36 protein-coding genes, 1 tRNA gene and 1 riboswitch are annotated in these 42,256 nt (G+C 55.0%); of the genes, 20 read left to right on the top strand and 17 right to left on the bottom strand.

Going from position 1 to position 42,256, the window contains the following annotated elements; translation table 11 throughout:
- Positions 1 to 264 precede the first annotated feature (264 nt).
- The 6 genes from D7M11_RS34110 (at position 265) to D7M11_RS34085 (ending at position 5,293) form a co-directional block, all read left to right on the top strand.
- Positions 265 to 924 (top strand): HD-GYP domain-containing protein, encoded by a 660-nt coding sequence (locus D7M11_RS34110; protein ID WP_120751746.1) that lies wholly within the window; start codon positions 265 to 267, stop codon positions 922 to 924.
- 10 nt (positions 925 to 934) lie between these two features.
- Positions 935 to 2,524, top strand: a complete 1,590-nt coding sequence (locus D7M11_RS34105; protein ID WP_120751745.1) for a methyl-accepting chemotaxis protein — start codon at positions 935 to 937, stop codon at positions 2,522 to 2,524.
- A gap of 27 nt (positions 2,525 to 2,551) precedes the next feature.
- Positions 2,552 to 2,977: a chemotaxis protein CheW gene (locus D7M11_RS34100; RefSeq protein ID WP_120751744.1), complete on the top strand. Its 426-nt coding sequence runs from the start codon at positions 2,552 to 2,554 to the stop codon at positions 2,975 to 2,977.
- Between the two features lie 197 nt (positions 2,978 to 3,174).
- Positions 3,175 to 3,690, top strand: a complete 516-nt coding sequence (locus D7M11_RS34095) for an acyl-CoA thioesterase (RefSeq protein WP_120751743.1) — start codon at positions 3,175 to 3,177, stop codon at positions 3,688 to 3,690.
- A gap of 40 nt (positions 3,691 to 3,730) precedes the next feature.
- A complete protein-coding gene (locus tag D7M11_RS34090; RefSeq protein ID WP_120751742.1) occupies positions 3,731 to 4,159 on the top strand; it encodes an Rrf2 family transcriptional regulator in 429 nt (142 codons plus the stop codon).
- Positions 4,160 to 4,273: 114 nt separating this feature from the next.
- Positions 4,274 to 5,293 carry a polysaccharide deacetylase family protein gene (locus D7M11_RS34085; RefSeq protein WP_120751741.1) on the top strand — a complete coding sequence of 340 codons (1,020 nt, stop codon included), beginning with the start codon at positions 4,274 to 4,276 and terminating at the stop codon, positions 5,291 to 5,293.
- Positions 5,294 to 5,342: 49 nt separating this feature from the next.
- On the opposite strand, the gene D7M11_RS34080 is transcribed toward D7M11_RS34085, so the two are convergent.
- The 7 genes from D7M11_RS34080 to D7M11_RS34050 all read right to left on the bottom strand — a co-directional run bounded on the left by D7M11_RS34080 (position 5,343) and on the right by D7M11_RS34050 (position 15,251).
- Positions 5,343 to 6,260, bottom strand: coding sequence for a 3D domain-containing protein (locus D7M11_RS34080; protein ID WP_120751740.1), 918 nt, complete (start codon positions 6,258 to 6,260; stop codon positions 5,343 to 5,345).
- A gap of 9 nt (positions 6,261 to 6,269) precedes the next feature.
- Positions 6,270 to 6,442, bottom strand: a riboswitch (cyclic di-AMP (ydaO/yuaA leader).
- 65 nt (positions 6,443 to 6,507) lie between these two features.
- Positions 6,508 to 7,089, bottom strand: coding sequence for a DNA-3-methyladenine glycosylase I (locus D7M11_RS34075; RefSeq protein WP_120751739.1), 582 nt, complete (start codon positions 7,087 to 7,089; stop codon positions 6,508 to 6,510).
- Positions 7,090 to 7,161: 72 nt separating this feature from the next.
- Entirely contained in the window at positions 7,162 to 8,871 is a 1,710-nt protein-coding gene (locus D7M11_RS34070) for a hypothetical protein (RefSeq protein WP_147433545.1), read from the bottom strand.
- Positions 8,872 to 9,011: 140 nt separating this feature from the next.
- Complete coding sequence (locus D7M11_RS34065) at positions 9,012 to 10,589, bottom strand: extracellular solute-binding protein (RefSeq protein WP_120751737.1); 1,578 nt, start codon at positions 10,587 to 10,589, stop codon at positions 9,012 to 9,014.
- Positions 10,590 to 10,755: 166 nt separating this feature from the next.
- A complete protein-coding gene (locus D7M11_RS34060) occupies positions 10,756 to 11,628 on the bottom strand; it encodes a carbohydrate ABC transporter permease (protein WP_120751736.1) in 873 nt (290 codons plus the stop codon).
- 133 nt (positions 11,629 to 11,761) lie between these two features.
- On the bottom strand, positions 11,762 to 12,628 hold the full coding sequence (locus D7M11_RS34055) for an ABC transporter permease (protein WP_120751748.1): 867 nt from the start codon (positions 12,626 to 12,628) through the stop codon (positions 11,762 to 11,764).
- 316 nt (positions 12,629 to 12,944) lie between these two features.
- Positions 12,945 to 15,251: a helix-turn-helix domain-containing protein gene (locus D7M11_RS34050; RefSeq protein WP_158606981.1), complete on the bottom strand. Its 2,307-nt coding sequence runs from the start codon at positions 15,249 to 15,251 to the stop codon at positions 12,945 to 12,947.
- A gap of 323 nt (positions 15,252 to 15,574) precedes the next feature.
- On the opposite strand from D7M11_RS34050, the gene D7M11_RS34045 reads away from it, so the two are divergent.
- A tRNA-Thr gene (locus D7M11_RS34045) sits at positions 15,575 to 15,647 on the top strand.
- 354 nt (positions 15,648 to 16,001) lie between these two features.
- Here the strand turns inward: D7M11_RS34045 and D7M11_RS34040 are convergent.
- Together D7M11_RS34040 and D7M11_RS34035 are read right to left on the bottom strand one after the other, a co-directional pair.
- A complete protein-coding gene (locus tag D7M11_RS34040) occupies positions 16,002 to 16,805 on the bottom strand; it encodes a DUF4352 domain-containing protein (RefSeq protein WP_120751734.1) in 804 nt (267 codons plus the stop codon).
- A 264-nt stretch (positions 16,806 to 17,069) separates the two neighbouring features.
- Positions 17,070 to 18,026, bottom strand: coding sequence for an SPL family radical SAM protein (locus D7M11_RS34035; protein ID WP_120751733.1), 957 nt, complete (start codon positions 18,024 to 18,026; stop codon positions 17,070 to 17,072).
- Between the two features lie 229 nt (positions 18,027 to 18,255).
- Here D7M11_RS34035 and D7M11_RS34030 point away from each other — a divergent pair, with 229 nt between their 5' ends.
- On the top strand, positions 18,256 to 18,579 hold the full coding sequence (locus D7M11_RS34030) for a hypothetical protein (RefSeq protein ID WP_120751732.1): 324 nt from the start codon (positions 18,256 to 18,258) through the stop codon (positions 18,577 to 18,579).
- Positions 18,580 to 18,761: 182 nt separating this feature from the next.
- Here D7M11_RS34030 and D7M11_RS34025 read toward each other — a convergent pair whose 3' ends face one another.
- From D7M11_RS34025 to D7M11_RS34015, 3 genes are read right to left on the bottom strand one after another with little or no spacing between them, the layout of a single operon-like run.
- Positions 18,762 to 20,096, bottom strand: coding sequence for an extracellular solute-binding protein (locus tag D7M11_RS34025; RefSeq protein ID WP_120751731.1), 1,335 nt, complete (start codon positions 20,094 to 20,096; stop codon positions 18,762 to 18,764).
- Positions 20,097 to 20,133: 37 nt separating this feature from the next.
- A complete protein-coding gene (locus D7M11_RS34020; RefSeq protein WP_120751730.1) occupies positions 20,134 to 21,276 on the bottom strand; it encodes a right-handed parallel beta-helix repeat-containing protein in 1,143 nt (380 codons plus the stop codon).
- 3 nt (positions 21,277 to 21,279) lie between these two features.
- On the bottom strand, positions 21,280 to 21,714 hold the full coding sequence (locus D7M11_RS34015; RefSeq protein WP_120751729.1) for a hypothetical protein: 435 nt from the start codon (positions 21,712 to 21,714) through the stop codon (positions 21,280 to 21,282).
- A 463-nt stretch (positions 21,715 to 22,177) separates the two neighbouring features.
- On the opposite strand from D7M11_RS34015, the gene D7M11_RS34010 reads away from it, so the two are divergent.
- Both D7M11_RS34010 and D7M11_RS34005 read left to right on the top strand, forming a co-directional pair.
- The gene (locus D7M11_RS34010; protein ID WP_120751728.1) at positions 22,178 to 23,227 is read left to right on the top strand and encodes a LacI family DNA-binding transcriptional regulator; all 1,050 of its coding nucleotides are present in this window, start codon (positions 22,178 to 22,180) and stop codon (positions 23,225 to 23,227) included.
- 178 nt (positions 23,228 to 23,405) lie between these two features.
- Positions 23,406 to 24,704, top strand: a complete 1,299-nt coding sequence (locus D7M11_RS34005) for an enolase C-terminal domain-like protein (RefSeq protein WP_120751727.1) — start codon at positions 23,406 to 23,408, stop codon at positions 24,702 to 24,704.
- An 80-nt stretch (positions 24,705 to 24,784) separates the two neighbouring features.
- On the opposite strand, the gene D7M11_RS34000 is transcribed toward D7M11_RS34005, so the two are convergent.
- A complete protein-coding gene (locus D7M11_RS34000) occupies positions 24,785 to 26,542 on the bottom strand; it encodes an ABC transporter ATP-binding protein (protein WP_120751726.1) in 1,758 nt (585 codons plus the stop codon).
- Positions 26,539 to 28,296, bottom strand: coding sequence for an ABC transporter ATP-binding protein (locus tag D7M11_RS33995; RefSeq protein ID WP_120751725.1), 1,758 nt, complete (start codon positions 28,294 to 28,296; stop codon positions 26,539 to 26,541). The genes D7M11_RS34000 and D7M11_RS33995 overlap by 4 nt, the downstream gene beginning before the upstream one ends.
- A 253-nt stretch (positions 28,297 to 28,549) precedes the next feature.
- Between D7M11_RS33995 and D7M11_RS33990 the strand changes: the two genes are divergently transcribed.
- The 7 genes from D7M11_RS33990 to D7M11_RS33960 all read left to right on the top strand — a co-directional run bounded on the left by D7M11_RS33990 (position 28,550) and on the right by D7M11_RS33960 (position 35,363).
- On the top strand, positions 28,550 to 29,221 hold the full coding sequence (locus D7M11_RS33990) for a GNAT family N-acetyltransferase (RefSeq protein ID WP_120751724.1): 672 nt from the start codon (positions 28,550 to 28,552) through the stop codon (positions 29,219 to 29,221).
- Between the two features lie 47 nt (positions 29,222 to 29,268).
- Positions 29,269 to 30,417, top strand: coding sequence for an acyltransferase domain-containing protein (locus tag D7M11_RS33985; RefSeq protein WP_120751723.1), 1,149 nt, complete (start codon positions 29,269 to 29,271; stop codon positions 30,415 to 30,417).
- Positions 30,418 to 30,531: 114 nt separating this feature from the next.
- Positions 30,532 to 30,717 (top strand): hypothetical protein, encoded by a 186-nt coding sequence (locus D7M11_RS33980; RefSeq protein WP_120751722.1) that lies wholly within the window; start codon positions 30,532 to 30,534, stop codon positions 30,715 to 30,717.
- Between the two features lie 511 nt (positions 30,718 to 31,228).
- Positions 31,229 to 32,281, top strand: a complete 1,053-nt coding sequence (locus D7M11_RS33975) for an ABC transporter ATP-binding protein (RefSeq protein WP_120751721.1) — start codon at positions 31,229 to 31,231, stop codon at positions 32,279 to 32,281.
- Entirely contained in the window at positions 32,274 to 33,152 is an 879-nt protein-coding gene (locus D7M11_RS33970; RefSeq protein ID WP_120751720.1) for a carbohydrate ABC transporter permease, read from the top strand. The genes D7M11_RS33975 and D7M11_RS33970 overlap by 8 nt, the downstream gene beginning before the upstream one ends.
- A 131-nt stretch (positions 33,153 to 33,283) precedes the next feature.
- The gene (locus D7M11_RS33965; protein ID WP_120751747.1) at positions 33,284 to 34,024 is read left to right on the top strand and encodes a carbohydrate ABC transporter permease; all 741 of its coding nucleotides are present in this window, start codon (positions 33,284 to 33,286) and stop codon (positions 34,022 to 34,024) included.
- A gap of 43 nt (positions 34,025 to 34,067) precedes the next feature.
- Positions 34,068 to 35,363, top strand: a complete 1,296-nt coding sequence (locus tag D7M11_RS33960) for an ABC transporter substrate-binding protein (protein WP_120751719.1) — start codon at positions 34,068 to 34,070, stop codon at positions 35,361 to 35,363.
- Positions 35,364 to 35,507: 144 nt separating this feature from the next.
- Here D7M11_RS33960 and D7M11_RS33955 read toward each other — a convergent pair whose 3' ends face one another.
- Entirely contained in the window at positions 35,508 to 35,780 is a 273-nt protein-coding gene (locus D7M11_RS33955) for a transposase (RefSeq protein ID WP_120751718.1), read from the bottom strand.
- Positions 35,781 to 36,024: 244 nt separating this feature from the next.
- On the opposite strand from D7M11_RS33955, the gene D7M11_RS33950 reads away from it, so the two are divergent.
- On the top strand, positions 36,025 to 37,818 hold the full coding sequence (locus D7M11_RS33950; RefSeq protein WP_120751717.1) for an NHL repeat-containing protein: 1,794 nt from the start codon (positions 36,025 to 36,027) through the stop codon (positions 37,816 to 37,818).
- Between the two features lie 364 nt (positions 37,819 to 38,182).
- Here the strand turns inward: D7M11_RS33950 and D7M11_RS33945 are convergent, their stop codons facing one another.
- A complete protein-coding gene (locus D7M11_RS33945; protein ID WP_120751716.1) occupies positions 38,183 to 39,445 on the bottom strand; it encodes an ABC transporter substrate-binding protein in 1,263 nt (420 codons plus the stop codon).
- Between the two features lie 28 nt (positions 39,446 to 39,473).
- Positions 39,474 to 41,033, bottom strand: coding sequence for an FAD-dependent oxidoreductase (locus tag D7M11_RS33940; protein ID WP_120751715.1), 1,560 nt, complete (start codon positions 41,031 to 41,033; stop codon positions 39,474 to 39,476).
- A 146-nt stretch (positions 41,034 to 41,179) separates the two neighbouring features.
- On the opposite strand from D7M11_RS33940, the gene D7M11_RS33935 reads away from it, so the two are divergent.
- A complete protein-coding gene (locus D7M11_RS33935) occupies positions 41,180 to 42,046 on the top strand; it encodes a helix-turn-helix transcriptional regulator (protein WP_120751714.1) in 867 nt (288 codons plus the stop codon).
- Between the two features lies 1 nt (position 42,047).
- The coding region (locus tag D7M11_RS37205) for a hypothetical protein (RefSeq protein WP_205127152.1) at positions 42,048 to 42,256 on the top strand (209 nt) is incomplete at its 3' end.

Here is a 42,256-nt window from a genome sequence, read left to right as displayed (position 1 = left end):
ATATTTTGATCATAATGTTATATAAAATTATCATCGATTTGTGTCGAAATTGCAAGAACCCTAGAGCACGAAGAGATTGCGGGCTAGGGAAAGAAAGCTATGAATCTAACAAAATGGGTATTTTGTTTTATTGGAAGACGTAGACACTATTTTTCCGCATGCAGAAACGTGAGAAGGGGGACGTAGTAGTAGATATTCCAGCCTTTATTGACAATCACTGGTTATGGAAGATGACAAACTCCTGAACCTTAAGGAGGAGCATGGATGAAGATCATAATGGCTGATTGTCTGCGGCGTTTTTTGAACAAAAACGACAGAATGACCTATGAACACAGCCTGCGTCTCGCACATATGGCCAGGATTATGACGGAGTATTTCCCGGACATTCAGGAAGCCGACAAAGAAGCGTTCGTCACGGGCTGCTGTATTCACGATATCGGGAAAGGGTTGATTCCGAACGATATTTTGCATAAACCTTCCATTTTGACTACCGGGGAGTGGCGAATGATGAGACGACACCCGGAACTTGGGCTTCGTATGCTGAAAATACAGGACTACGTTCATAAACCGATTGTCGATATTGTGCAGTTCCATCATGAACGATGGGACGGCTTGGGTTATCCGTATCAGCTCCGGGGGGATGGAATTCCGATCTGGGCCCGTTTATGCTCGATCCTAGATGCGTACGATTCGATGGTAACCCACAGGCCTTATCGTAAGGCAATGTCGGCCAAACAGGCCAGAGAAGAGCTGCGGAGGCAGCGGGGCGCACAGTTCGATCCGGATTATGTGGATCAGTTCCTGGAAGTGCCGTCCGAGGCGTTCGAAAAGGCTACAGAATTTTGCGAAACGTATCCGATGTCAGGATCGTCGGTATGGAAGCGTTGCATGGAACTCGATACAACAACTAAGAAGCAAGGTTAGGTGAAGGTTAATGAAATGGTTTTTGAACTTGAAAACATCCGTAAAATTGATTTCCGCTTTTGTGGCAGTAGCATTGATCTTGGCGGCTGTCGGTGTGTATGCGCTTTCGAACTTAAGTATGCTGAACAGCAACGTCAAAGAAACCTACGAAAACAACCTCGTATCCGTACGGGATTTATCCGCTGCGCAAATCAATTACCAGATGATGAGGGTCGCCATCCGGGAGATGAGTATGATTGCGGAGAAGGAATCGAAGGATAAGCTGTCTTCAGAGATCGATCAATACAGGCAGGAAATCGAAGAGAAGATGAGTGCCTACCGGGGCGTTGCTTATACGAAGGCGGAGTTGGATGAGCTAAAGACGTTCGAGCCTTCTTACGCTGCCTATATCAAACTGTTTGAACAAGCAGTCCAGCTTACATATCAGTCCGATCAAAGCGGATTCCGCCAATTTCTGGAGTCCCAGCTTAACCCTGCCGGAACAAAAATGAGAGCCAGTCTGGGCAAATTGATCGACATGAATATTGATATCGCATCGGCGACTTATAAAGAGTCCGGATCGGCCTATTCGACCGCTCGGAACGTAACGATTGCGGTTATCGTCATCGCATTTTTATTTAGTATTTTTCTTGGATATTACATTGCGGGCTCGATTGCAAATCCGCTTTCCCGCATTGTCGCTCTCGTGTCGAAAGTGGCGCAGGGCGACTTGCGGGAGCAGGCGGATATCGATACAAAGGACGAGGTGGGGCAGCTTTCGCGCTCCATCAATGAGATGATCCACAATTTGCAAGGCTTGATCGGCGGGATTGTCCAGTCGTCGCAAAGCGTGGCTGCAGCGTCGGAGCAAATATCGGCGAGCACGCAGGAAATAGCCGGCAGCAGCACGAATCAGGCCCAATCCGCCCAGCACATTACAGATTTGTTCAACGAATTATCGAGTGCGGTCAACTCGGTGGCACAGGGTGCCGAAGAAGCTGCGGAGCTATCGTCCGAGACGGTACGAACGGCCAATCAAGGAGGCCAAGTGATCGAGGAGTCCATAGCGGGCATGCAAGAGGTTAGCGCCAAAATGTCGAAGCTGGAGGAGGACTCGCAGAAAATCGGCGATATTATCGAAGTGATCGACGACATTGCTGATCAGACCAATCTGCTTGCCCTTAATGCGGCGATCGAGGCCGCTCGGGCCGGCGATCAGGGAAGAGGCTTCGCAGTCGTGGCCGACGAGGTTCGCAAGCTGGCGGAGCGCAGCAGCGAAGCGACCAAGCAAATATCCGCGATCATCAAAGTCATGCAGGAGAATACGAAGATGAGCGTCGTTGCCGTTCAGAACAGCGTGAAGGAGTCTTCGCGGACAGGGGAAGCGTTCCAGAAGATTGTCGCGATGGTGGACGCCTCCTCCAATAAAGTAAACGAGATCGCGGCGGCGAGCGAACAACAGGCGGCCCAAACTTCGGAAGTGATGACCGCGGTGCAGTCGATCGCGGCGGCGAGCGAGGAAGCGGCTGCGGCGTCTGAAGAAACCGCGGCGACCTGCCAGTCGCTCGCCAATCTGGCGGATGAGCTGAATACGTCGGTGTCTGTTTTCAAAACCCGCTAATCTTTTGGATGTGGATGTGATCCGATCATGATGCAAGCGCAAGAGCAATATATAGAGTTCGGTATCGGCGAGTTTACTTATGCCATCAAGATTGCAGAAGTTCATGAAATTATCAGAATGCAGCCGATCACCGATATTCCGCATTCCAGACCGGATGTAAGAGGCGTGTTCAGTTTGCGCGGCAAGGTCGTACCGGTTATTGGCCTTCGCACCCTGTTCCAATTGCCCAAGGAAGTCGAAACCAAGAGCACCCGCATCGTTGTAGTAGGGTATCGCGAGCAAAGCGTCGGCCTTATCGTCGACCGCGTCAATAAAGTAACCTCTTATGCGGAAATTCACCCCGCGCCGGAGCAGGCCGGCAGCGAGAGCGGCAAGTTCCTCCACGGAATCGGTCTTCGGGATAAGCAGTTGGTCGGGATCTTGAAATTGGACGAGGTTCTTCTTAGCGAATAGCCCGGAAGAGAGCGACCCGAAGCCCCATTGAGATCGTACAGTCGTTCCGGTACAATGAAACTATCCGATATCGAAAAATCCGAATCGCGAGGTTCGGATTTTTTCATTTTTCGCAGCCTGCAGCCTTCGGATCCAAATAGCTTGGCATACTAAAGGGGTAGAAACGACGATTTAACAGAGGAAGGCATGTGACAACGATGGTGGAACAAAGGTTCGCGAAGGAGTCCCGCTGCTACAAAACGTTCCGGGTGTTTCCAACGGACGTCAACAATTACAACACGCTGTTCGGCGGCAAGCTGATGGCCTATATCGACGATATTGCGTCCATTTCTGCGGCGAAGCATTGCCGGCGATCGGCCGTGACGGCTTCCACCGATTCGGTCGACTTTTTGATGCCGATTCCGATGACCGCTTCGGTATGCCTGGAATCGTTCGTGACGTATACGGGCCGCAGCTCGATGGAAGTATTCGTCAAAGTAATTACCGAGGACATGCTCAGCGGAGAGCGGCATATTGCGGCAACGTCGTTTCTGACGTTCGTCGCGCTTGGAGATGACAAACGGCCTGTTCCCGTGCCGCAGGTCGTGCCGGAAACCGAAGAGGAAATTCAGCTGCATCACACTGCGGTGGGGCGCGCCGAGATGCGCAGACACCGGCGGGAGGAAAGCAAGAAGTTCGCCGATTTTTTGACGACCAGTTATTCCTGGGAGTAAGCGTCGGGCGGCTTGACAAGGTGGAAGGAGAGGAGCGCTTGTGGCGATTAACAGCCGTTTTGCCGTAGGTGTCCATATACTTGCATTGCTGGAAATCCAGAAGGAGGGACGTCTGACGTCCGAGCTGATTGCGGGCAGCGTCAATACAAATCCTGTCGTCGTGCGACGGATCATGAGCATGCTGAGCAAGGCGGGGCTCGTCCGTACAAGCCCGGGTGTTGCCGGAGCCACACTCGCGAGGCCGGTCCATGCCATAACGCTGCTGGATGTCTACAAGGCGGTGCGGGACGATGACAACGATGCCCTGTTTGCAATCCACGACAAACCGAATCCGGCATGTCTAGTCGGGCGGAATATTCAAACCGCACTGGATAAAAGCTTTCAGCAGGCGCAAACGGCGATGGAGCAGGAGCTTGGCCGTGTGACGCTCGATTCGGTCGTATTCGATATCGTACAACAAGACGTTTGATCGCGATTCCCGCGACTTGCGTCTTTCTTTTTTTTCATCCTATACAGTCAGGCAACCTTCGGATAATTCCTTTGCGAACAAGCATACTAAGCTTAAAACGGGAGGGGGTTGCCTATGAAGCGAATTACCGGCTATGCGCTTGTCATCTTAATAGCAGCAGGCTGCACTTCCTCTATCCCCGATCCGGGAAGCGGAACGGCGAAGGCGCCCGCTCAGGTTGGGGCGAATCAGCCCGGCTCCGTCTTTACAGCGGCGGGACAGGCTCCGCTGCTGGCTGAGACGGCAGAGCTCGAACGGGCGATTTCCGAATCTTTATCCGTTCCCGCTCCTGTGCCAGCCGCTCCTGTGGCGGAAACAGGGAAGAAGGAACCGGCAGCAGTTCCCGTGCCGAAGCCTGAGCCGCGTTCAAAGGCTTCGAAAGCGGCGAAAGTGCCGTCTGTCAGCGTGCAAAAATCGCAAGCGCAGGCGATGAAGAAGCTGACGATCGCGGAGCTGCGGGCCAAATATCCCGAAGTGTTCAAGCTTAGCGGCAGCGCGAAGGAGAAGAACATTGCGCTCACTTTCGACGACGGTCCCGACGAACGGTTTACGCCGCAGGTGCTCGATGTTCTGAAGGCTTACGGGGTTAAGGCTACATTTTTCCTGCTCGGAAAAAAGGCGGAGGCACATCCTGCCATCGTCAAACGGATCGTCCGGGAAGGACATGCGATCGGCAATCATTCGTATCGTCATCCGCTGTTTACGAAAATTACCGTCGATCAGTTCGCCGATGAAGTAGGGCGAACGGAAGAGGTGCTGAATCGCATTATCGGCTATAGGCCCAAGCTGCTGCGCCCGCCTTACGGCGAAATCGGGGAAGGCCAGCTGCAATGGGCCAGCGCCGGCGGTTATGTCGTCGTGAACTGGAATGTCGATTCGCTCGACTGGAAAAGCCTCGGAGAGAAGCAGGTGTCCGGCAATATCTTGAACCATACGAAGGCTGGGGCGATTGTGCTTCAGCATTCGGCCGGAGGAGATAGCCAGGACCTTAGCGGAACCGTCAAGGCGTTGCCCGCCATCATCATGAAGCTGCGGGAGCAGGGGTACGGACTCGTTACCGTTCCGGAGCTGCTGCACTTGCCGAAAAATAAATAGCGGCAGCTTACTGTGCGGAAAACAAGAAGAAAAACAAAAATCGCCGACATCAGTCGACGACATACAAAGTAACGTTCTGGTAACCGAAATGTTTCGCCTTCTCCGGCGAATCCGGCACAAACAAATCCACGCGGTTTCCATCGATAGCGCCGCCGATATCGACCGCTTTGGCCATCATCCCGCCGGTGGGCAGACCGTTATAGGTATAGCCCGTCACATAAACCGTTGAGCCCAGCGGAATTACGTCGGGATCGACGGCGATCGAACCGACCTTCAGCGAATTGCCGAAGTAGTCTTTTCCCGCATAGCCTCCGTTTTCTTCTGCGCTAGCCGTATAAGCGGAGGCTACGGCTTTGATCGTCTTTTTCGGCGTAATGGTCGCGCCGGTAACGGTAGTGACCTTATTTTTCGCATCGGCTTCTTTTGCCGACTCGGCAGCGGAAGCTTTTTTCATCGTTTTCGCTGCTATGGCTTCTTTTTGAACGGCTGCCGTCTTGTTCGTCTGCGAAGCTGGCAACGCCTGAGCTTGCGGCTCAACTGCCGGCTGCGCGGCTGCGGGCTGCGGGTTCAAGACTGCGGCCGCCGTCTTTTCTGGCATAGCCAGCGTATAAGCGAGCGGCATGACCGCTAGATCGGCTTCCAGGGGCACCATTTGTAACTGCGGCGGCTCCGCCTGAAACAGTGACGTGACGGTTGCCATCAGATGCGATGTGAGCGCAACCGGCTTGCTCGGAGCCGTAAGCAGCTGCGCCGCGAACAGATGATTATGCAGCAGTTCTGTTTTGTAAGCGGAAAAGTCGGAATTAGCCGGAAGCGAAGCATCGGCGCTACTTACAAGCGGCGATGCGGGTTGAAGAAGAATCGGGTCCATAGGCCGGCCTGCCGCCGTAACGACCGTGCCGGATAATAAAATCAGGGCAAAACCGCCCGTAAGCCATGTGCGTTTCCATGCCTTATGCAAATTCATGTATGCGATTCCTCTCCTTTTGTTCGCCTACGAGGTTAGTTGTCGGATTCGGATTGAGGATACAACCCTACGCGTAAATTACGCGATTCACCCCAGAACGGATAAGCTTCGAGTAACAGCCTGTCCGTAGTAAAAAGTCCCCCGCACTTATGTGCCGGAAGCCGCTGCAGCATTCCCATCGACTTCCAAAAACCGAAGTTTCGGCTACTTCAAAAAGGCTAACATACATCAAACGGCATGAAAACCCTCAATTATTGGAATTGATCTCCTTGTGGCGGTAGCAGTTGGTAACATGATCCTGAACCATTCCGGTCGCCTGCATCAGCGCATAACAGATCGTCGAGCCGACGAAGGTGAACCCGCGTTTCTTCAAATTCTTGCTCATAACGTCGGAAATCGGCGTTTTGGCGGGCACTTCGGCAAGCGTCCGCCAGCGGTTTTCGATCGGCTTGCCGCCGACAAACGACCAAATATAAGCGTCGAACGTGCCGAATTCCTGCTGCACGTTCAGAAACGCCTTGGCATTTTTTACCGCTGATTCGATCTTGAGCCGGTTGCGGACAATTCCCGGATTGCCGAGCAATTCATCGATTTTGCGTTCGTCGTAGGCGGCTACCCGGACCGGATCGAACCGGTCGAACGCTTCCCGGTAATGGTCTCTTTTGCGCAAAATGGTATACCAGCTTAAGCCCGCCTGAGCGCCCTCCAAAATGATCCGCTCGAACAAAGCGTTATCGTCGTGAACCGGTATGCCCCATTCTTTGTCGTGGTAGTCGATATAAAGCTGGCTGTCGTTCACCCAGCCGCATCTCGTAACGGCTTCGGTCATAGGCTCAGAACCTCCTTAGGCGGATCGCGATTCGTTCGGTATAAGCCATCATACCATTTTGCGCGATAAAACTTAAAGGATGGAGCTCGAAAGCTTTACGCTCCAGCGAACGATATGACCCGGCTGAAGCGGTCCGGACGCTCTGGCGTACACCTTGGCGGATATGCCGCTAACGGACAGTATGGAGCGGTGCAGCTCCATCTCGGGGGAAGCGGTGCCTTCATAACGCAGCGTAAAAGACTGGTCTCCCGTTCGCAGCAGCAGTACGCCGCTTTCCGGCGTTTCCGCAATGCGCAGCGGGTTGCGGCCGTCGTGAACGACCAGCGGGAGTACATGATCGATCGATCGGAGCGCCTGCTTCACCTCCAGCACGTAATGCCAGGCTATGCCGTCGTCGCCGATCGTTATCGTCTTCTCGCAGCTTAACCTTTCGTCCGCGTAGCGCATCCGGAATCCGTCGCTCTCAGCGGTTAGCTGAACATTGTGCGTCATATCTGGCACATGAACTAGGCCGGCTTCGTCGGTAATCGCGTAGCCTTCCCATACGTCGTCCCGGTCCCTCTTGGCGCTCAACCGGTATGGCGATGACAGGCGCGGTTCGGCAACCGGTACTTTGCGTCCATCGAGCCGGAAGTGAAAGCCTTGCATCACCGGGGCATATTGGCGATTATGCATGCGCATCGTGCAGCCGAAAAAGTGAAGGCCGCAGCGGTAAAATGCGTATCCGCTTTCGGCATCGATCATAGTGGCGTCCAGCTCTCGATCCGACTCCGCCGCTTCGCTGGACATCGCCTCCGGCAGGCGGATGCCTCGCTCCAGCACACGCTCTGCGACGGCAATGCCGGTTAAGCCGAGCAGGTTGTACATATTGAGATGCGTGTACGTCTCAAAGCCGACCCGCAGCGAGTGGGGCAGCAAGTTCGGCGTACATCCGTACGTTCCGTCTTCATGGGCATACGGGAGCCAGTTGCGGAAGGCTGCATCGACCGTGGCCCCGTATTCGCCCCCTGGCGCAGTATAGGCGAGCAGAGCGGTAAGCGCCCCCCACGTAAATGTCTGGTAGCTGCTCCGCTCGATCATGGCGAAGGCGCCGTCCGGGGTGACCGTATGCCGCAGCCACAACATGCCGCTGCGAATGATCCGCTCCGCCTCAAGCCGCTCCGCTTCCAACTCTTCCGGCCAGTTCTTGATCATGGCGATAGCCCCCAGAAGCAGGAACAGGGTGAACGCATGGTAGGCGATCGGCATGCCGTCATGGATTTGCTTCTCGGTCACCTCGTCGTTGATGAACCCGGACCCTAGCTGCGCACGGGCAATGAACGTCAGCCGGTGACGGAGCAGCTCCCGGTTCGCCGGGCGCAAGCCCAGCATTTCCGTAAATAGCTCCATCGACCACTGCAAGGCGGCACAATTCGTATTAACGACGACGCAGTCATCCTCGTAGGCGGCCAGGACGCCGCCAAAACGTCCGACAAGCCGGGAGCGGTCGGGCTCCGGCGCCAGCAGCAGCGCCATTAACCCGTAGTGGTATAGGAACACCCGGCAGAACGGGGTTACGCCCTGCTTGTCGCCGAGCAGCGTTACGGTACGGGCGAGCATTTGCTCCAGCAGTTTGGCCGCTTCTTCGGTGCGGCTGGAGCTGCATACGGCGGCAAGTACCGCAGCTGCATTGGCGGGCGCGTAATTTTCGCTGTAGATCGTTTCGTACGGGTCGGGCAAATGGCCGTCCGGTGTCGTCCAGGTCCGGATAACAGGGACATAACGCCGCAGTACATCGCGCATTTCCGCGGCCTCCGTTTGAAAGGAAGGGAACATTTCGGAATCTCTCCTGTTCTGTGCGCCTGGGGGAATCGCCAAACGGCGCCGCCCGGTTCTATCGAACCGGAAGCAGCGCCTGGCGGGCGGTTAATCGCTACTGTCGCTTATTTCTTAGCTTCTTTGATGCCGTCGTTAACTTCCTTCATCAGCTGCGCGCCTCCGCGGCCTTTCCATTCCTCGATCATCTTGTCCCAATCGGAGATCGGACGCTGGCCGGAGATCATCTTCGTTTGCTCGTCGATCAAATATTTGTCGAGCTCGCTGCCTTTAGCCGCAAGCGTTTCTGAATAAACGAGGTTGACCGGATTGTCGTACGGCGTTTTGTTGTACGTTTTTTCCATCTGCTCGATCTTGGCGATAAACGCTTGCATTTCCGGCGAGTTGTAAGAGGCTTTGGAAAACTGGTTGGCGTCGTCGCTCGGCGCCCAAGGCTTCCAGAACTCATGGCGCTGCAGCATGTACTGGATCGGCGTATTGGACTCTTGACCGGCTTTCGGTACCGCTTTGCCGTTCACCATGTCGTAGCCTACGCCGTTGCCGCCCATAATCCAGTCGAACTGCTGGTTTTGCGGGTTACGCTGGTCGAGTGGGATGAACTGACGGCCATAGTCGAGAATTTCAAATATTTTCTTAACTTTGTCCGGGTCGTTTTTCAGCTTGGCGGACAGTGTCGTAAGCCCGAAGAAGCCGCGTCCTTTCAGGTTGCCCTGGGAGCCGTCCGGAGCTTTGAAGAACGGAATCGGTTCCACTTTCGCTTTCGGATCGACTTTCAGCAGACCGGTGTAGTAGTCTTCCACCATCCCGCTTGGCGTGCCGATAAAGATACCCGCTTTGCCGGAATAAAACTCCTTGTTCGCCTGCGCCCAGTTGAGCACGGCGAAGTCCTTCGTCACAGCGCCTTCCTTGTAGGCGGCCGTCATCGTCTCAATAACTTCCTTACGTCCCGGACCGATCAGGCCGGGCATGTAGTTGCCGTCCTTATCCTTGTGGTACCAGCCGCTCGACCAATAGGCGCCCATAGCATGCTCGGGGCTGATGTTTTCGCCGAGTGCGAAGCCGTACGTATCGTTTTTGCCGTTTTTGTCCGGGTCGTTTTTCGTAAAGGCAACGGCGACTTCAAGCAGTTCCTTGTAGTTGGTCGGCATTTTCAGGCCGAGATTGTCGAGCCAGTCTTGACGGATCGTTCCCGAGAACGTGTAAGTCGGCTGGTACATCGGAATGCTGTAAATTTTGCCGTTGACGCGGAATTGATCGTAAATGGACTTCGGAACGCCCTTCAGCGTAGCGTATTGGTCGATATATTCGTCGAGCGGAAGGAAGGCGCCTTGTTTGGCCCATTTGTAATAGTTCGAATCCAGGTTCATGATCGCTACGACATCCGGCATGTCGCCAGAAGCCATGATGACGTTTAATTTCTCTTTGTAGTCGGACTGAAGAACGAACTGGGATTTGATGTTGGCGCCGAATTTTTGTTTGATCGCTTCTACGCCTTTACTGTTCGGATCGGGAAAGATCGTGTAGGCGAAGTTGAGGAAGCTGATATCGTATGTTTTGTTCGTATTAGGTGCATTCGTGTCGCCGGCCTTCGGCGTATCGCCCGATTTGGCGCCCCCGGAACAAGCGGCGAGGGATGCGGACAGAACGGACAGCGCGACGAGGCTAGTGAGTGTTTTTCCTTTCATAGCAGACACCTCCATGTTTGATGGCACAGCTTTGTTTGGTGAACGAACCCCTTATGGATGAAACGTTTGAAGCTTTCCGGGCATCGGTTGCCGGAGTTGTACGGACTCCGCAGCCTCTCCCGTTTAGTATGGCCCAGCCCAGCGAACGGCTCGCGCGTTTGCCGAATCAGCCTTTGACCGAGCCGATCATCACCCCCTTGGCGAAATGCCTTTGCAGAAACGGATATACGATCAGGATCGGTATCGTCGCCAGCAGGATGGCGGCCATCTGCGTCGTTTCAGCCGGCGGCGGCTGAATGTTGGCGAGCTGATCGGCTTGCAGCGAAGACGTATCGTTCACGACGACGATCTGCCGGAGCAGCAGCTGGATCGGCCATAGATTCGGATTGCTCAGGTACAGCATGCCGGTGAAGTACGAGTTCCAGTGCATAACGGTGTAAAACAAGCCGAAAGTAGCGAGTGCCGGCTTCGACAGCGGCAATACGATACGGGCGAAGACGGTAAACGGACCCGCGCCGTCGATCAGGGCGGCCTCGTTCAGCTCTTCGGGGATGTTTTTGAAAAACTGGGTGAAAACGATCAAGTTCCACGGGCTGATCAGTACCGGAATAATAAGCGCCCAAATCGTATTAAGCAGCATCGTTTCCTTGACGATGAGGTACGTCGGGATAATCCCGGCGCTGAACAGAAACGTGAACAGCACCAAAAACAGGAGCACACGCTGGCCGAAAAACGGCTTCGACAGTGCATAGGCCATCGTAGACGTAAAGGCGAGATTAAGCAGCGTACCGATCACCGTAATGAAAATCGTGACAAAGATCGATTTGATAAACTTGTCGTTGGACAATATATACCGGTACGCGTCCGTCACCCAATGCTCGGGCCAAAAAATAAAGTCTTTGCGCAAATATTCTTCCATTGAAGAAAACGACACGGAAAAAATGTACAGGAACGGGACGATCATCGTGGCGGCGATGAGGACCAGCAGCAAAATGTTGACCCCGTCTCCTATCCGGTCGAGCCATGAGCGGTGATGCATGCCGTATTCGCACCTCCTTCTTCTTGTTGTAAAAGGTAAAGCTTAACTTCACTTTTTGGGGTGCAAGTCTCGGGGTCCCCGAAAAGTATTCGGACTACGCTGCGAAGGTCAGCTTCACTTTTTGGGGTGCCTCTTAGTAGATGCCTTCTTCGCCGAAACGTTTGGACAGCTTGTTGGCCGCCACGACAAGAATGAGACCCACGACCGATTTGAACAAGCCGACTGCGGTCGCAAAGCTGAAGTCCGATTGCAGCACGCCTTTATAGTACACATACGTGTCCAGCACTTCGCCGACTTCCTTGACATACGGATTGAGCATCAGGAAAATTTGCTCGAAACCGTTGTCGAGAACGGTGCCGAGGCGCAAAATAAGCAAAATGACGATCGTGCTCCGGATGGATGGAAGCGTGATGCTCCAAATACGCCGCCAGCGTCCGGCCCCGTCTACAATGGCCGCCTCGTACAACTCGGGGTTCACCCCGGCGAGCGCCGCCAGGAAGACGATCGTGCTCCAGCCCGCTTCCTTCCAGATTACTTCGAGGACGATAAGCGGCTTAAACAGATACGGCTGCTGCAAAAACAGAACCGGTTCGGCGCCGAAGAAATGCGCTGTCAAGCTGTTGATGACACCGTCGCTGCGCAGGAATATCGTAACAAGTCCAATCACGACGACCCACGATAAAAAGTGCGGCAAATAAACGAAAGACTGGATCAGCCGTTTAAACCATTCGCTCTTAACCTCGTTCAGCATAAGCGCCAGTACGATAGGTACAGGGAAAGCGAAGGCAATCTGCAGAAACGACAGCGTCAGCGTATTGATCAGCACCTGTACGACTTCGGAGTTATCGAAGATATGGCGGAAATGAGCGAATCCGACCCAGTCGCTGTGCAAAAAGCCTTGAAACGGGCTGTAGTCCTGGAAGGCGATAACCGAACCGAGCAGCGGCACATATTTGTAGATGAGAAAATAAAGCGTGCCGGGCAGCGCAAACAAGTACATGACCCTGCTCTTCCACAGCTTTCTGCCCAAATTGGCCCAAAAGCCGCGCTGCGGTTTGGCCGCGCCCGTGAAAGGTTCGTTTGTAATCGTTCTCAAGATGCGTAGTACCCCCTTTCCGGTATGACCGGGTATTTGTCTTCATCGAATTGATGCCATCATAGGGGAAGCGAGCCCGATCTGTAAACGATCTAAATTTTCTAGCGCATTAACAAAAGATGATACCACCGCGCAAATGATGAAACTTGTCCGTAATAACGGCAAAAAGCCTTTGCCACAAAGGCAAAGGCGGTTGACGACATTTCGTGCTGTATGGATTCTAGGCGAAACCGTCCGAGCGTTGGCGAACCGAATCCCGGTACTGACCGGGAGACATGCCGGTCGTTTGCTTAAACGCCCGGGAGAAATTTTGCGTCGTGGTGTACTGCAGACGTTCGGCGATTTGCTTGATAGGCATGTCGGAATGGACGAGCCATTCTTTGGCCCGCGACATCCGGACTTCTATACAATAATCGATGAAGTTGACATTCATCTCATCCTTGAACATCCGGCTCAGTTGGGATTGGGAAACGCCGAAGCGGGAGGACGCCTCCTGCAAGCTCAGCTCGCCCTCCGCACCCTGCTGAATGTAGCTGACAACCTGCTGCACGATCTTCGTCTGGTTCGTAACGTTCCGTTTCTCGTAATGGCTCAGCAGCGCCGGGAAAAACTCTTGGATGAACCAGTCCTGAAGCTGTTCCAGCGATTCCAGCTCATTGACTCGCGCGTATACGTTGTAAGCGAACAGGGACGTCAACTCGAAACCGAGCTGTTCGAGCAGATGATCGACTTCCGCGACGAGGTTCGTGAAGATGCCGGTTACCGGCTTAAAGCCGGTCAAATGATGCGGGATGTCGCGAATCATTTCGTCAAATTCGGCGTAGACCGAATCCATATCGCCTTCGGCGATCCGTTTGACGATCGTTTTTTGCCGTTTGATCAAATTTCGCGCCGACTGCTTGAGCGTATCCTTCGATTCGAGCGCTTGGTGGCTAATCGTCAAATCCCGCCCGAGCAAATGGCGGAAGCTGAGCAGATCGCCGGCTTCGAGATAGCTTTCGTGAATACCGCGGTATGTCGGCCGTATGCGGCTGACGCCGGCTGTAAGCGTAAGACGGAACAGCTCCTTCGTCTGATGGCGGACCCGTACAGTCAACTGTTCGATCTGGCTTTCGAACGCCTCGCCCACGTTGTCCGCTCCGGCGATAAGCGCGATCTTGCCGAGAGAAGGGGATACCGTCACGGAGGCGATTTGAGGAGCGGCTACCTCTTCGACAAGCTTTGTCAGCGCATACATCATGAGCGAACGGTCTTTCCCCTTATAGCTGGTGCGGAACTCCATCAGATCGTCTACTTCGAACAAACAAACGATAAAGCCGTTTTTCCCGTGCAGTGGAAAATCGTACTGCTGCGACTTGAGCGCAAACTCAGCTTCGTTCCATTCGCCCTGAAGCAGCTTGATCAGCGTGTTCTCCCTAAGCTGAGGAGCCTGCTCGCGCAGCTCGCTGTCCAGCCGTTTGTTTGTATCCATGACCTGTTCCATGAAGGCGTCCAGCTGCTGCAAGCCGTCTTGAGAAGGCTTCGTTCGACCCGGCAGCTTCAGCAGCAGCGAGCGGATCGGGTAGTACAGCCGCTTGGAAGCAAACAGGGCAATGAGCCCCCACAGCAGCGCAAGGAAGCCTGCGATCAGCCAGGTCACCTTGCGAATGAGGCTCGCTTTGGCCGTCAGCGCGTCTTGCGGCGCAATGATAACATACGCCCAGTCGTTGAAGGAAGAACGGTGGACGGATACGTTATAACGTTCATCGCCGTAAGCCACCGCTTCGGTAGAGGCCGGCGTTTTTAACTCCAGCCGTTTCGCGAACGGGGCGGGCAGCGTAGTGCCGATTTCTTGCATCTGCTGGCTAAGCACGATGCGGCCGTTGCCGTTAACGACGAGCAGCTGGCTGCCGTCGCCCATGTCGACCGATTGGAGCATTTCATACAGCCGTGTCGGGTCCGCTTCGAGAAATAGAATGCCGTCCACCGTCGAGGAGGAGCCAACCGGCCGGACGATCAGAAAATCGTTTTGATTAGGATACGTATTGGACGGCAGAAACAAGGAGCCGGTAAAGCTGGGCTCGTACTGCCGCAGCGCCTCGTAATAAGGAAAGTCTTTCGTCAAAAGCATCCCTAACGAGGTCGAGTATACCGTATTGAATTTGTTATAAATCAAATAGGCGTTAAACGGGACATCCGATAACGTGCGGTACTTGCGAAGCGTGCTAACCATATCGAGCGTCGCTTCCAGCTTCTCCGGTTCGTCCATCGATATGCCGAGGCGGGCCGACTTCTCAATCGTAACGTCGCCGGCGATCTGAATGGTCATATAATCAAATCGCTTCAGCATCGAGTCGACCTGCAGCTCGATTTGTCGAAGCGTGGCCTCGTGCTTCGCATTAACTTCCTTCTGAATGCTGGAGGAGGCTACATAGGACGCGGCGCTGCCCAGCAGCAGCACGGGCAGAACGCTCAGCAATATCGAGGAGAGCAGCAGCTTGCGCTGAAACGGAAGCTTGCTGAAGAAGGGGATTAACTGCCTTGACATATCCATCCACCCGTCCTTTCTCTCTGTAAGTGCAAACGACCCCTCAAGGTGTATCGGTGGAAGCGTTTCTACATTGCTATCATAAACGATAAACGGGATTAGGCCAAGTCGCTTGGCCAGCTTCTCGGCGTTTTGGACGGGGGTTGTGAAGGAGCAGGAACACGCATGGCTTGTCCCCAGTGAGGAAAGGCGCGGAGCGCTGACGGAGGATTGGCGAAATGTTCAAATCGATGTCGAACGCGACCATAAAATTGTTTGAAATGCTTGTTGACTTTTGACGAAAAATGAGTAATATATATTAAGTGTGATGCAAACAAGCACGTGCTGATGTAGCTCAGCTGGTAGAGCAACGCATTCGTAATGCGTAGGTCGGGGGTTCGAATCCCTTCATCAGCATTGTACAAAACCCTGTATTAACGCGCCTTCTCGACGATTCGAGGGGGCGCGTTTTTATTAGCAATCAAGATTGGAATATAGTTTATAATTCTGGCATAGTAACACAAAATACGTACCAAAATAATGTCAATAACAATTCCAGTTGAACTGCCAAGAAACCAACCGTTGGCGTTTCAGTAATGGTTCAAGATAATACTAGTGCTTTCAATGAGGCATCAACAATGAAGTTTCTGTATATTCAAGGCCCCTCCTGAATAAACTTAAAACCCGCCTGGCCTGTAGTGGCTGGACGGGGTTTTATTTTGCTTATTTCTGTCTATTCCTTCTATAATGGAGCGCAATATTAAAAGTGATTTATCTCGGTTTTAGAATGATGTCAACCGGCTTAGTTGTCGCGAACCCTACCCCACCACGAACCTGCATCTTATAATCTACTATCATCTGGTCTTTGGGCATATCGAATACTACAAACCCGTTCAATACAATGCCTGGATTAATTTTTTCAAGAAAGAATTTGGAATCGGTGTTCATATAGATCGCAGCGGTCGCATCTGGTTCGTATTTCACGCCAGTATTCGAAATCAAAGTGAACATGGATGAGTCCACAGTCCTGGCCTCCTTGTCGTCGTTTCTTGCGGCAACCGGGAAAATCCAGTAGATTCCTTTGGCCTTTTGATTCAAATACTTGTCCCCGATTGTTGCCGCAGTACTTGGATCAGAGACTACGATAGAAATATTACCCGCTTTAACTGTATCCCCGGCTCGTGGTGCTTTCGCTTCTGCTTCAGCCTTGGCTTTAGCTTCCGCCTCTGCTTTGGCTAGAGCATTAGCCTCTGCCTTGGCCTTAGCATCTGCCTCTTTCTGAGCTTTTGCATCTGCTTTAGCTTGTTCAGCAGCCTCTTTCTTCGCAGCGGCATCCTCATTACTGCTATCACCTACTTTTGCATTGGCAGCTGAGCTATCGCTTTCTGCCTTATCAGGCGCAGTAGCTCCGATAGCAATAAATAAAACGATTAATCCCAATCCGTAAATCATTAATGCTTTACCGCGAGTTCTTTTTTCAGGTGGGCCCCATTTCACAACAGCACCTGGTTTGAAAAGTCCGATGATAAGTGAAACAAAGCAGCCAAGAAGTAATAAAACGAGTACGTTCGACAAAGCGGGAGACCTCCTCATTATTTTGGGTTACTGTGATGGTTCTACAGTAATATACAAATTCCTTCAAATATCTGCATACTTTTTCCTATTTGATGATTTTTATCCTAAATCTATAGGTAATATGTAACACATCAGATTCTGTTGGATACGCCGATCAGACCGGAAGAACTCGGGGGCAAAGAAGTGTCCGTACCCAATGTTATTACTCCTACCGGCATATCGCAGGAGACCCTTCAACTGATCCGTACGTGTCCGCCCCCACCATCAAAACAAATACAACTGCTGCACGGCCGGGGCGGATTCGGTAGCGCCGGCGTCTTCGAAGTCGGCGGCTGCGGCGGGACGGCGATCGGAGTCGGACTCGCGCAGCCAGTACTGCTCCAGCAGCAGCCGGATCGTCTGCCGCACTCGCACGCGGTAATCGTCCAGCGCGTTGGCGGAGCCGCGGTACATGGTGGCGTACGTTTCGGTCAGATGCGGGTAATGCTCGTGCAGAGTGCGAAAAAACCAAACTTTGACTTCGCGTGTGCTGAGCCGGAGCATAGAGGACATGACGCTGCCGGGGTGGCAGTCTGCGATGGCTTCGATCAGAGCGCCCAGATCGTCCGCATGATCGGAAATATGAGGAAGGATAGGGGCAACGAATACCCTAGTCACGATGCCCTCCTCGCCGAGCTGTTTGATCGCCTCCAACCTTTTGCGAGGGGAGGGGGTGGACGGCTCGAAGTTTTTCCAGACGTCTGTCCGGAGCGTGCCGACGCTCATGTTGACAGAGACGCCGGGCATACGCCGGAGCAGGTCGAGATCGCGCAGGATAAGCGGCGATCTAGTCGTGATCGATACGCTCACGGGGTACTCGGCCAAAACTTCCAGACAAGCGCGGGTCAATCCGGCGTTTGCTTCGACCTGCTGATAAGGATCTGTCGCTGTCCCGATGGCGATGCGGCCGATGGCGCGCACGCCTTTGCGAGAACGGGCCATTTTGTCGAGCTGCGAGCGAAGCGCTTCGGGACCTTCCGTCTTCATTAAAATGCGGTTTTGAAACGTATCGTCGGCTTCCATGCCGAGGAACGCATGCGTGGAGCGGGCGTAACAGAAGGCGCAGCCGTGCTGGCAGCCGCGATACGGGTTGATCGACCATTCGAACGGCATGGACGGAGCTTTGACCGGACCGAGCATCGTTTTGACGGCCAGCGGTTCGTATCGGATATGGCGCTTCATACAGGCAGGCCTCCTTCATTTAATCAGAACATATGTTCCTATAATAACAAAGTGAAGCAAATTCCGCAACGCCACATCCTTCCATAAGAAAGCTTACGTCGCACAACCCGACCCCAGACGGGGAACGGGCTTTCCCTTAAGTCCGATGCAGGAGGAAAGGCTCGGATGCTACAATAAAGACACAAGAGAAAGCCTGTTATTGCGGCGAAAGATCGGGAGGAAATACAAGATGAGCTTATCGAGATTGATGAAGTTTGTAACCGGGGGCATGGAAGCGTTTCTGGGTATCCCCATTATCGGAGGAGCTTTTATCCTGTTTACCGGGCATACCGCGCTGTGGGTCATGCTGGCGCTGCATATCGTCACCTTGCTGATTTGTCATAAGGAAAATGCGGGCCGATTCGGCAGTATGGTCGGGATCGCGACGTCGCTGCTCGGATTCATACCGTTCGTCGGCATGATCATGCATATTATCTCCGCGATCGTTCTTCTGCTGGGAGCGCTTGGGCAGGATGATAACCGATACTCTCGTCCGTATCGCCGGGTGAGATGATTTCTTGTAAAATAATCCAACAAACCTCCATTCGCTCTTGAAGCGATGGAGGTTTGTTTACGTTTGATCCGTTGCCCGAGCATCGAACTCCGCGGTATTGTACGGAAACAGACGTTTCTGACAAAGAAAGCGGTGTGCTTTTCCTTTATTCCAAGTCGGGTTTAACCAGAAGAAATTTCATGTTACTTCGCTTTTTCTGCGGCGAGCGCCTTGCGAATCGCTTCGTCTGCATCGCGGAAGGCGCTGTTCAAGTCCTTGCCCTCGACGATTACGTTTTGCATTTCTTGAAACAGCAGGCGTTGTGCCGGGTTTTCGAAGCCTTTCACGAGACCTGCATCTCGCGCCGGGCCTTGCGGGGCATATTTGCCCGATATGAAGGCCTTTATGTTTTTTCCGCTATAGAGCGGCACGTTTTGCATGAATTGCTTTTTGATCGCTTCATCCTTTAGTGCCGGAACGCGCCCTTCCTTGGCAAGCATCGTCTGCATCTCCGCCGATGTCATCCATGCGGCGAACTGGAAGGCGGCCTCACGGTTTTTGCTGCCTTTCGTAATATAGTTGAACAGCCCGTTTACCTGCTGGCTGACTCCTTGATTTTGCGTGTAATACGGGACCGAGACGATATCCCAAGCGAAATTCCAATCTTTCGGACCGGCGTCGGGAATGAAGATGGACATGGCCGAGGTGCCCTTCTCGAAAATTTTCCGGTCTTCTTCCTGACTGCTCGTTTTACTGTCGAACTGCAAGCCGGGGAGCGTGTAAAACCGTTTGAAGTTGTCCGCGATGATTTTCCAGCGGTCGTTCTCTATAAAGGTCGACCTTTCCTCTTTCGGGCTCAGGTAGCTCAGGCTAAACGGATTGGCGGCAAAAAACGTATCCCCCCACCGGTCGCTGAAGCCGCGGTACAGCACCCCGTTTTCGACCCGCGTCATTTTTTTGGCAATCTCGTACGCTTCATCCCAGTTCAGGCCGTCCTTCGGATAAGCGACACCGAATCTGTCGAACAAATCTTTGTTGTAGTACATCACTTTATTGTTGACGTGAAGCGGCAGGCCGATGATGTTGCCTCCGCCGAACGTTCTCATAATATCGACAAGCGCCGGCTCCAGCTTCGTAACATCATAACTGTATTTTTTGACCAGATCGCCGACGTCACCGACAAGATCGTTTTTGTACATAATGTCGGAAATGGTGCCTTTCGAGCCGACGATAATATCCGGCATTTCTCCGGCTGCGATCATTTGGCTAATATCGCGGTTTTCGCCCCGAATCGTAAAGTTCGGAAACTTTTCTTTGGCCGGCTGGATATAGTACTTCTCCAGATCGCCCCGTGTAATCGAATTCAGAAAAACGATAAGCTCCACCTTTTTGTCGCTGATTACCCCGTTCGGCAAGGCGGGCTCGGGCGCTTGCCCATTCGGCTTTGGCTGCTCCGGAGCTTTCGCGGCGCCGCAGCCCCCCAGAACAAGTGCGGCAATGGCTCCGATACATAGAAGCGCCGTCGATTTTGTGCGCATGGTGCATCCCCCTTATTGAAATATGTTGTATGCGTTTTCAATAGACTGGTTTGCAAGCATAGATGTCCGGGCTTACGGTCGAGATGTTTGCCGTATCCCCGGCGTGTGATCCCGGATGATTGGCCGTAATGGTCACACGCACGGATTGGTCGGTTTTGTTCGACAGCGCAATCGACCAGAGGCTGCCTGCGGAGTCCGAGGAAAACGTCGTTTTCGTCTCCCAGAAGGAGGACGAGCCGCGGTAAACCGCGACCTTTTCCAGATAGGAGGCATTCGATCCGCTGTCGTCGCAGCCGCACAAAAGAAATTCGACAAACTGCGGAACCGTGCCGCCGACCCCGCTTTTCACGATGACGTCGAACGACTTGGGCGCGGACAAGTTGGTTAAGATGCGATCCGTTACGGCCGAAGCGGGCACATAGTCCGCCGCACTCGTCGCTCCGGTTTTGATTTTGAGCACGCCGCCTCGGGTGGATAGCAGCTTGGAGTCATAATTGTGGCTGCGCGACTGATCGACCAGGTTCGTATCGCTGCTGCCCAGAAACGTTCCGCTGTAGTCGCAACCGTCCGCATAATAGCCGATCTTCAGCCCTTCCTTGCAATTAACGATCTGCCCGGCGACGACCGGGTTGAGGGCATACTCGATACTGACGCCTACCGAGTCCTGGGGAAGACCCGGCTTGTTTTTCGTGCCGATTACGAATGCGGGAGAGACGACCAGCCCCTGCATCTGGACGCCGCCTGTGCCGGGTACTTGCCGGATGCCGAACTTCCGGTTGTACTCGATGTAGCCGCCGATAATTTTCGTATTTTTGCCGGTATGCAAATAAATGCCCGTATCCCCGTTGTTCTCGGCGTCGCAGTTCAGGAAAACGTTGGCGCTGCCGATATTCGTGCCGTTATTTTGACTGTTTAGAAGAGCTGCGCCGTACCGGTCGTTGGCATTGAACTGGCAGTTCGTCCATATCGTCTGGTTCAGCTCTTGTACCCCATTATCGTAAACAAACCCGTCCCCGCATTCATTGAAATAGCATTCGTACAAAAAGTTCGACCATCCGCCGCCGACCCTGAACGCAGTTCCTCCCGGAAAGCCGGTAACCATCATTCTCGTGAAGACGCTGTCCTTGAGCAGACCGAAGTCGAAACCTTTGCCCGCTTTGCCGAGACCGTTCACCGTCACGTCCTAGAAGCAGACGCGGGAGACGGAATCCCCTTTGAACACCGACTTGCCCGGCGTGAAGTTGGACAACATGCACGTCTGGTACGTCCCCGTCTTCGGATATTCGAGGCCAATAAACTTAACTCCGGCAAGCGGGTACAATTCATCGGCCAGAAACGTGCCCTTCGGAATAAGGGCGGGGACACTGTGCTGATAAGCGTAAGAGATCCATTGCCGACATGCGGCCGTATCGTCTGCGATGCCGTCGCCTGCCGCGCCGAAGTCGTACGGGGTTACCCCGCAGCGATGATCCGGACACTCCTCCTCTCCTCCATATACAAAGTCCGTGACCGTACTTCCTCTGGCTTGCGATACTCCCAAACCTACGGCTGCTGCTCCCGCGATTCCTAGTGCGGCTAGCATTTTCCTGCGGCTCATCCTGCGGCTGTCTTCCGACATTGCGCATTCCTCCCGTTATGGAAATGGTGTTGTCAGTTGTTTCGCCCCATCTGGTCTGATTGGTTTTTGTTTGGTTTATGTTAGTTTCAACCTCATAATAAAGGTTAAATATTCCAAATGTCAACAAAACATTTTTGCTTACAAATTGATTGTATTACCTGGATTGTATTCGCTCGTAGTCTTAACTTTAAAGGGTATGATGGAGGAAAAGAGGGGGTGAACCCGTGGTGGACCGACCGTTCAAGTCTTGTGAGAAGTACAATTTCCCTTGACACTGTCCTCGGAATCAGACATACTTAAAATGTTAGTATTTTGTTATTGTTACAAGAAGTTTAAGTTCACTGATGGGAGTAAAGGGGACTGCGAGTTTCTGCACCAAGAATAAACATCCGCTGAAACGCGGTCGCTCATCCTTGAATTGCATCGATAAACTTTTTTCCTTTTGTTGAGGCGGTGGGGTATTATGTCCAAAAAAATTTCTATGCAGCAAATTGCCGATCGGCTCGGTATATCGAAATATTCGGTATCCCAGGCGTTGGCTGGCAAACCGGGTGTCAGTGAGGAAACGAGGGAAAATGTGTTTGCGATGGCCAAGGCGCTCGGATATCGCTTCGGACTCCATGTGGATCCGGCTTCTTCAAAGGCGGAGGAACCGCTTGCCGGCGTTTCGAATCCGTATGTCCTCCTATGGATCAAGTCAGGCAGAAGGAGCGATTCTACCTTTTGGAACCGTGTGCTGACGGGGGTTATTGATGCATGCGACGGATACGGATGGGACCATTTGATCATTTCGAACAATGTGGAGGAAACGGAATTCGTTTTTCCTGCGTTTGCCGACCGTTCCTCGTGCATCGGGATGATCGTGCTCGGCAGTATGACGGACTCTTTTTTGATTTCGATCAAGAAACAGCGGATTCCTGTCGTTCTGGCCGACCATTCCGATCCTTCGGTCGGTCTGGATTGTGTTGTTAACGCCAATATCGAGGCGGCCAAAACGGTATGTCATAATTTGATCGCAGCCAAATGCCGCTCGATCATGTTTGTCGGCAGCGACCGCCATTCCGTAAGCTTTCAGGAACGCTGGTGGGGCTGCAAAATGGCGGCTTCCGAGGAAGAGGACAAACGTGGCGAGGAAATTGCCGTCGGCAAGTGGAGCCTGCCTTACGGAGGAGGCGGGCCGTGGGGACAGACGTTGGAGGTCGAGGTAAAGAAGATGCACGGCGGGGGCAAGCTGCCGGACGGCTTCGTATGCGCCAACGACGAAATTGCAATCCGGCTCATCAGTTTGTTGAAAATGCACGGGTACGACGTTCCCGCGCAGTGCAAAGTGATCGGCTTCGACGATGTGGAGATGGCGGCCCACTCGAGTCCCGCCCTCACTACGGTTGACTTCGGCAAGGAGACGTTGGGCGCCCGTTCGGTCGAAATGCTGCATCGCCGCATAGCGAGTCCGGATGCGGCTCCCGAAAAAGTAACGCTTTCGTTCCGGCTCATTGCCCGCCAATCGGGCTGACGTGAGGAGAGGCCATTGCCGAATATCGTGTTAAGTTTTCTCCCCATAGTAAATGCATAAAAGGCAGTGTCGAGTATATTTTCCGAAGTTACTCGACAAAACTAGTGTCAAGTTTGCTCCCATGTAGTAAAATAAGGTCTATTCCAATTTGACCTTCTACGAACGGAGTGAACGAACGATGATTCGGATACATAAGGCCGGGTACGCCGTCGAACGGGAACCGCTGGCTACGCCTTTCGGCTTCAAGGGCGGGTATTTGAGCGAGCTGTGGCAAACGGCGGTAAAGCTGGACGACGGGGAAGGGCACTCGGCCGTCGGCCTAGGAGTGCAGAGCGTGCTCTGGTCCGATCCGCGCGTATTTTTCGCGACGACGGAGACCGGCGGCAACGAGATGATGCTTGCGCTGACGAAACGGGCGGTCGAGCTTGCCCGGGGAGAAACATTCAGTGAGCCGGTCGAGCTGCTGGAACGGCTTGTATCGCCGGTACTCGCTTACGGGCGGGAGCTTGCGTCCAGAGCCGATCTGCGGGAGACGTTCGCGCTGAACGCACTCGTTCCGCTGGACCATGCGGCATGGCTCTTGTACGCGAAGCAGGCCGGGGCCGGTTCATTCGACGCGATGGTGCCGCAGCGGTTCAAGGCCGCGCTCTCCGAGCGTCACCGGGTACTCGCCTGCACGCCGGTCGTTTCCTACAACCATACCGAGGCGGATATCGTGCGCATGCTGGACGACGGCTATTTCGTCCTGAAGCTGAAGCTGGGGTCGGACCCGGACAAGGACGGCGACCTGGATAAAATGGTCGAGTGGGACAAGCGTCAATTCGAGCTCGTCCACAGGCTCGCCCGCGAGAGGACGACTCCGTATACGGATTGCGGCCGGGTCGTTTACTATATCGACTGCAACGGACGGTACGATACGGCGGACCGGGTGCTGCGGCTGCTCGATCACGCGGACCGGATCGGGGCGCTGGAGCGCACGATTTTGCTGGAGGAGCCTTTTCCGGAGGAGAACAAGCTGCCTGTCGATCGTATTCCGCTGCGGGTGGCCGCCGACGAAAGTGTGCATCACGAGCGCGATGCGCGGGAGCGGATCGATCTCGGCTACGGGGCGATTACGCTCAAGCCGATCGCGAAAACGATGAGCGTCGCTCTTGCGGTGGCAAAGACGGCCAAAGAGCGGGGCGTCCCGTGTTTTTGCGCCGATTTGACCGTGAATCCGTGGATGGTCGACTGGAACAAAAATTTGGCGGCGCGTCTTACTCCGGTGCCGGGGCTCAAGGTCGGGCTAATCGAATCGAACGGCCATCAAAATTACGCGAACTGGTCGGCCATGATCGGCTACCATCCGTTACCTGACGCTTCCTGGGTTCGTCCCGATAACGGCGTCTTTCATTTGGACGAAACGTTTTATGCGGAGAGTGGCGGGTCTTTCGGACGAAGCGCCCATTACGAATCGCTGCCGTTTACGGACAAATAACCGTAAAAAACGAGACGAGACATCCTCGCGGACGCTTGCGCGCTGCGAACGATGTCTCGTTTTTTTGGGTGGCTATCCGTTCATTCCAGCTCCCGGTTCCACAGCAGGCGCATTTCCTCGCTATGCTCCAGCAGCTCCTCCAGCGTACCCTCGGCTTCGAGCCGGCCGTCCTTCAGCACTAGAATACGGTCGGCGTGGGCAAGCGCGGCTTTGCGGTGCGAAACGACGAGGCAGGTGGCCGTGCGTCGCTCGAACAGCCGCTCCCACAGCTTGCGCTCCGTCTCGACATCGAGCGCGCTGGACAAATCGTCGAAGACGAGCAGCTCGGCGTCGCGGGCGAACATGCGCGCCGCCGCCGTGCGCTGCGCCTGGCCGCCGGACAGCTTGACGCCGCGCGGCCCGATGACGGTGTCAAGCCCCGCCGGCAGCCCGGCGATATCCCGCTCGAGCACGGCGGCATGGATCGCGGCTTCCAGCCTGGCGGAATCGTCATCCGCGCCGAGCAGGATGTTGCGCTTCAGCGTGTCGCTGTACAGCCGCGGCACCTGCGGGGTGTAGGCGCTGTGCGGCGGTACGAAGAAGCCGCCCGGATCGCCGACGAGGTCGCCGTTCCAGCGGATGTCGCCGCCGTCCTTCGGCAGCAGGCCGAGCAGCGCGCGGACGAGCGTCGTTTTGCCCGAGCCGATCCGCCCGGTGACGACAGTGAACGAATGGCGCGGCAGGCGCAGGCTGATGTCCTCGATGCCGCGTCCCGTCTCCGGGTACCGGTAGGTGAGGCCGGAGACGACAAGCTCGTCCAGCCGGTCCTCGGCCGTTTTGGCCGGCAGGGACGGCTCCGTCAGAGGGCCTCGCAGGTAGAGCGGATGCGACTCGACGAGCCGCTCCGGCGGTGCGTTTTGCAGCAAGCTTTCCATCCGCTGCTTGGCTACCTCGGTTTGTTTGAAGTAGGTCAGAAACTTGCCGAAGTTCTGGATAAACTGCGTCACGAACGTCAAGTAGTAAACGAACAGCGCGAAGTCGCCGACGGTAAAGCTGCCCGAGCGCATCGCCTGGGCGCCCAGCAGCAGGATAAGACCGGTGCCGAGGTTGACCGTATTGGAGAACACCGAATCGAGCGTTTGCGTCAGCAGCTTGTCCTTCAGCATCGCGCTGCGCCGCTGGTCGTTCAGCGATTTGAAGCGGCCGATGACGCGATCCTCTGCGCCGGCCACCTGGATCGCCTGCACAGAGCCGAACATTTCGCTGATCGCCTCGGTTACTTGCCCGGTCGCCTCGCGGCTTGCCGCCCTGTACTTTTGCAGCCGCGAGGTCGACAGCTGCGCCGCGGTAACGACGAGCACAAGCGGCACGAAGACGAGCAGCGTCAATTGCGTATCGATCCGCAGCAAAATGAAAAACGATACGACGGCAAAGACGGTCATCCCGAACGCGTCCACGGACCAGCTGATCGCTTCCTCGGTCTGCTCGACGTCATCGCGGAAATTGGAGATCGCTTCCCCCGGCGACACCGGAATCGCCTTTGCGCCGGGCTCCTTCAATATATGGTGCAGCATATTGCGCCGCAGCAGGCCGCCTACGCGCATCCGAAACTGCACGTCGGTGATGAAGCCGAATATGATGAAAACAACGCGTACCGCCGCAGCGGCGAGCAGCAAGGCGATGATCGTCCATATGCCGAACCAGGCCGCAGCGGAATCGGTCAGAGCGTCGAAGAACGCCTTCGTCAGCAGACCGGGCAGGATCGGGGCCAGATAGATGAGCGTCCACATAGCTGCGTTAAGCGTATAAAGCAGCGGCCGGTAACGGATGAGCCGCCATAACATTTGAAACGTCGTCATACGAGCTCCTCCTCCATGCCAACTTCCAGCATCCGGCTAAAGCGGGAATCCGGGTTTGCGGCCAGTTCCTCCCGGTTGCCGAACTCGGCGATACACCCTTGATCCAGGATGAGAATGCAGTCGGCGCGCTGCACGGTGGCGAGTCTGTGGGCGATAATGATGCACGTTCGCCCGTGCAGCAGCTTCGTGACGGCGGCTTCGAGCCGCTGCTCGGTCGCGGGATCGAGACGGGACGACGCCTCGTCCATAATGACGAGACCGGGATCGGTCAGGAAAACGCGGGCGAAGGCGAGCAGCTGCGCTTCCCCGGCGGACAAGCCGCCGCCGCCCGACTCCAGCACCGTGTCCAGACCGGCGGGCAGCGAGCGGTACCAGTCGCCCAGTCCGAGCTCGGCGAGCACCGCCGCGATCCGCTCGTCCGGAACGTCCGGGTCGTAAAACGTCAAATTATCGCGGACCGTTCCTTGAAAAATTTCGATGTTTTGCGTCACCATGCCTACGCTGCGGCGCAGATCGCCCAGTTTGGCCTCCCGGATCGGAACGCCGCCGAAGCGGATTTCGCCTTCCTGCGGATCGTAGAACCGGACGAGAAGCCGTGCGAGCGTCGTTTTACCACTGCCGGTTCGCCCCAGCAGGCCTAGCACCTGTCCGGGCTCGAGCCGGAAATCTACGGTGTCCAGCGTCGGTTTACCTGATTCATAGGCGAACGATACGCGATCGAATTCAACGGAAAGCGCGCCTTCGGGAAGCGGGGTCCCCGCCGCTCCGTCGCGAATGGCCGGCTCCGTATCCAGCAGCTGCCGGATGCGGACGATGCTGGCGTCGGCCTTTTGCAGATCTTCCATCTGGGTGCGGATTTTCTCGATCGGCTTCGCCATCAGCTCGGTGTAATAAAAGATCATATAAACGGTGCCGATCGAAATGGCACCCTTCTTATATAAGTAGGCGCTCAGCGCAAAGGCGATCGCGTTGCCGATCGTAAACACGACGAGTGTCGTAATCCACATCGACGCCCAGCCGAGAAAGGCGCGAATGCGGATCGGCAGCCATTTTCGCAGCAGCGAGTAAAATTTGTGCATCACATAACCGCTAGCTCCATTGGCGCGGGTATCCTCGGTCCCTTCCAGATGCTCGCCCAAAAAGCCGTAAAATTCGGCGCTTATCTGGCGCAGCTTGCCCCAGTGGGGGATCGCAAATTTGCGGATATATTGGATCGCATAGATGGCGAGGACGACGAAGACGGCCATCGCGGCGCCGACGATCCAGCCTTCGCGCAGCAGCAGGACGAGAATGCCGACGACGAGCAGCAGGTTGCTGATGAGCGTAATGACGAAGTTCGAGAAAAAGTTGGCGAGCGCGTTAATATCCCCGTCCACGCGTTCGATAATCGAGCCGGTCGTATGCGATTTGTGGAACGTCATATCTAGGCGGAGGCAGTGGTCGGCGACGTCCCCTCTCAGCTTGTTGGTGGCGATCCAGCCGACGTTCTCGCTGATGTAGGTAGCGATAACCGTAACGACTTGCTGGACGAGCGAGACGCCGATGAACAGAGCGGCGGCGATCCATAACGCCCGGGTCGTATCCGTCCCCTGGGCCGAGTCGATAAAATAGCGGATCAGCTGCGGATTGACAAGCTGCATCAGCAGCCCGGCGATAAGCAAAACGGCAAGCCAAACGATCGAAGACCGCTGGGCGCGCAAATACCGGCTGAGCAAGCCGACGTACTGGCGCATTGGAATTTTGAAGGCGGGCATTAGGCTCTATGTCTCCTTCCGTTCGTGTCCAAATTTCATGAAGTCCGAGAAACCGATGATAGTAACTGTAGAAGATTCGGCGCGTTGCGTCAACTGCCGAATGGGTCGTTTCGTACGGCGGGGCGCTGGAATTACCGCTGCATAACGAGAGTGTTCATGCATGGTGAACCTGGTTCAAGTTTTCCCGTAAATCGGTCTCGCCTTTCCGATTCGTTTTCTGCTACAATGATCCGTATGAAAGGAGTGAGTTTTTGTGGAATTCGTACGCATTACAAGTATAGAAGACACGTATTTCCGGCAAATGCACGAGCTGATGGGGCGGGTGTTTCCGCCCGAGGAGGTGCTCGCTTACGACCTGTGGGCCGAGCCGCTGAAGGATGAAGGGCTGCGCGTTGTCGTCGCGGTGCATGAAGGCGAAGTGGTGGGCGCTACGGAATACCGGTATTACCCGGATATGGGCGTGGCGATGACCGATTTTACGATTATCGGGCGGGAGGGGCTCGGCATCGGGCGTTTTTTGGCTCAGCGCAGACAGAGCGATCTCCTCGAATGGGTGCGGCAGTGCGGCGGCAAGCTGACTGGTATGTTTGCGGAAATTTATAACCCGTACTTGGTGGAGGAGCACGCCTTCGGCGGCATTAAGCCGATGGACCCGTTCGTACGCAGGGAAGTGCTGTCGCATCTCGGTTACCGGCGGCTCGATTTCCCGTATGTCCATCCGTCGTGGGAGTTGAACGGCGAAGCGGTCAGCGGGCTAGACTTTTGCTTCCTGTCCTATGACGAATCGGTTCAGGAGCTTCCGGCGGCGCTTGTTTCCCGTTTCCTGCAAACGTATTATGCGATTCAGGAACGGAAGCCGGATTCGTGGTACGACATGATTCGAGGGCTGGAGAGATTGGATACGATCAAGCTGCTGCCGATCTGATGGAGCCGGGGAACGCGGGCAGCGGTTAAGAAAGCGGGGGGAACGCTTTGCTGGGAGATTGGCTGAAGGGACTGGCCGCAGAGGACGGCGTCGTCGATTTTTTGCAGCCGGCTTATATGGAAAGGGCTTGCCGTGAGATTCGTTTGCCGGAGGAAGCAGCTCAGGCAATCCAGCACGAAGCGGCGCTGATTCGGGAAGATGAGCGCTTGGCCGCCCTTGCCAGACAGTTTCATCGGGAACTTTTCGTGGACAAAACGGAGCCCGCAAACGAAACGAACAAACGGCTGCTGGAATCCGGTCCGCATGGCGCCATGCTGGCGGCTGTCGTTTACATGGGCGCATTGCCGCAAATGATCAACATCTACAAAGCGAAGGGCATATCGGAGCGGATATGGATCGATACGCTCGGCGATATGGCGATCTGGATGCAGCAGTATTACAGCGAGCATGGAGAGTGGGGGCTCGGGCAAGTTGGTTGGCTGATTCGCCATATGACCGGAAGGCTGTTTCAATTGGGCCGGTTTCAGTTTGCGTTTATGGCCTATAACAAGCCGTTCAAGGCGTTTCGCAACCGATCGAGCGGCGTCATCGCCGTCCTGGCCGAGTCCGGTGTCCGCTTCCGGGCGGACGGTCAGGCGGACGGTACGAACGGCGTATATGATCCCGAGGGCGGCTGGCTGTCGGTTTACGATTATGACGGAAAAGTACATACCGGGAATCCGATCGCCAACGCCGCCGCTGTCCGGGAGCCGGTCCGTCTGTCGGACCGGGAGTGGGAACTTGTGCTGCAACCGGGCGATAACGTACTGGACGTGCACATTCCGGCATCGGGCAAAATGACTTACGAGCTGTGCCGGGAATCGTACCGGACGGCGATCGCGTTTGCGGCCGAGTTTTACCCGGGAAATCCGTTCAAGGGTTTCGTCTGCTCGTCCTGGCTGCTCGCGCCTCAGCTTCCGCGATTGCTGCCGGCCGATTCGAACATCGTCCGCTTCCAAAGCGATTATAACGTAACGCCGGTCAAATCGGACGAGAAGCAAACGCTTGAGCGGGTGTTCGGCTTTGGCACGAAGCTCGAAGATTTGCCGAGCTTCCCGCGGGACACGTCGCTGCAAAAAACTGTTTACGACTATCTCGCATCGGGCGGTTTTATACACGGCGCGGCGGGATTTATATTGAAAGAGTCTGTCTTGTAACGCAGGGCGAACGAGGCTGGGCAATAACCAGCAGCTGCATAAAATGGAACAAGCCGAGGTATCCTACGTGTGGACATGCTTTGCGAAAGCAAAGCGCCCAGGAAGGAGACTCTCATGTCGAACAAATATAACAACAACAAGCACGATGCCGCGCCGAGCGACAACCAGACGCCGGATACGAACGAGCATGGCGAGCTGAGAAGCGGGCGACTTAGCGTTATCAAGAACAACAATCCGAACGAAGACGGGCCCGAAAACGAATATTTAAACGAAGCGACGAACAGCCGGGGAGATCATTAATATTCTCTGCACGTCCCTTTCCCCCGAGACCGCCATGAGCAGCGACGCTGCCGGCGGTTTTTTTGCGTTGGTCGGGCTGCGTAAATAGGGCTGACGGTTGTTTGAATTCAAGTTACACTGAACAATTTCGAGCAAAAACTTGCATAAGATGGGGGTTCATACGCATATGGATGTATCGAGTGGCATACTGGTGCTGCTTGTCATCTGTACGAAGAGCAAGCGGTCGCTGTAAAGCCCGTTAATCTATAGCGACGTTCATCGTAAATGTCGTTAAGGAAAACGTTTTCTACGCTATTGGTAGCGATTGCAAGGATCGTTTTGTCTTTACATAATATTTATATGTGCATAATAATGCGAAAACAAATCGCTAATAAAATGAAATCGAGCATAAGAGAACAAAAGTAAATGAGCTATTACATGTACCGAAGGGGATGGAAAACGCGATTCAAACGATAAACGTGGTCCGATTTCAAGCAAGCAGGCATGAAGAAGGAAGAGGAGGAGGACTTACTTGGCATCCATCGAGTTTGTGCAGGTTACGCAATCGTTCGATAAAAACGTGATTATTCCAAACTTGAATTTGACGATCGAGGACGGCAAGTTCACCGTTCTCGTCGGTCCGTCCGGCTGCGGCAAAACGACGCTGCTTCGTATGATCGCCGGGCTCGACAAGCAAACGTCGGGGGAGATCCGCATCGGCGGCACGGATGTGACGCGCGTAGCCCCGGGGCAGCGAGGAGTGGCCATGGTGTTTCAGAACTACGCCATTTACCCGACGATGTCCGTACGGGAAAATATCGAGTTCGGACTCAAAAACAACAAGGTCGCGAAGGAGGAACGGACCCGCCTTGTGGAGAGCATCAGCGAAACGGTCGGACTGCGCCCGTTTCTGGACCGCAAGCCGTCGACGTTATCCGGCGGACAGCGCCAGCGGGTAGCTCTCGCCCGGGCGATGGTGAAGAAGCCGGCCGTTTTTCTCATGGATGAGCCGCTGTCCAATCTGGACGCCAAGCTGAGGGTGCAAATGCGCATTGAATTGATCGAATTGCACCGGAAGCTCGGCTCGACGTTCGTGTATGTGACGCACGATCAGGTCGAGGCGATGTCGATGGCCGACAAAATCGTTCTGATGAACCACGGGCAAATCCAGCAGGAAGCCGCCCCGGAAGTCATCTACCGTCAGCCGAGCAATTTATTCGCGGCCCAGTTTATCGGAGTTCCGCCGATGAACATCGGCGACCTTGGCGCGGACGGGGTGAGATTCGGATTCCGCCCGGAAGGCGCGGAACTGTCCACGGACGCCGCGGATGCGCATTACTCGGTGCGCGGTACGATCGCGACACGGGAAATGCTCGGTTCGGAAACGATCTACCAGGTCCGTTCGGGGCCGCACGCCTTTATGATCAAATGCACGGAAGACCGGTTTTCCGTCGATCAGGATGTATACGTTAGCGTGTCCGACTCCAATTTGTATTTTTTCGGAGCCGATGAAGGACGGATCGACCGCGGCGATGCCCGCTTCGGCGGCTATTTGCAGGCGTTAAGAGGGCGGCGGCATGGATAAACGCAAAGTTTGGGAAGCGATTCGTCCGTACGTGATGGTGCTGCCGGCGATGCTCGGTATCGTCCTGTTCGTTATTTACCCGGTCCTTTATTTAATCAAGCTAAGCTTTTACAAATATAATCTGATGAACAAGGACAAGAGCAAATTCATCGGACTGGATAACTATACGCAAATTTTTTCCCGCGAAGATTTTTACAGCGCTTTGTTCAATACGGCGGTCTACACGGTCGGCGTCGTCGCGCTGACAATGCTGCTGTCGATGGCGATCGCGGTATGGCTGAACAAGAAGACAAAGTTTAACGCAGTCGTGCAGGCCGGTATTTTTACGCCTCATATTATATCGATCGTGTCGGTTGCGCTTGTGTGGATGTGGCTGATGGAGCCGAGCCACGGCATTCTCAACTTCGTGCTGAAATCGCTCGGCATGCCGCCTTCTCCCTGGCTGCAAAGCTCCAGCACGGCGATGATGTCGGTCATAATCGTCTCGGTGTGGCAAAACCTCGGTTACTATACGCTTATTATCGTCGCCGCGCTGCAAAGCATCCCGCCCAGCATCTACGAAGCGGCCGCGCTCGATAATGCGAGCCGATTCAAGGTGTTTTACAAAATTACGCTGCCCATGATTTCGCCGCAATTGTTTTTCATCCTCGTCATTATGACGATCGGCTCGTTTAAAGTATTCGACACCGTGAAAATCATGACGGGCGGCGGCCCGAATACAGCGACTACGACGCTCGTGTACTACATTTACGAATTCCGGACGAACAGCATCGGTTACGCTTCCGCAACCGGGGTTGTGCTGATGGCGATCATTGCGCTGCTGACGTTCCTGTACTTCCGGCTGCTGGCGAAGAAAGTGCATTATCAGTAAGCCGCCGGGGACTCAACTCGGGGAAAGGGGTGCCGATTCAAACCGTGATTTATGCAAAGCTTGCCGGCCGGACGCTCGGCCTTCTGCTCAAAGCCGTCGTTCTGATCGTATTCGTTTTCCCGTTTCTGTGGATGATCTCGACGTCGCTCCAGACGTTCGAAGAAACGCTCGCCTTTCCGCCTACGTGGATTCCGGCCTGGCCGCAATGGGTTAATTTCGCGAATGCGCTGAAGGCCGGACCGTTTCTCACCTATGCCCGAAACTCGGTGCTCATTACCGGTTCCATCATCTTGCTGCAATGGATCGTCATGATCCCGGCCGCCTACGCGTTCGCCAAATACAAGTTCGCGGGTAAAGAGCTGCTGTTCGGTATGGTGCTGCTGGCGTTCATGATTCCCGGGCAAGTGACGTTTATCCCCGTATACTTGATGCTGGCGGACTGGGGGCTGATCAAGTCGCTGCTGCCGCAAATTATTCCGTTCATGTCGAACGCCTTCGGTATTTTCCTGCTGCGGCAATATTTCATGCAGATCCCGAACGAAATTATCGAGGCCGCCAGGCTCGACAACGCCAGCGAGTTCAGCATTATCCGCAAAATCATGATCCCGATGTCGATGCCGGCGCTGGCTACGATTACGCTGTTCAGCTTCGTCAGCCATTGGAACGACTATTTCTGGCCGCTCGTTATGACCGATTCGGCCGCCGTAAGGCCGCTGACGATGGGGATCGCCATGCTCCGGGAGACGGAGGGGATCAGCAACTGGCACATCATTATGGCCGGCAACGTCGTGCTGGTCGTACCGATTCTAATCGTGTACCTATTCGCTTCCAAGCAAATCGTCAAGGCTTTCGTTTATTCCGGCATCAAGTAATGCCATTAACCATTCATTACCTAACTTATGGAGGTCAAATCCAATGCGGAAGAAATTATCGCTTATCGTACTAGCGACGACTTTATTGTCCGGCGTGCTCGCCGGCTGCTCTGGAGGCAAAAACGAGACTGCGGCGGGCGGGGCCAAGACAAACGAACCGGCTGGCAAAGTAACGGTGCAGTTCTGGCATTCGCTTGGGGGCAAAAACGGGGAGTACATCAGCAGCGCCATTAACCGGTTCAACGAATCGCAAAATAAGATCGAGGTCGTCGGGACGTTCCAGGGCTCCTACGACGAAACGGTAACGAAGCTGCAGCAGGCGGTGGCGGCCAAAACGGGACCTGACGTAACGATGCTGGAGCGCGCGTATGTGCAAATGTTCGCCGACTCGGACGTATTGGAGGACATGACGCCGTTTCTGAAAACGTCGGGCATGAGCGTAGACGATTTTACACCCGGTCTGATGGGGCATTCGACGTTTAACAAAAAGCTCGTATCGCTGCCGCTGAACCGTTCGACGCCGATTTTGCACGTGAACAAAACAATGCTGGACGAGAAAGGGCTGGCGATCCCGAAAACGTGGGAAGAGCTGAAGAAGGTGGCAAACGCGCTCGTCGTCAAGGAAAACGGCGAGTTCAAACGATACGGTTACAGCATGCCTTACGATACGTGGTATCCGATCGCGATGATATCGCAGGCGAAGGGCAAGTTTTTCAACGACGAAGGGACTTCGGTCGGCTTCGGCGGCGGTCAAGGGGTCAAGACGTTCCAGTTTCTGAAGGAGCTGCAAGGCACGGGCGCCCTGTACTATCCGCCGGCCCAGGATTCGGGCAATATCGTAAACCAGATGTTTACGAGCGGCAAAATCGGCATGATGTTCCAATCGACCGGGGTGATCGGCAGCTTGAAGGATAGCGTCAAATTCGACTATGCGACGGCTTATTTGCCGATGGATCAGGTGTATGCGACGCCGACCGGCGGGGCGAACGTGTCGCTGATGGCGGGCTCCAAAAACAAGGAGGCGGCGTGGGAGTTTATCCGCTGGATGATGACCGACCCGAAGGGCGGCTTGCAGTTTGTGCTCGATTCCGGCTACTTGCCGTTTACGAAGAAGATGGCCGAGTCGGCGCAAATGAAGGAGCTGTGGGCGAAGGAGCCGAACCGTAAAATCGCATACGACCAGCTTCAATATGCGGTAGATACGAATATGCACGTGGCTTGGCCGCAAGTGATGCAGGAGTTTTTCAAGGCGATTCAGGCGATCATGTACGACAACAAAAATATCGAAGCTACGCTCGATACGTTCAAGAAAGAAACGGAGCGGCTGCTCAAGAAATAAGCCTATGCGCGCTAAGAAGCCGGAGCCCGGGGAGACCCGAGTTCCGGCTTTGCCGTTTTGCCGGGGAAGTCGGCCGATGCGGACAAGACGGGCGGCAGGTAGGGAGGCAGGCCAGGCAGGCTTCCCCTTCGCGCCTATCCTCTGCTACTTGTCTCCGCGATCCACATGGCTGCGCGTGGATTTGTTCCCGCTTTGCTTGTTTTTGTCGGCCAGGTTCAGATGGGAATGTTCGGTCTCGCCGGTATAGTGTTCGATGTCGAAGCGCACCAGCTCCCAGCCGGTCGTGCCAAGCTGCGGGTCGGCCGGAAATACGTCGCCCTTCTGCAAAAACTGCTCGCGTCCCCATTCGTTCGAATAAACGCCGTCGACCTCCACCGGTTCCCCGGAGATCGGATTCATGCGGTCGTGTTCGCTCATGCTTACCAAAGTCCTCCTTCTGCGATGCCGCTATAGTTTGCGGTAAGATTAGACAGGTTTACGCAACTTTACTATGCCCGAGTTTCGGCCAAATCATGTCGGAATGGTTCCACTTGGCCGCCACTTGTGGAATTTCCCGGCCGTCCTTGGTCTGCCGACGAAAATGGCCGATCCGGTTCACATTTTGGCTGACGAAACCGCTATCATTTTGCGTTACAATGAGAAAAACGGAGGGAGGATGAAAATGGAAATTGGTACGGATCAAACGATGTATGCGGCGGCGGCCGAGCCTTGCCGCAATTTCAATATTTTAAATGTGACCTCGCTCGTGGACCCGAAGGATGGGCGGGAGAAGCTGGTATTATCGAATTTCGCCGCCGGCTCCGTCGGCAACCTCATTTTCATCGACACGCAAACGCAGGAGGGTGAAGCGGTCGCGCTTCCGGGCGATTCGGGAGCGTGGGCGGTCCTGCCGCTCGGCGACAAGCTGCTAGTCGGCACATGTCCCGACTATGGCTATTTGCACAGCCTCGACTTGCGCACGCGGCAGTGGGCGGCGCCGCTGCGGATCGAATCGGAGAAGTACATCTGGAATCTGGCGCTCGGCTCTGACGGGCTCGTCTACGGGGGCACGTATCCCGGCTGCGTGCTGCTGCGCTACGATCCGGGCAAGCACGAGCTGGTTAGCCTGGGTCGCGTTTCGGACAATCCGAAGGATATGTACAGCCGGAACGTGTACGGGGACGCGCCAGGGCGCATTATCGTCAGCGGGGGGATGGACACGCCGTTTTTGCGCGTATGGGATCTGGAAACGGAAACGTTCGGCGACCTCGGCTCGCCGGGGGAGACGATTCGGCAAGTGACGCCATCGTTTATATGCACGACGCTGAGCGGCGAACAGCGTTTCTACGATGCGAAGACGCTCGAGCCGGCCCGCGGTTCGCAGGCCGAGCAGTGGAGCGGCATGCTGGAGACGAGGGAGATGGAGATCGGCGGAGGCCGGCAACGCGTACGTTATGTTCCGCTGCTGGACGGCTCTCACGCGGCCGTTAAAGGCCAGGATTACTTGATCCGGCGTCCTGGCGAGAAGGAGCCCACACTTCGATCGATTCCGACGGAAGCGCCGGCAACGCGCATTCATACGGTCATCTCCGACGGGGGCGGCGTACTGTGGGGGTCTAGCGGCTTCGGACAGACGATATTCCGCTACAATCCGGCAGACGGCTCCTATTGGAATTCCGGAGCGGTATGCAACGCGGGCGGCGAAGTATACGGCATGGCTTTTGCCGGAGACGAGTTGTTCCTTGCGGCTTACGCCGGCGGCGATCATATTGTGTACCGTCCGGGCGAGCCGTGGGACCAGTACGGCAACGTAAACCCGCGAACGCTTCGTTCGGTCGGACCTGAGCTGATCCGGCCTCACGGGAAGTCGGTTCTTGGTCCTGACGGCGGGATATGGACCGGATGGATGGCGAAGTACGGCGTGTACGGCGGCGGATTGTCGCGCATCGATACCGCCACGAAGGAAGTAACCTCGTGGTACGATCCGGTGCCGGGGCAGGAGATCGGCGGCCTGACCGCGGACGATAAGCGGCTGTACTTCACGACCGGAACGGGCGGCAACGGGCTGAAGGCGCGCGATGAGCCGTGTCACTTTGCGATGTGGGAGCCGGAAGGGCGCATCTCGTTTCTGCATCGGTTCGAGCTGGGGGAGAAGCCCGGCGCACTGATCGCCGCTGCGTCCCGCGTATGGGTGCGGGTCGGCAAAGAGATCGCCGTCTTCGATCCCGATTTGGCCGCGTTTGTGCGGCGTATTCCGCTGGGCGAAGGCTGCGGCTGCTTGATCGCGCTCGGTGCCGACCGGATCGCCGCCTTCGGCGAGAAGACGCTGTTCGCGATCGACACGGGCCGGATGACGGCCGAGCCGCTGGGCGCTTTGCCCGGACACGTCTCGACGGCGGCCCGTACGCCGGACGGATCGGTCTACTTTAACTGCTACGGCACGAAGCTGTTTAAGTGGAACGACGCCTTGGCGTAAGCGGGTGAAGACGTAGACTCCGGCGGTGGCGCTGGCGCTGGCTTATCCCATCGCGGAAAGTTTCTCCGTGCAGACGCGTAGGCGTAACGGAAAAAAATTCCGCTAATCAAGCGGAGGAAGCAAAAAATCAAGCAATAGAGGAACGAAATTCCGCTATTTTCGACATTGTCACGGAAAATCGCTGAATGTAGCTGGAATTTGGATGTTTAGCGGAAATAAAATCCGTTATTGTGGATGTTTTACTAAAAATGATCGATATAACGGAATATGCTTCCGTTATATCCCAATATTCTTTCAACCGGCAACAAAGAAACTGCTTCCGCGAACAACAGCGGAAAGCAGTTTCTTTTCCCTCTCGCAGACCTTATTTCCGCTTCTCCTCGATCTTTTTGTTGATGCTTTCCTCGGCCTCTCGAAGCACCGTGTTGATGTCCTTTTGCCCTTTGTAATAACCCGGCAGCATTTCCGTATAGATGACCGTTTTGGCGATGTCGTCGTACTTGGTCGTTTTGAACGGCTTGCCGACTTTGTCCTTGAAGAAGGCGCTCAAGTTTTTGCCCTCCACGCCCTCGAGGTCTTTGCCGTATACCTTGGCGGCCGCATCGCTGTTAATGATCGGCACGAGTCCGCGCCGGGACTTAACCGTCTGCACCTCCTCCGAGAGCATATAAGAGATGACCTGGAACACTTCATCCATATTTTTGCCTTTGGGCGGCATTCCGTAAAATGGCGAAATCAGCTGCGTCCCGCCGGCCTGGCTTCCGGAGAACACGGGCAGCGAAACGACGTCCCAATCGAGACCGTTCTTCGCGGCTTCCGGCAGAGCGCTCAGGATGTTGGGGCCGGAATACATCGCCACATCCTGGGTTTTCTCGAAAGAGCCTCCGACTTCGTTGCCCGGGATGAAGAAGAAGCCGCCCATCGTTTCCAGCCAGCGCTTCCAGCCCGCGGAGTTGACTACCGTTTTGAACGTGCCCGTATCGACCAGAGGCTGCATCAGTTGGTTTTTCCACGTCAGGTTTTGCAGTTGGAATTGGAACCCCTTATACTTCGTGGCGCCGTCTTGACGGGTCAGCTTTTTTGCCAGGTCGCTGATTTCTTCCCACGTCATCCCGTCCTTCGGATAGGGGACCCCGAATTTGTTGAAGATGGTTTTGTTGTAATAAAGTACATTGCTGCTGAGCGTGTAGGGGATGAACAACATTTCGCCGGTATCGGAGTAGGCTTGAACCGATTCCAGCACGTTCGGCAAAAACCGGCTCGTGTCGAAGTTGTTTTTCTTGATGAACGGAGTAAGGTCAGACAACAGATTGACGTCGCGGAAATCCCACAGCGAGCCGATCGTAAACGAGATCAGATCGGGAACGTTGCCGGCAGGCGCGAGATGCTCCGGCTTCATCTGGGCGCTGTAAAAGACGGGGTTCACCGTAATATGCGGAAATTTGGTTTCGATAATCGACTTCTCGAATTCCATCATCGGCTGGCTCAAGTTCGTGTAGTAATTTAGTGTAAAAGGCTTTGGCGGCTCCTTCGCAGGTGCGGCCGTATTCCCAGGCGAAGAGTCGCTCTCGCCGCTTTTGCCGCAGCCGGAGACGAGGAGAGCGAAGACCGAGGCTAAGATAAACATGCTCCGTTGTTTCACCTGCAAGCACCCCTTATTTTCGTTGATCGAGCTCTAAAATTTGCCCATCCTCAAGCAGTCTTTGTCTGAGCTTGCTATACGGCACTTCCTGAATGGCGGTTCCGTTCTCCAGGGCGATCGCAGCCGCAGTAGCCGCAGACTGGCCCAAAATCATGAACACGGGCTCCATGCGGATCGAGCCGTAAGCGATATGCGAAGCGGAAAGGCATACCGGCACGAGCAGATTGACACATTCGTCGTCCTTCGGAACGATCGACCGGTACGAGATCCGGTAAGGCCCGGGCACCCCGATTTCCACATTGCCTTCATTGACGCACAACCCTTCGAGCACGAGGCGCCTGCAGTTGTGGGAGTCCATCGTGTAGGAGGCCATCCCGATCGAATCGTCGGCGATTTGCAGATGCCGGCAATGTCGCTCGTTCATGACGACGTCCGAAATCATGCGCCGGCCTTCGCGCACATACAACTGGTGAGGCCAATTGGCCGTGTCCGTAAATTCGTCGGCGGCCAGCCCCCACTGGCGCCGTTCCTCGCGCAGCGCGGCCGGAACCCGCTCGTCGTTCGCCAGAAAATAGAGGAGGCCTATCGTATAATCGACATGGCTTTGGAACAGGCGCTCCCGCGTCGCGTAGTCGGCTTCCGGCCATTCGTGGTTCGCTCCGATATGGTCTGTGCTGACCGCGCCGAAATTGTTCGTATCCGTTTTGCCGTTCGGCAAACCCGCGTTTTTTTGGCGGAAGTCCCATACCCCAGCGCGGATATAACGGGCGAGCAGAGTAAATTGCTCGGGGTCGTAGCGGGGAGGCTGCGGGATCGGCACCCGATTGTCCGGCACGTTCGTCAAGCAGATGCGGAAGTTGTACGCTTGAATGGAACGGTCGCCTGCGCCCTGCGTGCCCGGCCGGACGTCCATTATGCCCGGCAGCAGTCCGCTGTCCGGCTTGCCTTCGATTACGTACGGGTCGACGGCGGCGTTGAACATGTGATGGTGGGAGCCGAACTGAATGCCGTTGCGCGTTTCGCGGTATACGGAATTCGATTCCCTGCCGACGTGATACGAGACGCCGGCGAGAGCCAGCAGATCGCCTTCGTACGAGGCGTCGATAAACATCGCGGCGGAGAAGGTGTTCCCGTTTTCCATCGTAATTCGCGATAACCGGCCGGACTGTTTCTCAACGCTGGCCAAGTGCTGCTCGTAATAAACCGGAACCCCGGCCTGCTCGAGCCATTCCCGGTACACATGCTGGGCCGCGTGCGGCTCGAAATACCAGACGAGACCGTCCTCGGCGGTAGTGCCGTAATACGTGCCCAGGTCGCGGTAAAACTGCCTGGCGAGGCCGCCGATAGCCGCTTTATGTCCGTGATCGGTGCTGCCCAGGCCGCTGGCGGCGATCCCTCCCAGCTTGCGGCCGAATTCGGCAATGACCGCGCGAAGTCCCATCCGGCTCGCTTGAACCGCTGCGGCGACACCGGCCGCCGTTCCCCCGTAAATGCACAAATCGGCTGCGATATGCAGCGGGTTTTCGTTTGCCGGTGCCGGAGCATAATACTTGAGTCGGCTGAAATCAGTCATACGAACGGTCCCCCCAATTTCTTCACATCTATTCGTAAAGCGTTTTCACAACCAAGTATAGTGACATCCGGTGCGATCTGAAATGCATATAATTAGGGAAATTTATACATAATTTCAACCTTCGTTTCGAAACGAAATGTGCTACGATGGACAATAAGGCTGTACAAATTTTGGACAGCGGAGGGGCTGAGGGCATGTCGCTTACGTATCCGATTTCGCTCAAAGGCACGTTTTATTGGAGGGAAAAGCCGAAGTTTCTTATGCAGATGGAGCGCGACTCCGTATGGACGATGATCGCGGTGGAGGGAGGCCGGTTTCGTTACCGGATCGGTGACGTGTTGGGCGAGGCTTCACCTGGGGACATCGTCTTTTGTCCGCCTTCTATGGAGTTTCATCGCGAGATGCTAACTCCGCTCTCCTTTTTCTACATCAAATTCCGCATCGAGCCGTTGGAATGGGGGGAAAGCGGGGAAGAGCGGATCGCAGGCCTTCTGCAGGATGTATTCCGGTATAAATTTACGACGCCGGAGCAGGACCGGCTGTTCAACAATTTCAGACATCTGCTCGGCTTTTTCATGATCGGGCAATCGCACAGCAACAGGGGAGTCGCCCACTATGTGAACGATGTATGGATGCTGTTCCGATCAGAAGCCGATTCGCTTTTACGCTCCGGCGAAACGGTCCGCGACACGCTTATGAAGGATGCGAAGGACTGGATCGAGCGGTACGCCTATACGAATATACAAATGCGGTCCGTCGCCAACATATTCGGGATCCATCCGGTTCAGTTCACCCGCAGGTTCCAGAACGTGTTCGGGCTGCTCCCTTCCCGCTATTTGCTTTCCATCCGAATGGAGAAAGCGAAAGCGCTGCTCGTGCAAACCGACGAGACCCTCGACCATATCGCCCGGCAGTGCGGGTACGACAACGGCTACTACTTCAGCCGGATGTTTACGAAATATGCGAGAATGAATCCGTCGAAGTTCCGCAGGCAGCATTCGCCGCAAGTATGATTTGGACCGTCAGCCCAAAAAAGCATTTTTTGTCTCATCTAAGCACCTGTTTTGGCATGTTTTTATTGGCGCCGCCCTTTATAATCGTTACAGACAAACATGCTGCTTTGCGGCACCACTGATGAATGAAAATATTGTCCATACTGGTACTGGGCTGGCGAAGGTAGGTCGTACTTTCTTGGTGTCACGAACCCGTGTTACAGACGGACC

It is taken from the genome of Paenibacillus ginsengarvi (assembly GCF_003626695.1).
Taxonomy (GTDB): domain Bacteria; phylum Bacillota; class Bacilli; order Paenibacillales; family NBRC-103111; genus Paenibacillus_AB; species Paenibacillus_AB ginsengarvi.
Note: the sequence above shows the minus strand (reverse complement) of the source record. Positions and strands in the feature narration are given on the sequence as shown.

Bases quoted from the DNA above. Each gene is read 5' to 3' on its own strand.
- D7M11_RS34110 (WP_120751746.1), top strand. From the start codon at position 265: ATGAAGATCATAATGGCTGATTGTCTGCGGCGTTTTTTGAACAAAAAC.
- D7M11_RS34105 (WP_120751745.1), top strand. From the start codon at position 935: ATGAAATGGTTTTTGAACTTGAAAACATCCGTAAAATTGATTTCCGCT.
- D7M11_RS34100 (WP_120751744.1), top strand. From the start codon at position 2,552: ATGATGCAAGCGCAAGAGCAATATATAGAGTTCGGTATCGGCGAGTTT.
- D7M11_RS34095 (WP_120751743.1), top strand. From the start codon at position 3,175: ATGGTGGAACAAAGGTTCGCGAAGGAGTCCCGCTGCTACAAAACGTTC.
- D7M11_RS34085 (WP_120751741.1), top strand. From the start codon at position 4,274: ATGAAGCGAATTACCGGCTATGCGCTTGTCATCTTAATAGCAGCAGGC.
- D7M11_RS34080 (WP_120751740.1), bottom strand. From the start codon at position 6,260: ATGAATTTGCATAAGGCATGGAAACGCACATGGCTTACGGGCGGTTTT.
- D7M11_RS34075 (WP_120751739.1), bottom strand. From the start codon at position 7,089: ATGACCGAAGCCGTTACGAGATGCGGCTGGGTGAACGACAGCCAGCTT.
- D7M11_RS34070 (WP_147433545.1), bottom strand. From the start codon at position 8,871: ATGCGCGATGTACTGCGGCGTTATGTCCCTGTTATCCGGACCTGGACG.
- D7M11_RS34065 (WP_120751737.1), bottom strand. From the start codon at position 10,589: ATGAAAGGAAAAACACTCACTAGCCTCGTCGCGCTGTCCGTTCTGTCC.
- D7M11_RS34060 (WP_120751736.1), bottom strand. From the start codon at position 11,628: ATGCATCACCGCTCATGGCTCGACCGGATAGGAGACGGGGTCAACATT.
- D7M11_RS34055 (WP_120751748.1), bottom strand. From the start codon at position 12,628: ATGTACTTGTTTGCGCTGCCCGGCACGCTTTATTTTCTCATCTACAAA.
- D7M11_RS34050 (WP_158606981.1), bottom strand. From the start codon at position 15,251: ATGTCAAGGCAGTTAATCCCCTTCTTCAGCAAGCTTCCGTTTCAGCGC.
- D7M11_RS34035 (WP_120751733.1), bottom strand. From the start codon at position 18,026: ATGAAGCGCCATATCCGATACGAACCGCTGGCCGTCAAAACGATGCTC.
- D7M11_RS34030 (WP_120751732.1), top strand. From the start codon at position 18,256: ATGAGCTTATCGAGATTGATGAAGTTTGTAACCGGGGGCATGGAAGCG.
- D7M11_RS34025 (WP_120751731.1), bottom strand. From the start codon at position 20,096: ATGCGCACAAAATCGACGGCGCTTCTATGTATCGGAGCCATTGCCGCA.
- D7M11_RS34015 (WP_120751729.1), bottom strand. From the start codon at position 21,714: ATGTCGGAAGACAGCCGCAGGATGAGCCGCAGGAAAATGCTAGCCGCA.
- D7M11_RS34010 (WP_120751728.1), top strand. From the start codon at position 22,178: ATGTCCAAAAAAATTTCTATGCAGCAAATTGCCGATCGGCTCGGTATA.
- D7M11_RS34005 (WP_120751727.1), top strand. From the start codon at position 23,406: ATGATTCGGATACATAAGGCCGGGTACGCCGTCGAACGGGAACCGCTG.
- D7M11_RS34000 (WP_120751726.1), bottom strand. From the start codon at position 26,542: ATGACGACGTTTCAAATGTTATGGCGGCTCATCCGTTACCGGCCGCTG.
- D7M11_RS33995 (WP_120751725.1), bottom strand. From the start codon at position 28,296: ATGCCCGCCTTCAAAATTCCAATGCGCCAGTACGTCGGCTTGCTCAGC.
- D7M11_RS33980 (WP_120751722.1), top strand. From the start codon at position 30,532: ATGTCGAACAAATATAACAACAACAAGCACGATGCCGCGCCGAGCGAC.
- D7M11_RS33970 (WP_120751720.1), top strand. From the start codon at position 32,274: ATGGATAAACGCAAAGTTTGGGAAGCGATTCGTCCGTACGTGATGGTG.
- D7M11_RS33965 (WP_120751747.1), top strand. From the start codon at position 33,284: ATGATCTCGACGTCGCTCCAGACGTTCGAAGAAACGCTCGCCTTTCCG.
- D7M11_RS33960 (WP_120751719.1), top strand. From the start codon at position 34,068: ATGCGGAAGAAATTATCGCTTATCGTACTAGCGACGACTTTATTGTCC.
- D7M11_RS33955 (WP_120751718.1), bottom strand. From the start codon at position 35,780: ATGAGCGAACACGACCGCATGAATCCGATCTCCGGGGAACCGGTGGAG.
- D7M11_RS33950 (WP_120751717.1), top strand. From the start codon at position 36,025: ATGGAAATTGGTACGGATCAAACGATGTATGCGGCGGCGGCCGAGCCT.
- D7M11_RS33945 (WP_120751716.1), bottom strand. From the start codon at position 39,445: ATGTTTATCTTAGCCTCGGTCTTCGCTCTCCTCGTCTCCGGCTGCGGC.
- D7M11_RS33940 (WP_120751715.1), bottom strand. From the start codon at position 41,033: ATGACTGATTTCAGCCGACTCAAGTATTATGCTCCGGCACCGGCAAAC.
- D7M11_RS33935 (WP_120751714.1), top strand. From the start codon at position 41,180: ATGGACAATAAGGCTGTACAAATTTTGGACAGCGGAGGGGCTGAGGGC.